This window comes from Streptomyces sp. NPDC003393, assembly GCF_053589015.1.
In genome coordinates, this window is record NZ_JBSFRB010000059.1 from 1 (window position 1) to 42,468 (window position 42,468).

The 42,468-nt window shown below is 72.6% G+C and carries 43 protein-coding genes and 1 pseudogene; 20 read left to right on the plus strand and 24 right to left on the minus strand.

All coding sequences use genetic code 11. The features are described from left to right. Positions 1-92 precede the first annotated feature (92 nt). Both ACWDUZ_RS35485 and ACWDUZ_RS35490 read right to left on the minus strand, forming a co-directional pair. A complete protein-coding gene (locus tag ACWDUZ_RS35485) occupies positions 93-1,142 on the minus strand; it encodes a hypothetical protein (RefSeq protein WP_451635942.1) in 1,050 nt (349 codons plus the stop codon). 409 nt (positions 1,143-1,551) lie between these two features. Continuing rightward, entirely contained in the window at positions 1,552-1,989 is a 438-nt protein-coding gene (locus ACWDUZ_RS35490; RefSeq protein WP_451635982.1) for a DUF4442 domain-containing protein, read from the minus strand. 142 nt (positions 1,990-2,131) lie between these two features. Here ACWDUZ_RS35490 and ACWDUZ_RS35495 point away from each other — a divergent pair, with 142 nt between their 5' ends. Then, positions 2,132-3,166, plus strand: a complete 1,035-nt coding sequence (locus tag ACWDUZ_RS35495; protein ID WP_451635943.1) for a hypothetical protein — start codon at positions 2,132-2,134, stop codon at positions 3,164-3,166. A 24-nt stretch (positions 3,167-3,190) separates the two neighbouring features. Here the strand turns inward: ACWDUZ_RS35495 and ACWDUZ_RS35500 are convergent, their stop codons facing one another. Continuing rightward, positions 3,191-4,036, minus strand: coding sequence for a spermidine synthase (locus ACWDUZ_RS35500; RefSeq protein WP_451635944.1), 846 nt, complete (start codon positions 4,034-4,036; stop codon positions 3,191-3,193). A gap of 147 nt (positions 4,037-4,183) precedes the next feature. Continuing rightward, entirely contained in the window at positions 4,184-5,353 is a 1,170-nt protein-coding gene (tuf, locus tag ACWDUZ_RS35505) for an elongation factor Tu (protein ID WP_451635945.1), read from the minus strand. A 352-nt stretch (positions 5,354-5,705) separates the two neighbouring features. Here tuf and ACWDUZ_RS35510 point away from each other — a divergent pair, with 352 nt between their 5' ends. The 3 genes from ACWDUZ_RS35510 (at position 5,706) to ACWDUZ_RS35520 (ending at position 7,124) form a co-directional block, all read left to right on the plus strand. Beyond that, complete coding sequence (locus ACWDUZ_RS35510) at positions 5,706-6,500, plus strand: TVP38/TMEM64 family protein (protein WP_451635946.1); 795 nt, start codon at positions 5,706-5,708, stop codon at positions 6,498-6,500. A 141-nt stretch (positions 6,501-6,641) separates the two neighbouring features. After that, positions 6,642-6,794 (plus strand): hypothetical protein, encoded by a 153-nt coding sequence (locus ACWDUZ_RS35515; RefSeq protein WP_451635947.1) that lies wholly within the window; start codon positions 6,642-6,644, stop codon positions 6,792-6,794. Positions 6,795-6,944: 150 nt separating this feature from the next. Further along, positions 6,945-7,124, plus strand: a complete 180-nt coding sequence (locus ACWDUZ_RS35520) for a hypothetical protein (protein ID WP_451635948.1) — start codon at positions 6,945-6,947, stop codon at positions 7,122-7,124. Between the two features lie 138 nt (positions 7,125-7,262). Here ACWDUZ_RS35520 and ACWDUZ_RS35525 read toward each other — a convergent pair whose 3' ends face one another. Then, complete coding sequence (locus ACWDUZ_RS35525) at positions 7,263-8,003, minus strand: SDR family NAD(P)-dependent oxidoreductase (RefSeq protein WP_451635949.1); 741 nt, start codon at positions 8,001-8,003, stop codon at positions 7,263-7,265. A gap of 288 nt (positions 8,004-8,291) precedes the next feature. On the opposite strand from ACWDUZ_RS35525, the gene lnt reads away from it, so the two are divergent. Then, complete coding sequence (lnt, locus tag ACWDUZ_RS35530) at positions 8,292-9,866, plus strand: apolipoprotein N-acyltransferase (protein WP_451635950.1); 1,575 nt, start codon at positions 8,292-8,294, stop codon at positions 9,864-9,866. Here lnt and ACWDUZ_RS35535 read toward each other — a convergent pair. Further along, positions 9,784-10,695, minus strand: coding sequence for a Gfo/Idh/MocA family protein (locus ACWDUZ_RS35535; protein ID WP_451635951.1), 912 nt, complete (start codon positions 10,693-10,695; stop codon positions 9,784-9,786). The two genes, lnt and ACWDUZ_RS35535, sit on opposite strands and share 83 nt — an antisense overlap. Before the next feature lie 10 nt (positions 10,696-10,705). Next, positions 10,706-11,905, minus strand: a complete 1,200-nt coding sequence (locus tag ACWDUZ_RS35540; RefSeq protein WP_451635952.1) for an FAD-dependent monooxygenase — start codon at positions 11,903-11,905, stop codon at positions 10,706-10,708. A gap of 185 nt (positions 11,906-12,090) precedes the next feature. On the opposite strand from ACWDUZ_RS35540, the gene ACWDUZ_RS35545 reads away from it, so the two are divergent. From ACWDUZ_RS35545 to ACWDUZ_RS35555, 3 genes are all read left to right on the plus strand, one after another. Then, the gene (locus ACWDUZ_RS35545) at positions 12,091-12,693 is read left to right on the plus strand and encodes a TetR/AcrR family transcriptional regulator (protein ID WP_451635953.1); all 603 of its coding nucleotides are present in this window, start codon (positions 12,091-12,093) and stop codon (positions 12,691-12,693) included. A 55-nt stretch (positions 12,694-12,748) separates the two neighbouring features. Next, positions 12,749-13,264, plus strand: a complete 516-nt coding sequence (locus ACWDUZ_RS35550; RefSeq protein ID WP_451635954.1) for a DinB family protein — start codon at positions 12,749-12,751, stop codon at positions 13,262-13,264. Positions 13,265-13,439: 175 nt separating this feature from the next. Beyond that, complete coding sequence (locus ACWDUZ_RS35555) at positions 13,440-13,958, plus strand: hypothetical protein (RefSeq protein ID WP_451635955.1); 519 nt, start codon at positions 13,440-13,442, stop codon at positions 13,956-13,958. 221 nt (positions 13,959-14,179) lie between these two features. Here ACWDUZ_RS35555 and ACWDUZ_RS35560 read toward each other — a convergent pair whose 3' ends face one another. From ACWDUZ_RS35560 to ACWDUZ_RS35590, 7 genes are all read right to left on the minus strand, one after another. After that, positions 14,180-14,707 (minus strand): hypothetical protein, encoded by a 528-nt coding sequence (locus tag ACWDUZ_RS35560; RefSeq protein WP_451635956.1) that lies wholly within the window; start codon positions 14,705-14,707, stop codon positions 14,180-14,182. A 413-nt stretch (positions 14,708-15,120) separates the two neighbouring features. Next, entirely contained in the window at positions 15,121-15,804 is a 684-nt protein-coding gene (gene ung / locus ACWDUZ_RS35565; RefSeq protein WP_451635957.1) for a uracil-DNA glycosylase, read from the minus strand. Between the two features lie 154 nt (positions 15,805-15,958). After that, on the minus strand, positions 15,959-17,542 hold the full coding sequence (locus tag ACWDUZ_RS35570) for an ABC transporter substrate-binding protein (protein WP_451635958.1): 1,584 nt from the start codon (positions 17,540-17,542) through the stop codon (positions 15,959-15,961). Positions 17,543-17,804: 262 nt separating this feature from the next. Next, on the minus strand, positions 17,805-18,563 hold the full coding sequence (locus ACWDUZ_RS35575; protein ID WP_451635959.1) for an SDR family oxidoreductase: 759 nt from the start codon (positions 18,561-18,563) through the stop codon (positions 17,805-17,807). 12 nt (positions 18,564-18,575) lie between these two features. Then, the gene (gene fabG, locus ACWDUZ_RS35580) at positions 18,576-19,337 is read right to left on the minus strand and encodes a 3-oxoacyl-ACP reductase FabG (protein WP_451635960.1); all 762 of its coding nucleotides are present in this window, start codon (positions 19,335-19,337) and stop codon (positions 18,576-18,578) included. Positions 19,338-19,463: 126 nt separating this feature from the next. Further along, complete coding sequence (locus ACWDUZ_RS35585; protein WP_451635961.1) at positions 19,464-19,913, minus strand: DUF3037 domain-containing protein; 450 nt, start codon at positions 19,911-19,913, stop codon at positions 19,464-19,466. Continuing rightward, positions 19,910-20,674 (minus strand): HipA family kinase, encoded by a 765-nt coding sequence (locus tag ACWDUZ_RS35590; protein WP_451635962.1) that lies wholly within the window; start codon positions 20,672-20,674, stop codon positions 19,910-19,912. The genes ACWDUZ_RS35585 and ACWDUZ_RS35590 overlap by 4 nt, the downstream gene beginning before the upstream one ends. 157 nt (positions 20,675-20,831) lie before the next feature. Here ACWDUZ_RS35590 and ACWDUZ_RS35595 point away from each other — a divergent pair, with 157 nt between their 5' ends. Both ACWDUZ_RS35595 and ACWDUZ_RS35600 read left to right on the plus strand, forming a co-directional pair. Beyond that, positions 20,832-21,302 (plus strand): Rieske (2Fe-2S) protein, encoded by a 471-nt coding sequence (locus ACWDUZ_RS35595; RefSeq protein WP_451635963.1) that lies wholly within the window; start codon positions 20,832-20,834, stop codon positions 21,300-21,302. 131 nt (positions 21,303-21,433) lie between these two features. Beyond that, the gene (locus ACWDUZ_RS35600; RefSeq protein ID WP_451635964.1) at positions 21,434-21,901 is read left to right on the plus strand and encodes a pyridoxamine 5'-phosphate oxidase family protein; all 468 of its coding nucleotides are present in this window, start codon (positions 21,434-21,436) and stop codon (positions 21,899-21,901) included. A 21-nt stretch (positions 21,902-21,922) separates the two neighbouring features. On the opposite strand, the gene ACWDUZ_RS35605 is transcribed toward ACWDUZ_RS35600, so the two are convergent. Beyond that, the gene (locus ACWDUZ_RS35605; protein WP_451635965.1) at positions 21,923-22,825 is read right to left on the minus strand and encodes a LysR family transcriptional regulator; all 903 of its coding nucleotides are present in this window, start codon (positions 22,823-22,825) and stop codon (positions 21,923-21,925) included. 74 nt (positions 22,826-22,899) lie between these two features. Here ACWDUZ_RS35605 and ACWDUZ_RS35610 point away from each other — a divergent pair, with 74 nt between their 5' ends. Further along, positions 22,900-23,916: a DMT family transporter gene (locus tag ACWDUZ_RS35610; protein WP_451635966.1), complete on the plus strand. Its 1,017-nt coding sequence runs from the start codon at positions 22,900-22,902 to the stop codon at positions 23,914-23,916. A gap of 131 nt (positions 23,917-24,047) precedes the next feature. Here ACWDUZ_RS35610 and ACWDUZ_RS35615 read toward each other — a convergent pair whose 3' ends face one another. Further along, the gene (locus ACWDUZ_RS35615; RefSeq protein WP_451635967.1) at positions 24,048-25,379 is read right to left on the minus strand and encodes an aminotransferase class I/II-fold pyridoxal phosphate-dependent enzyme; all 1,332 of its coding nucleotides are present in this window, start codon (positions 25,377-25,379) and stop codon (positions 24,048-24,050) included. Between the two features lie 35 nt (positions 25,380-25,414). On the opposite strand from ACWDUZ_RS35615, the gene ACWDUZ_RS35620 reads away from it, so the two are divergent. Further along, complete coding sequence (locus ACWDUZ_RS35620) at positions 25,415-26,116, plus strand: pyridoxamine 5'-phosphate oxidase family protein (protein WP_451635983.1); 702 nt, start codon at positions 25,415-25,417, stop codon at positions 26,114-26,116. A 30-nt stretch (positions 26,117-26,146) separates the two neighbouring features. Here the strand turns inward: ACWDUZ_RS35620 and ACWDUZ_RS35625 are convergent, their stop codons facing one another. From ACWDUZ_RS35625 to ACWDUZ_RS35640, 4 genes are all read right to left on the minus strand, one after another. Continuing rightward, positions 26,147-27,100 (minus strand): DMT family transporter, encoded by a 954-nt coding sequence (locus ACWDUZ_RS35625; protein WP_451635968.1) that lies wholly within the window; start codon positions 27,098-27,100, stop codon positions 26,147-26,149. A 181-nt stretch (positions 27,101-27,281) separates the two neighbouring features. Continuing rightward, complete coding sequence (locus ACWDUZ_RS35630; RefSeq protein ID WP_451635969.1) at positions 27,282-28,298, minus strand: EamA family transporter; 1,017 nt, start codon at positions 28,296-28,298, stop codon at positions 27,282-27,284. 62 nt (positions 28,299-28,360) lie between these two features. After that, positions 28,361-28,933: a Clp protease N-terminal domain-containing protein gene (locus tag ACWDUZ_RS35635; protein WP_451635970.1), complete on the minus strand. Its 573-nt coding sequence runs from the start codon at positions 28,931-28,933 to the stop codon at positions 28,361-28,363. A gap of 138 nt (positions 28,934-29,071) precedes the next feature. After that, a complete protein-coding gene (locus ACWDUZ_RS35640) occupies positions 29,072-29,686 on the minus strand; it encodes a PadR family transcriptional regulator (RefSeq protein WP_451635971.1) in 615 nt (204 codons plus the stop codon). A gap of 102 nt (positions 29,687-29,788) precedes the next feature. Between ACWDUZ_RS35640 and ACWDUZ_RS35645 the strand changes: the two are divergent. After that, positions 29,789-30,028 (plus strand): annotated as a pseudogene (locus tag ACWDUZ_RS35645) (aminoglycoside phosphotransferase family protein); the annotation flags it as partial. 694 nt (positions 30,029-30,722) lie between these two features. Beyond that, positions 30,723-31,532: a PhzF family phenazine biosynthesis protein gene (locus tag ACWDUZ_RS35650; protein WP_451635972.1), complete on the plus strand. Its 810-nt coding sequence runs from the start codon at positions 30,723-30,725 to the stop codon at positions 31,530-31,532. 114 nt (positions 31,533-31,646) lie between these two features. Here the strand turns inward: ACWDUZ_RS35650 and ACWDUZ_RS35655 are convergent, their stop codons facing one another. Together ACWDUZ_RS35655 and ACWDUZ_RS35660 are read right to left on the minus strand one after the other, a co-directional pair. Beyond that, complete coding sequence (locus ACWDUZ_RS35655; RefSeq protein WP_451635984.1) at positions 31,647-32,435, minus strand: CPBP family intramembrane glutamic endopeptidase; 789 nt, start codon at positions 32,433-32,435, stop codon at positions 31,647-31,649. 169 nt (positions 32,436-32,604) lie between these two features. Next, positions 32,605-34,122: a glutamate--cysteine ligase gene (locus ACWDUZ_RS35660; protein WP_451635973.1), complete on the minus strand. Its 1,518-nt coding sequence runs from the start codon at positions 34,120-34,122 to the stop codon at positions 32,605-32,607. Between the two features lie 574 nt (positions 34,123-34,696). Between ACWDUZ_RS35660 and ACWDUZ_RS35665 the strand changes: the two genes are divergently transcribed. After that, a complete protein-coding gene (locus ACWDUZ_RS35665) occupies positions 34,697-35,287 on the plus strand; it encodes a hypothetical protein (RefSeq protein WP_451635974.1) in 591 nt (196 codons plus the stop codon). 368 nt (positions 35,288-35,655) lie between these two features. Beyond that, positions 35,656-35,862: a DUF5999 family protein gene (locus ACWDUZ_RS35670; protein WP_451635975.1), complete on the plus strand. Its 207-nt coding sequence runs from the start codon at positions 35,656-35,658 to the stop codon at positions 35,860-35,862. 155 nt (positions 35,863-36,017) lie between these two features. Here ACWDUZ_RS35670 and ACWDUZ_RS35675 read toward each other — a convergent pair whose 3' ends face one another. Continuing rightward, entirely contained in the window at positions 36,018-37,070 is a 1,053-nt protein-coding gene (locus ACWDUZ_RS35675; RefSeq protein WP_451635976.1) for an endo-1,4-beta-xylanase, read from the minus strand. 159 nt (positions 37,071-37,229) lie between these two features. After that, positions 37,230-38,744 (minus strand): glycoside hydrolase family 43 protein, encoded by a 1,515-nt coding sequence (locus ACWDUZ_RS35680; protein WP_451635977.1) that lies wholly within the window; start codon positions 38,742-38,744, stop codon positions 37,230-37,232. Positions 38,745-38,959: 215 nt separating this feature from the next. On the opposite strand from ACWDUZ_RS35680, the gene ACWDUZ_RS35685 reads away from it, so the two are divergent. From ACWDUZ_RS35685 to ACWDUZ_RS35700, 4 genes are all read left to right on the plus strand, one after another. Continuing rightward, positions 38,960-39,355 carry a TOBE domain-containing protein gene (locus tag ACWDUZ_RS35685; RefSeq protein ID WP_451635978.1) on the plus strand — a complete coding sequence of 132 codons (396 nt, stop codon included), beginning with the start codon at positions 38,960-38,962 and terminating at the stop codon, positions 39,353-39,355. Between the two features lie 177 nt (positions 39,356-39,532). Next, positions 39,533-40,357: a molybdate ABC transporter substrate-binding protein gene (gene modA / locus ACWDUZ_RS35690; RefSeq protein ID WP_451635979.1), complete on the plus strand. Its 825-nt coding sequence runs from the start codon at positions 39,533-39,535 to the stop codon at positions 40,355-40,357. Then, a complete protein-coding gene (gene modB, locus ACWDUZ_RS35695) occupies positions 40,354-41,199 on the plus strand; it encodes a molybdate ABC transporter permease subunit (protein WP_451635980.1) in 846 nt (281 codons plus the stop codon). Before modA ends, modB begins: the two co-directional genes overlap by 4 nt. Positions 41,200-41,252: 53 nt before the next feature. After that, on the plus strand, positions 41,253-42,344 hold the full coding sequence (locus tag ACWDUZ_RS35700) for an ABC transporter ATP-binding protein (protein ID WP_451635981.1): 1,092 nt from the start codon (positions 41,253-41,255) through the stop codon (positions 42,342-42,344). Positions 42,345-42,468: the final 124 nt, after the last annotated feature.

Sequence of the window (42,468 nt, forward strand, 5' to 3'; positions counted from 1 at the left end):
AAGGACCTCGACAATCCTCATTCTTGCTGGTCAGAGGCACTTTCTGCTTTCCTGACCGCCTGCCGGACAGCCCACCTCGTGAAAGCGCGAGGCTAACAGGCCGCCAGAAGGGCGGCGAGCAGGACGAGGGAGGTGAGTCCGATCGCCACCGCCAGAACCGTGCGGTGCCGGCTCCCAGGCCCGCGCCCCGGCCCGTGTCCGCGCCACGGGCCGGTACCTCCCGAGAACGGGCCGTTGCGGACACCGGCGGTACGGGCGGCGCCTCGACGGCCGCCGCGGGCGGTGCCCCTCGGCCCGGAGGCGCGGTGAGTCCTCAGGGCGGGGACGGCGGCGGTGGACGGGCCGGTTACGGTGGCCGCGGCGCGCGCCGACCGGGAGTCCAGATAGCGGCGGGCACCCCAGCCGAGCACGGCCTCGGCGAGCAGGACGCGCAGGCCGCCGTCGAAGTGACCGAGTTGTTCGGCCGCGTGCCGACAGTGCCGGCAGGCGCGCAGGTGCTGCCGGACGTCGGGGAGCAGCGTCCCGCCGCGGCGCGGGGGAACGTCCAGAAGACGGTTGTAGTACCGGCATTCACCGCTCGGCGCGAGGTCCCGGTGGGCGCGCAGACAACCTGCCCGGAATTGCTCCCGTGCCTGCTCCAGCGTGCCCGCCGCGCCGTCGGCGTCCATCGCCAGCAGACCCGACGGAATAGTTATGGGTTCAACTTCGACCTCGGTGTGCCACAACAGGCATTGGAAAGCGCCGGGAAGCGCCAGGAAAGCCCTTTCCGCCAGCAATCGCCTTTCGGGCGTCATGGACTTCACCGCGCGAAGACCACGACCTCCCGAAGGCCTGCTCAGTTCCGGCAGTACGGCGCATGCCGCCTCGTCGGCGGCCCATTCCCGTACGGTTTCCCGGGCGGCGACGAGGAGTTGCGGGCGCAGGGCGCCGCCGACCGCGCCGGATGTCAGCCGGCGCAGCACCTGCCGGAAGGCGGCGGTGGCCACCATGGCCGCCGAATCGCCCGGCGCCGCAAGGCAGATGGCGGCGTAGTCGTAGGTCGCCCGCCAGTGCCGGGCGAGCAGCAGCGCCACGGCGTGGTGGCCGCCGTCGGGATCCCGCAGCCGGGCGACGAGATGGCGGTCGGACTCGGTCGTGGCCACACCGGGGTGGGGCGGATAGGGAGGGCGTGGGGGGTGGGGGGCTTGCACTGGACCTTTTCCTTTCAGGCCGCAGGACGGCACGCGGAACACGTCCAGGAGACGCGGGTGCCGGACGGGTGCGCACCTGACCGGGAAAGGGAGGCCGGTCATCGCCTTTCCCGCAGGGGAGGCTCACTTTCGCACACGCTACTCACGGGAAACAAGGAGTTCGAAAGGCCGAAGTGACAATGCCCGGAAATGCCAGGGGAGTTACCGCGAGTATCCGTACCCCCATTCGAAAATCCCCCCCGCGCGGGGCCCCGAGGTCCGGACGGACAGGGCCGGATGAGGCACGAAAACCCCAACTCCGGCCCTGTCCCTGGCCGGAGACGGGACCGGAGCGCCGGCCGGCGGGGCGGTGCGACGCCGCTCAGCTGTTCGGCCGCAGCGTCCACACGACCGTCATCTCGCTGGTGACGGCGCCGTCCTCACGCTGGATCCGCACGGTCACCGGGAACTCGGGGCGCCGGCCCTCGTCGAGTTCGGCGACGACCTCGGCGACGGGACGGCCGAGGGTCGCGGTGGCCCTGACCGGGCCGAGGGCGATCTTCTTGAACGCGATCTCGGCGTTCACCGGCAGCGGCACGGCGCGCGAGAGCTGGTCGCCGAAGGCGGCGAGGACGATCGCCCCGCTGGCCGACTCGCCCAGCGTGAACATCGCCCCGGCGTGCGGTCCGCCGACGTGGTTGCGGTACTCGTCCTGGTCCGGCAGGGACAGCACGGCCCGCTCCGGAGTCGTCTCCAGGTACTCGAGGTTCAGGGTCCGAACCATCGGCACCGTGGCGGCGAGCAACTCGCCGATCGACATCTGATCTGCGCTCATGGCGCCATGTTACTTGCGAGTAGCACGCCTGACCAGAGCGATCCCGGCACCGTGTCCGCCGATCTGGTGCGTCCCTGACAAGGCCCGGTGACCGAATCGTGTCTCCGGCCCCCTAGGGTTGCTGCCCATGTGGCCAGGACAGCAGCCGCCCGGGGGCGAGCAGAACCCGCAGAACAACCCGTATCAGCAACCGGGTTACCAGCAACCGAATCCGTATCAGCAGCCCGGGTACCAACAGCCCAACCCCTACACCCAGCCGCCGCAGCAGCAGCCGCAGTGGGGCGCCCCTACCCCCGTGACCGGGCCGCAGCCGCCGACCGGCGGCGGTGGCAGCGGCAACCGGACGAAGCTCGTCGCGATCATCGCCGCGACCGCCGTGGTGGTGACGGCCGGGGTGACCGGATTCCTGGTTCTCGGCGGCGACAAGGACGACAAGGCCGACGGCGGCAGGACCGACGGCAAGGCGAGCCCGTCCGCCTCGGCTTCCGTGTCGACCGGCGCGAGCCCGTCCGACAGCACGACGGGCGACAACCCGCGCGGCACCGAGACCGAGAAGCCGGTGATCCCCGGCTGGAAGGTCGTCGTCAATCCCAAGCACGGCACGGCCTTCGACGTCCCGCCGGACTGGAAGGTCGACTCCCCCGGGGTGGTCAGCGGATTCGAGGACAAGAAGAAGGGCGACGGCTCTCCCTACATCGTGTTCTCCGCGCCCGCCTTCCTGAAGGAGAGCTGGTGCTCGTCCGACGACGACAAGGACGGTTCCAAGGAGACCAGCTCCCTGGCGTCCAGCGGCACCAAGGGTGAGAACGGCGGCAAGGACACCGCCGGCATCGCCCGGGGGGACGCCGCCGCGTTCGCCTTCGGCGGCTACACCAACCAGAGTGACGCCGCCAAGAAGTATCTGAAGATCGGCAAGGCGAAGCCCTACACCACGAAGTCCGGTGTGAAGGGCAGCGTGGCGACCTCGTTCACCGTGGGCGTGCCGAAGACGCACAAGTGCGACACCGACGGCAAGGCGACCAGCTTCGCCTTCAAGAACTCGCAGGGCGACTTCGTCTCCTGGACCCTCTACGGCGCCAAGGGCGTCAAGGACGAGCTGCCCGACGCCACCGTCATGAAGATCCTCAGCACGGTCCGGCTCCACGGGGACCCGACCGGCTGACCGGGCCGCGGGCGGGGCGAGCGCTCAGCCGACGCTGAACGTCCCGCCCGGAGGCTCGGGTGAGGGTACGGCGTCCTCGTCGCCGACCGCGGCGGCCGCGCCGATGAACTCGCGCAGGGCGGCGCCGTGTTCGACCCGGGCGGGGAAGACGTCGGCGGCGGTTCGCCGGGCCAGGACGGCCGTGTCCACGGGGCGGTGCGCGGCGATGAGCACCGCGTTGCCGAAACGCCGGCCGCGCAGCACTCCGGGTTCGGCGATCACCGCCAGCTCCTCGAACAGCGTGGCGAACGTGGCGAGTTGGGAGCGCAGGAAGGCGAAGGGCGCGGCGTCGGCGAGGTTCGCGAGGTAGATCCCGTCGGCGCGCAGCACTCGCTCGGCCTCACGGGCGTAGGCGAGGGTCGTGAGATGGGCCGGGACCCGGGAGCCGCCGAAGACGTCGGCGATCAGCACGTCCGAGGAGTCGGCCGGGGCCGCTTCCAGCCAGGCGCGGGCGTCGGCGGTGTGCAGCGCCGTGCCCGCGTCCTGCGACAGCGGGAGGTGGCTGACGACCAGCTCCAGCAGGGCCCGGTCGGCCTCGACGACCTGCTGCCGGGATCCGGGGCGGGTGGCGGCCACGTAGCGGGGCAGGGTGAGCGCGCCGCCGCCCAGGTGCAGGACGTCCAGCGGGCGGCCCGGTTCCCCGAAGGTGTCCAGGACGTGGCCGAGCCGGCGCGCGTACTCGAACTCCAGGTGCGTGGGCTCGTCCAGGTCGACGTAGGACTGCGGCGCCCCGTCCACGGTGAGCAGCCAGGCCCGTTCGCGGTCGATGTCGGGCATCAGCTTGGCGGTCCCGTGATCGACGGCGCGGGTCACGGGTATGGGCTCGGTCACGGATCCATTGTGCCGGTCCGTACCCCGGTGCGCGCCGCCCCGTACCGGCCGCCCGCCCGTCACGGTGCCGGACGCCCGCCGAGCGGCTCGCCGGGTGCGGGCCGGACTTCTCCGGCCCGCACCGTCGGCTGCCTCGGCACGCCTCGTTCACTCCACGGCGGTCACCGTGCCCGCGCCGACGGTCCGGCCGCCCTCGCGGATGGCGAAGCCGAGCCCCGGCTCCAGGGGCACCTCGCGTCCCAGTTCCACCGTCATCGCGACCGTGTCCCCGGGCCGCGCGACCGCCGCCTCGCCGAGGTCGATGTCGCCGACCACGTCCGCGGTGCGGATGTAGAACTGCGGGCGGTAGCCGGTGGCCACCGGTGTCGTGCGGCCGCCCTCGCGCGCCGAGAGGACGTACACCTGCGCGCTGAAGCGCCGCCTGGGTGTCACGCTGCCCGGGGCCGCGACGACGTGGCCGCGGCGGACCGCGTCGCGCGGGACACCGCGCAGCAGAAGCGCGACGTTGTCCCCTGCCTGCGCCTCCGTCATGGGCTTGCCGAAGGTCTCCAGGCCGGTGACCACCGTCTCCGTCTCCGCACCCAGCACCTCCACCCGGTCGCCGACGCGAACGGTGCCGCGCTCCACCGCGCCGGTGACGACGGTGCCCCGGCCGGTGATGGTCAGCACGTTCTCCACCGGCAGCAGGAACGGCGCGTCCAGGTACCGCTCCGGCATGGGCACGTAGGTGTCCACCGCGTCGAGCAGCGCCTCGATGGACGCCGTCCACCGCGGCTCGCCCTCCAGCGCCTTCAGCCCGGAGACCCGTACGACGGGTACCGCCTCGCCGCCGTAGCCGTGCGCGGTGAGCAGGTCGCGCACCTCCAGCTCGACCAGGTCGATGAGTTCCTCGTCGCCGGCGTCGGCCTTGTTGAGGGCGACGACGATGTGGTCGACGCCCACCTGTCGGGCGAGCAGCACGTGCTCGGCGGTCTGCGGCATGATCCCGTCGAGCGCGGAGACGACGAGGATCGCCCCGTCGAGCTGGGCGGCGCCGGTGACCATGTTCTTGACGTAGTCGGCGTGGCCCGGCATGTCCACGTGCGCGTAGTGCCGGGTGTCGGTCTCGTACTCGACGTGCGCGATGTTGATGGTGATGCCGCGGGCGGCCTCCTCCGGGGCCCGGTCGATGCGGTCGAACGGCACGAACGTACCGGTGCCGCGCTCGGCCAGGACCTTGGTGATGGCGGCGGTCAGGGTGGTCTTGCCGTGGTCGACATGGCCCATCGTGCCGATGTTCAGATGCGGCTTGGTGCGTACGTACGCGGTCTTGGACACAGCTGTACCTCGAAGCCTTTCAGCGGTGAAGGAATACGGGACCCCGAGGACTCTCCGACCCTCCCCCTGCGGGGTCCGCCGGACGATCCGGAGAGGGTCAGCTTCGGGCGCCGTCGACTGCGGCCACGAGGATCAGCACGGCAGCCTTCGGAGCATCCGCGGCGGCGGATGCTGCGAGGAGGAAGGCGTGCCGGAACATGGGGTCGATCATCGCCGAGTCCGCGCCGCGGGTCGAATGCTTTTCGGAGTGCCAGGATGTTGACGGGACGTCAGTGACTCATGAGGTGTGCTCGGGACACTTGGGAGACGGCCCATGCGGCGATCAGGCACACCTGTCGGTTAATGTCACCAGATGCTCGATGCCACCACCCGCTCTGGGGGCACCGCCACGGCCTCTCCCCGGGCCGCCGTCACGAAGCAGGCCGTCGCCGTCCCCGCGGTCCCGCCGGTCGCGCTCGGCCTGACCGCGCGCTGCGCGAGAACGCTGCTGTCGCCCTGGTCGCGGCTGTCGCTGCTGCTGGTGCTGCTCGCCGCGGCCGGTGCGTGCGTGCTGCTGTTCCAGCCGCAGCGACTGCTGGCGCACGGCTGGCCACCGCAGCTGGGCGGGGCCGCGGCGGCCCTCGTGTTCGCCGCGGCCTACGGTCTGTGCACGGTGGCGTTCGTGCCTCGACCGCTGCTGAACCTCGCCGCGGGCGCCCTGTTCGGTTCTCAGCTCGGGCTCGCGGCAGCACTGGCCGGTACGGTGCTGGGCGCCGGGGTGGCTTTCGGACTGGGCCGGGTGCTGGGTCAGGACGCGTTGCGGCCGCTGCTGCGCGGCCGGCTGCTGAAGGCGGCGGACGGGCAGCTCAGCAGGCACGGTTTCCGCTCGATGCTGGCGGCCCGGCTGTTCCCCGGGGTGCCCTTCTGGGCGGCGAATTACTGCGCCGCCGTCTCCCGCATGGGCTGGCCCGCGTTCCTGCTGGCGACGGCGCTCGGCTCGGTCCCGAACACGGCCGCCTACGTCGTCGCGGGCTCCCGCGCCGCCGCGCCGACGTCGCCGGCCTTCCTGATCGCGATGGCCTGCATCGCCGTACCGGCGCTGGCCGGCGCGGCGGTGACCTGGCGCAAGCGCCACCAACTGCGCGGGTTCCGCGGGCCTTCGGCGTAGCGGCCACCCACATGGGCCGTCCGGTGATCCTCGGCTCCGTCACGGTCGGACGCGGCGGCCCGTCGCTCCGGCCCGGCGGCCGTTCCCGTCGTACTGGTCTGCGGCGCCTGCGCGTTGAGGGACGCACGGGGCAGCGACCGCGTGCCATGGGAGCCGATCCTGTTCGCCACGGTGATCATCTTCGGATGGGAACACACCGTCGTCGCATGGTTCGTGAAGCGCATCTCGGCCAAGAGCTTCATGCCGTTCGCGGGATACGGGGTGGCGCCCGGGTCCTCGTCGCGGCACTGGTGAGCGCCGGTGTGCCCGGCCCGCACGCGGTCGGCCCGGCGGGCCGGGCGGGCGGTCGCCGGGCGGCCGGCCGCGCGCCGCCGTGACCGATCCCTGCGGATCCTGTAGCCGTCCGGTAGCGCAGCGTCAGCGCTTGGCCCTAGGCTTGTGTCCATGTCCCCCGATTCCATGGCCCCTGGTTCCGTGCGGTCCGCCGCGGAGCTGAACGAGCAGATCCGGGCGCTCTGGCTGCGTTCGGGCGGGTCGCTGTCGGCCCGGGAGCGCGCCGAGTACGAGCTGCTGGTGGTCGAGTGGGCCGCCGCCATCCGCGGGCGGGTGATCGAGGCGGCGTGAGTCCGGGACGGCCATCTCGGGACCTGTCCCGTCCTCCTCAAGCCCGCTGACAGCCTGGCGTCCTCGCCCCCGCCCGCCGACCGCCCAGGACCGTTCGCGGCGCCCGCGCTCCGCCGACGGGCCGTCTCACGGCCGTCCTCAGCGCCCGCCCGACACCCGCAGCACCGTGCCCGAGGCGTAGGAGGCGTCGGGCGACATCAGCCAGGCCACGGCCGCGGCGATCTCCTCCGCCCGGCCCGGCCGACGCAGCGGGATCGTCCCCGCGGCGCGCCGGGCCCGGTCCGGGTCGCCCATCGCCGCGTGGATCTCGGTGTCGATCACGCCGGGCGCGACCGCGTTGACGCGGATGCCGTCCGGGCCGAGTTCCTTGGCCAGTCCCAGTGTCAGGGCGTCGACGGCCGCCTTGGACGCGGCGTAGTGGACGTACTCGCCGGGGCTGCCGAGCGTGGCCGCAGCGGACGACACGTTCACGATCACGCCGTTGCCGCGGGGCACCATGAGCTGGGCGGCGCGGCGACAGCACAGCAGGGTGCCGAGCACGTTGACGTCCACGACACGGCGCAGGTCGACGGTGTCCGTGTCGGCGAGCCGGCCCAGCCGTCCGGTCACCCCGGCGTTGTTCACCAGCCCCGTCACCGGCCCGAGCCGCTCCTCCGCCGTGGCGAAGAGCCGCTCGACGTCCGCCTCCACCGAGGTGTCCATCCGCACGATGACGCTGCGCGCCCCGCACTCCAGCACCTCGTCCGCGACGGTCTCCGCGGCCCGCGTGTCGTTGACGTACCCCACCACCACGTCGTGCCCGTCGGCCGCCAGCCGACGGCAGATCGCGGCGCCGATGCCCCGGCTGCCGCCGGTGACGACGGTGACAAGACGCTTCATATGATCATCTTAGGCCCGCGGACGCCTGTGCACCTCGTCGGACGGCCGATACAGCCGTTCCTCGGGCCGCCCACCCCCACCCCCTCTCACTCCCGCAGGCCGGACGGGGACCGTGACGCCGTCCCCGGCGGCCAGGGGGCGCCAGGGGGCGGACCGACGGCTTCTTCCGGCGCCGGGAACGGAGTACGCGCCCTGGGCGGGAGCGGTGGCGGGCACGCACACTGGAGCCGTACACCGGGTCTGGCCGAGGCGTCCACGGGGCAGGCGGGGTAGGAGGGCGTTGATCCGATGCAGAGGTTCGACCACTGGCTCGGTTCCCCGTGGCGGCGTTCGGTGCTCGCCGCACTCGCGGGAGCACTGCCCATGTTCGCCTTCCCCGCGCCGTCGCTGTGGTGGTTCGCCTACGTCGCCCTGGTGCCGGGGATCCTGCTCGTCCGCAGCGCTCCGACGGGGCGGCGGGCGGCCTGCGACGGCTGGTTCGGCGGGCTGGGCTTCATGCTGGCCGTGCACCACTGGCTGCTGCCCAGCCTGCATGTGTTCACGCTGGTGCTCGCGGCGCTGCTCGGTGCCCTGTGGGGGCCCTGGGGGTGGTTGGTGCGACGGTTCCTGGGCGGTCTGCCCTCACCGGCGCGGTGCGCGGCGGCCCTCGTCGTGCTGCCGTCCGGCTGGCTGGCGGTCGAACTCGTGCGGTCCTGGCAGGGGCTGGGCGGGCCCTGGGGGATGCTCGGGGCCAGCCAGTGGCAGGTCGCGCCCGCGCTGCGGCTGGCCTCGGTCGGCGGGGTGTGGCTGCTGAGCTTCCTGGTGGTGGCGGTGAACGTCGCCGTCGCGGTGCTCGTCGCGGTCCGTGCGGCCCGGGTGCCGGCCGTGGCCGGGCTGGTGGCCACGGCGGCGGCGACCTCGGCGGCCTGGGTGTGGGCGCCGCGCCCCGGTGTCGACGGCCAGGTCCGCGTGGCCGTCGTACAGCCGGGCACGGTGGACGGCCCGGCGAGCGCGCAGCGGCGCTTCGACCGGGAGGAGCGGCTGACCCGCTCCCTGGTGGGGCAGCACGTCGATCTGGTCGTCTGGGGCGAGTCCAGCGTCGGGTTCGACCTGACCGAGCGACCTGATCTGGCGCGGCGGATCGCCGCGCTCTCCCATGAGGTGGGCGCCGACGTGCTGGTCAACGTGGACGCCCGGCGCGCCGGCCGGCCGGGCATCTACAAGAGTTCCGTGCTCGTCGGCCCGGACGGCCCGACCGGTGACCGCTACGACAAGATGCGGCTCGTGCCGTTCGGCGAGTACGTGCCCGCGCGTTCCGTGCTCGGCTGGGCGACCGCCGTCGGCAAGGCCGCCGGCGAGGACCGTATGAGGGGCCGCGAGCAGGTCGTGATGAACGTGGGTCACGGGCTGCGGGTCGGCCCGCTGGTCTGCTTCGAGACGGCGTTCCCGGACATGAGCCGGCACCTGGCGCGCGACGGCGCCGCAGTGCTGCTCGCCCAGTCGTCGACCTCCACGTTCCAGCACAGCTGGGCTCCCGAGCAGCACGCCTCGCTCGGCGCGCTGCGGGCCGCCGAGACGGGCCGGCCCATGGTGCACGCGACGCTGACCGGGGTGTCCGCCGTCTACGGCCCCGGCGGACAGCGCGTCGGCCGCTGGCTCGGCACGGACGCGAGCGCGGCCGAGGTGTACGACGTGCCGACCGCGCACGGCGTCACCCCGTACGTCCGCCACGGGGACTGGCCGGTGCAGGCGGCGCTGCTGGTACTGGCCGCCTTCTGCGCGACGCAGGGGGCTCGGGCGCTCAGGCCGCGCCGCAGCGCTCCAGCACCGCCCGCACCACCCGCTCGCACAGTTCGTGCGTCTCCAGCGCGTCACGGGCACTGAGCACCTTGCCCGCGCGCACCGCGTCGAGGAAGGACAGCACGGCCTGCTCGATACCGCGCTGCCGGGCGACCGGCACCCAGTCGCCGCGCCGGCGCACGGTCGGCTGGCCCTTGTGGTCGATGGTCTCGGCCAGGTTGACCACCTGGCGCTTGGTGTCCTGCCCGGAGACCTCCAGGATCTCCTCGGTCGAACCGCTGAGCCGGTTCATCACGCCGAGCGCGGTGAACCCGTCGCCGGCGAGTTGCAGCACGACGTGGTGCAGCAGTCCGTCGCGTATCCGGCCGCGCACGGTGATGTCGTCGACCGGACCCGGAACCAGAAACCTCAGCGTGTCCACGACGTGGACGAAGTCGTCGAGGATCATCGTGCGGGGTTCCTCGGGCAGCCCGACGCGGTTCTTCTGCATCAGGATCAGCTCGCGGGGGTGGTCGGCGCACTGCGCGTACGCGGGTGCGTGGCGCCGGTTGAAGCCGACCATGAGGGAGACGTTCCGCTCCTCGGCGAGCGCGACCAGCCGAGCCGAGTCGGCGAGGTCGTAGGCGAGCGGCTTGTCGACGTAGGTCGGCACGCCCGCCTCCAGCAGCCCGGTGACGATCTCGGGGTGGACGGCGGTGGGGGCGTGCACGAAGGCGGCGTCGAGGTCCTGGGCCAGGAGGTCGTCCAGGGTCCGGTGGCGGTGGCCGGTGGGCAGGTGCAGGGAATCGGCGACGCGCTCGAGCGTCGCGGGCGTCCGGGTCTGCAGATGCAGGTCGATCCCCGGCTGGGTGCCGAGCACCGGCAGGTACGCCTTCTGCGCGATGTCGCCCAGTCCGATGCAGCCGACCTTCACGTGCTCTCCCTCATCGCTCGCCTGTTCCCACGCTTCCCGTGTGCACGGCAGCATACGGCGACTGCGGAGGCCGCCAGTCGGCGATGTCGTCGAAACCGCGCAGCAGCAGTTCCGGCCGGGCCTTGGACAGCGCGGCGATCACCGTGTTCCGTACGGCGATCCCGGCGCGGTTGCTCATCATGTTCGCGCGGGCCACGCGCACCGCCTGGCGGGTGACGGCCGTGGTACGGGGCAGCCGGGCGGCCGTGTAGGCGGCGAGGTCGTCGGCGTGGTGGGCGAGGACGACGGCGTCCTCGAGGGCCTGGTTGCCGCCCTGGCCGAGGGTCGGCGGCATGGCGTGCGCGGCGTCGCCGAGGAGGGCGACCCGGCCACGGTGGCAGGCGGGCAGCGGCTCGGCGAGGTGATGCACGTCGTGGCGGAGCACGTCGCCGGGGCGGGCGGCGGCGAGCACCGCGGGGATCGGCTCGTGCCAGTGGCCGAAGCGGCGCAGGAGTTCCGCCCGCTCGTCGTCGGCCGCCCGCTGCCGGGCGGGTGTCATGGCGGCGGCGTACGCGTACACCCGGCCGTCCTTGAGCGGGTGCGTGCCCCAGAGACAGCCCCTGCCCCAGGTCTCGTGGGAGGCGAACTCGACGCCCGGCACGGGGATCACGATGCGCCAGGTGGTGAATCCGGAGTAGACGGTCCCGGGATGGCCGGCGAACAGCGTCCGGCGGACCGCGGAGTCGATGCCGTCGGCGGCCACGACCAGGTCGGCCTCCAGTTCGCCGTCGGGAAGGCGCACCCGGGCGGGGCGGTGGGCGTCGCCGGGGTCGGTGAGGTCGGCGGCGGTGGCGGTCCTGACAGCCTCGGCAGGCAGGAGTCCGGCCAGGCTGTCGATCAGTGTGGCGCGGTGCAGCAGGACCAAGGGGCCGCCGAACCGCCGGTTCGCCGCGGCGGCGTCGGTCCGGGTGAGCCAGCGGCCGCCGGGCGTGCGCAGTCCGCCGTCCCCCTGCCAGGCGGCCAGGTCGCGGATCCGGTCGCCGATGCCGAGGACGTCCAGGGCGCGCAGGGCGTTCGGCGACACCGAGATGGCCGCGCCGGCAGGCTCCAGCGAGCGGGCCCGCTCCAGCACGGTGACCTGCCGGCCGGTCCGGTGCAGGGCCGCGGCGGCGGCGAGCCCTCCGATGCCGCCGCCGATGACGACGACGCGCGAGGGACGGGACGGGGACATGGCTCCTCCAGCACAACGAGACTACACCTGTAGTGCGACGACGTCTCGACGGTACTACGGATGTAGTGCCGGACGCGCTACGGGCGTAGTGGAACGCGCATGGTCCGGCACTCGTCGTGGAGCGCGCACGGTGGAACGCGCGGTCCCATGCACTACGGGCGTAGTCGCCGGGTAGGTTGGCCCCCATGTCCGCAGCTCCAGCCCCCGCGAACGTCTCGCGCGCCGATCGCGTGGCCGACGCCGCCCTCGCCCTGCTCGCCGAGCGCGGGATGCGCGGCCTGACACACCGGGCGGTCGACGAGGCGGCCGGGCTGCCGCAGGGCTCCACGTCGAACCTGGCGCGCACCCGCCAGGCCCTGCTCGATCTGGCGGTGCGACGGCTGGCCGAGCGGGAGGCGCGGGTGCTGGCGCCGCACGAGCTTCCGGACCCGCGGACCGGCGGCCTCGACGCGCTGGTGGACGGGCTGGCGCTGGCCACGCACCGCACGCTGACCCGGAACCGCGAACTGACCCTCGCCCGCTACGAGCTGGCCCTGGAGGCCACCCGCCGCCCCGAGCTGCGCTCCCACTTCGACGCCGCGGGCGCCTACTTCCGCGAACAGCTCGGCAGCCTGGTCACGGCGATGGGTTCGGCCGACCCGGACCGGCACGTGCTGTCCCTGATCGCCTGGGCGGACGGGCTGATGTTCTCCTGCGTGGCCGGCACCTTCCACGCCCGCGTGCCGGAGCTCGACGAGGTGCGGGCGAGCCTGCGGGAACTGCTGGAGGGGATGTTCGGCGCCGGATGACGCGGCGCCGGAAAAGCCGTGGTGCGACGAGGCCGGGCTGCGCCAGGATCGGGACATGACGACGGAGGAACGCCAAGAGCCCGCCCAGGACGCCGACGAACGCACCATGCTGGAAGGCTGGTTGGACTACCACCGGCAGACGCTGGCGTGGAAGTGTCAGGGCCTGACCGACGAACAGCTGCGCACCAGGTCCGCCGAGCCGTCCGGTCTGTCCCTGATGGGGCTGGTGCGGCACATGGCCGAGGTGGAACGGCACTGGTTCCGCGTCGTGCTGGCAGGAGCGGAGCCGGCACCGATCTACTACAGCGAGCATGACCCCGACGGCGACTTCCACGTCACCGAGAAGGACACCTGGGCCGAGGCGTACGCCACCTGGCAGGCCGAGATCGAGGCCGCCCGGCGCGGCGCCGCCGGCATCGGCCTGGACGAGATGTCCCGACGCCACGGCAGGCTCACCGACAAGCCGTTCAACCTGCGGTGGATCTACACCCACATGATCGAGGAGTACGCCCGCCACAACGGCCACGCCGACCTGCTGCGCGAGCGCCTGGACGGAGCGACCGGGGACTGAACGAACGGCACGTCGGCCGACGCGCCGGGCGCCGCCGGGTCGGGGGCGGCGCCGGCCCGGGGCGTCAGCCGCGTGTGGCGCCGGCACCCCCTACGGGGCCGGAGATCACCCGTGCGGGGCATCCTGGGCCCCGTCCCCCGGCCGACGACGGTCCGGACCCAGCAGAGTTGCGCGCGTGCATCGAACGACGACCACCGCAACGCTGCTGGTCACCGTGGCAGTCGCGGCCCTCACCGGCTGCGTCACGGTCCAGCGGCCGCCCGTGTCCGGCCCGGCCGCGGCACCCTCCGCACCCCGGGCGCCGCGCCCGGACGGCAGCACCGCGCCACGCCCCGTCCAGGCACCCGCCCAGGAGGCCCTGCAACGCGTCGCACCGCCCGCATCCCCGCGCCCGACCGCGCGCCCGGGCGCCCCGGCGGACCTCACGGCGCCCCCGCAGACCCGCCCGGCCCCCGAGCCGCCCGGGCAGCAGCCGCAACCCCCGAACCGGCGCTCCGCCGCCCATCCCCACCTCCACGAGCGGCACCCGGACCCCGGGCACCAGCGTCCGCCAGGGCCACCGCACTCCGAAGCCCCCTCCGGCACCCACGCGGCGCCGTCGAACCCCGGCGTCTGCGCCCTCGGCAGGCAGTACGGCGGCTGGCGCCCGGACAGTCCCGAGGCACGCATCTGCGGCCGGACATACGGCCGTTGACGCCTCAGCGCGCCGGACACCGCACTCAGGGCTGTCCCGCAATCCCCGGCGGGCGCGCGACGCCGGCTACGGCACCTCGCCACGTTGTCGGACCATCCGCATACGCCCAGCGTGCGGACGTCCCCCCGCCGTGCGATGCTCCCCCACTGCCTGAACGGCGTGGGAGGCGCCCCCGGCATCCGACGCCGCGCGCTGATCCACCGCGGACAACGGGACAGCCCTCAGAACGGCCGGCGCGGCGGCCCCTCGGGTTCCTCCCCGCGGCCGGAGACGTCGCCCTCGCCCAGCCGCAGTTCCATCCGGTGGATCGCCGCACGGACTCCGTCTCCGTAGGTGTCGTCGGCGAGGGCGTCGGCCGCATCACGGGCACGGTGGAGATGGCTGCGTGCCGCCTCGCAGCGGCCCAGCTTCACATAGTCGGCGGCGAGGTTCAGATGGAGGGACGGATACAGGGCGCGGGCCGCCGGCGCGCCCTCGTGCTCGGCGAGCCGGTCGTCCGTGAGCTCCTCCGCCGCCGACAGTGCCCTGAGGTCCCAGGCCAGTTCGTCGGAGGGGTCGTCCTGGGTGTCCGCCATGTAATGGGCCAGCGTACAGCGGTGCAGCGGATCGCCGTCCTCGCCGATCTCGCGCCACAGGCCGAGGAACCGCACCCGTGCCTCCTCGCGGTCACCGGCGTGGTGCAACATGATGCACTGCCCGATCCGCGTCAGCACGGCGTCCGACGCCGCCTGCTCCTGTCGTTCCGTCACCACGGCCTCCAGCGCTGTCCCCGACCCGACTCCCCCGACGTTAGGGCCCAACGGCCCGAATCCCCCCGAAGACGCGGGTCCGGCACCCCACATACGGCGATCCGGGCAGGCCCCGCGGACCCGCCCGGGACATATCGGGACCGGTCCGGGACCCAGGACGGGCAGGCGCGGAGGCAGGGTCCGCCCGAGATTTCGGCGGAGCCAGGGACTGGACGCCGGGATCGGACGAGGCCGGACGGGAACCGGGACGAGGCCGGACGGAACCGGGCGGAACCGGATGCGGCCGGACCAGAACCGGGGCCGGGGCCGGTGGAGCCGGCTCCGGCGTGTCCCGGTCGCTCCTCCCCGGACCCCGCCGGATCCCGCGCACCGTCCGCCCCGTCCCCTGAACCAGCCGCGCCCCCGCCCGGCTCTCAGCCCAGGTTCGGAATGCGCCAGTCGATCGGCTCGTGGCCCTGGCGGGCCACCGCCTCGTTGATCTGGGTGAAGGGGCGGGAGCCGAAGAACTTCTTCGCCGACAGCGGCGACGGGTGCGCGCCCTTGACGACCACGTGCCGCGTCTCGTCGATCAGGGGGAGCTTCTTCTGGGCGTAGTTGCCCCACAGGACGAACACCGCCGGGTCGGGCCGGTCGGCCACCGCGCGGATCACGGCGTCGGTGAACTTCTCCCAGCCGCGCCCCTTGTGGGAGTTGGCGACGCCGCCGCGCACCGTCAGCACCGCGTTCAGCAGAAGTACGCCCTGCTCGGCCCACGGCATGAGGTAGCCGTTGTCCGGGACGGGCGTGCCCAGCTCCTCGAGCATCTCCTTGTAGATGTTGCGCAGCGAGGGCGGGATCCGCACCCCGGGACGCACCGAGAAGCACAGGCCGTGCCCCTGTCCCTCGCCGTGATACGGGTCCTGCCCGAGGATCAGCACCTTGACCTTGTCGTACGGCGTGGCGTCCAGCGCGGCGAAGACCTCCTCGCGCGGCGGATAGACGGGACCCTTCGCCCGCTCCTCCTCGACGAACTCGGTCAGCTCCTTGAAGTACGGCTGCTGCAGCTCGTCGGCCAGAACCCCGCGCCAGGACTCGGGCAGCATGGCGATGTCGGTCACGTCACGTCCTCACGATGTGCGGTCACTTCCAGGGCACCGAACCTACAGGCGGCCACTGACAACGGCGCCCCGCCCCGGCAGTCCGGCGGCTGTCGCCGGAGCCCGAAGTCCTGCCTCCGGCAACCGGTTCCCGCACTCGGAGGCTCGCTCCGCCCTACCAGCTGGTCTTGCGGGACAGCTCCCACATCATCATGATCGACGACGGGTCGAGCGACCGTTCGCCGCCCGAGATGTCGTCGCTGGCGGCCACGTACTGCTTGCCCTGCCACAGCGGCAGCAGCCGTGCGTCGCGCACCAGTATCTGCTGGGCCTGCTCGAACTCCTTCACCACGTTCCCGCGGTCGCTCTCGCGCCGCGACTCGGGCAGCAGCACCTTGGTGATCTCGGGCGTCGGGTACGGGGTGCCGAGCGCGTTCTGCTGCCCCACGAACGGGGCGATGAAGTTGTCGGCGTCGGGGAAGTCCGGGGACCAGCCGCGTCCGAACACCGGGTACTCGCCCTTCTGGTAGCCGGCGACGTAGGTCTTCCAGGGCCGGCTCTTCAGGGTGATCGTGAACAGGCCGGAGTCGTCCAGTTGCCGCTTGAGCTCCTGGAACTCCTCGGCGGTCTCGGAACCGTAGCGGTCACTGGTGTACCAGAGGGTGAGCGGGACCTTCTGGGTGATGCCCGCCTCGGTGAGGATCTCGCGGGCCTTGGGCACGCTCGGGTCGCCGAAGTCGTCGAAGAAGTCCGTGGTGTGGCCGGTCAGTCCCTTGGGGACCATGGAGTACAGCGGGTCGACCGTGTCCTTGTAGACGGTGTGGGCGATCGCCGGCCGGTCCACGATCTGGGCGACGGCCTTGCGCACGGCCCGCTTGGCCGCCCAGGAGTCCTTCGGGTTGAACACCAGGTAGTTGATGTCCGCGCTCGCGCCCTCGACGAGTTGCAGGTCCTCCGAGCCCTTGCCCTGGAGGGCGACGACGTCGTCGGCGGCCAGACCGCGGTAGGTCACGTCGATGCTGCCGTCCCGCAGCGCCTTCACCATGGTGGCGGAGTCCTGGAAGTAGCGGATGGTCACCGCATCGTTCTTGCGCTCGGCGTACCCCTGGTAGTTGCCGTTCCTGACCAGTTCGGCCTGCTTGCCGTCCTGGTACGACTTCAGCGTGTAGGGCCCGGAGCCGAAGACCTTGCCGTCCTTGCGCAGGGCGTGCGCCGGGTAGTCGTCGGGGTCGACGATCGACATGGCGGGGGTGGCGAGCACGAACGGGAAGGTCGCGTCGGGCTTGTTGAGCCGGAAGACGACGTCCCGGTCGCCGGCCACCTGCACCCGGTCCAGACTGCCGAGCAGCCCGGCGGGGCCACCGGGCGCGTTGATGTTCCGGATGCGGTCGATGGAGTACTTGACCGCCTGGGCGTCCAGGGCGTGCCCGTCGGCGAACTTCATGCCGGATCGTAGTTCGCAGCGGTAGACGCGGTTGGAGGTGTCGGTGAACCGGCAGCTGCGCGCGGCGTCGGGCTGGGGTGTGGTCGCACCGTTGGGGTAGGCCAGCAGCGTCTGGTAGATGTTCCGGAACAACTCCCAGGAGCCGTCCCATGACGCCGCCGGGTCCAGCGTGCTGGGAGCACTGGTCGTCCCCACGACGATGGGTCCCGCACTGTCGGGATCGTCGTCGGAAAAGACGCTGCACCCGGCCACGAGGGATATGGACGCCATCACCACCGCGGGCCGCAGACATCGCTTCCGGTTGAACACGCGCACGCTCCTCGATCCGCCGTACCAACGGTCGGCAGACCATACCGCGGCTTTCCCCTCCGTGAACCCGCAATGAAGATGGTCTTGATCAGCGCGTGACTGACTACGTTGTCATGCCGCTCTGCCAGCGGTCCTGGAATGACAGTGGGGCCGTTTCCGTCAAGAGGAACGAGGAATTCCTTGCCGAAGAGGAACGAAGAGGAACGAACTCGGGCAAGGAATTCCCCGGCCGAAACGGAAACGGCCCCGGGCCGGTTCTTCCGGAACGTCAGCCGACCCCGGCGTTGAGGAACATGCCGCCGTCGACGACGAGTGTCTGGCCGGTGATCCAGTCGGACTGCTCGGAGGTGAGGAACGCGGCCGCCCCTCCGATGTCGGAGGGCACGCCGAGCCGCCCGAGCGGGTAGGCCGCGGCCGCCTCCTCCTCGCGCCCCTCGTACAGGGCCTGCGCGAACCTGGTCTTCACCACGGCCGGCGCGATCGCGTTGACCCGCACGCGGGGCGCGAACTCGTGCGCCAGCTGCTGGGTCAGGTTGATCATCGCGGCCTTGCTGACGCCGTAGGCGCCGATGAAGGGCGAGGGCGCGAGGCCGGCGATGGAGGCGATGTTGACGATCGCCCCGCCGTTGTCCTTCTGCCAGGCGTGCCAGGTGCGCTGGGCGAAGCCGAGGGCGGAGACGACGTTGGTCTCGAAGACCTTGCGGGCCACGTTCAGGTCGAGGTCGGCGATCGGGCCGAACACCGGGTTGGTCCCGGCATTGTTGACCAGGAAGTCGACGCGGCCGAACACCTCCATGACGTGTTCGACGGCCTCGGCCTGGTGGGCCTCGTCGTGGGCCTTGCCCGCGACGCCGATGACCCGGTCGGCGCCGAGCCTCTCGACGGCCTCCTTCAGGGCGTCCTCGTTGCGGCCGGTGATGCACACCCGGTCGCCCCGGGCCACGAGCGCCTCGGCGACGCCGTAGCCGATACCGCGGCTGGCACCGGTGACGAGGGCGACCTTGCCGGTCGGTTCCACGGAAGTCATTTGTCCGTTCCCTTAGTTGAGCGGTCCGCCGGCGACATAGAGCACCTGGCCGGAGACGAAGCCGGCCGCGTCGTCCGTGAAGAAGGCGATCGCGTTGGCGATGTCCTCGGGCTCGCCCACGCGCTGCACCGGGATCTGGGTGGCGGCGGCGGCCTTGAAGTCCTCGAAGTTCATGCCGACGCGTTCGGCGGTGGCCTTGGTCATCTCGGTGGCGATGAACCCGGGGGCGACGGAGTTGGCGGTGATGCCGAACTTGCCGAGTTCCTTGGCGAGGGTCTTGGTGAAGCCCTGCAGGCCCGCCTTGGCGGCCGAGTAGTTGACCTGGCCGCGGTTGCCGAGCGCGGAGGACGAGGAAAGGTTGACGATGCGGCCGAAGCCCGCGTCCACCATGTGCTTCTGCACCGCCCGGGTCATCAGGAACGAGCCGCGCAGGTGCACGTTCATGACGGTGTCCCAGTCGGAGACGCTCATCTTGAACAGCAGGTTGTCGCGGAGCACGCCCGCGTTGTTGACGAGGATGGTCGGCGCGCCGAGTTCCTGGGCGACACGGGCGATCGCCGCCTCGACCTGCGCCTCGTCCGAGACGTCGGCGCCGACCGCGACGGCCCTGCCGCCCGCCGCGGTGATCTTCTCCACGGTGTCCTTGCAGGCGGCCTCGTCGAGGTCGATCACGGCGACCGCGCGGCCTTCGGCGGCCAGTCGTACGGCGGTGGCGGCGCCGATGCCGCGCGCGGCACCGGTGACGACGGCTACCCGCTGCTCAGTGCTGGACATTGCTGCTTCTCCTCGCCCTTGAGAGAACCTGGTGTGCGGTGAGCGACCGCTTAGTACCTTCGGTGGAACGTGACGCTAGAAGCCCCGGCACGCGGTGTCAACGACACAGGGTGCCGGTGTGATCCATTACCTCACCAGGAGGTCCAGCAACCGCTCGGTCTCGGCGGCCGGGTCGGTGGTCAGCCCGGTGTGCACGGGACCGGGCTGGACGACCGTCGAGCGGGGTGCGATCACCCAGCGGAACCGGCGCCCGGCCTCGTCGCGGGCGGCCGGCCCGGCCGCGTCCCCGCCGGCGCAGACGCCCTCCACGGCGCGCAGCACCGCCCGCACACCGGCCACGTCCGCGTCCGGGTCGAGGGCGAGCAGGCGGGCCTCGTCCAGATGGGTGCGGGCGCCGACGTAGGACCGGGCGCGACAGTAGACGATCACGCCCGCGTTGATGCACTCGCCACGCTCGACACGCGGTACGACACGCAGCACGGCGTACTCGAAGACGTCGCGGTCGCCGCCCTGGCCGGCCCTGGTGATGTGGCGCTCGCCCGCCTGGCGGCCGCCGATGATGTGGTGGTCGCTCACTTGGCCCCCTCGATGCCGGTGATGCGTTCATGGATGACGGCGGCCCGGGCGAGCAGCGGGCGGGCGTAGGCCCGGCGCAGCTCGTCCGGGGTGTCGAAGCCGGGTTCGCCGGCCAGCCAGACGTCGGGGATCTCGGCGGTGACCTCGGCGAGCAGGTCCTCGGTGACCAGGGGCGCGAGCCGGGCCGCGGCGGCGGCGAGGTCCGGGCCGAAGGACGCGAGGGCGTGGTCGGAGGCGTCGTACGGGCGGGCCGCGGAGGCCTCGGCGCCGGGCCAGTTGTGGTGCCAGATCATGGTCGCGCCGTGGTCGATGAGCCACAGCCCGCCACGCCACCTGAGCAGGTTGGGGTTGCGCCAGGAGCGGTCCACGTTGCCCACCAGCGCGTCGAACCAGACGATCCGTCCGGCCTCCTCCGGGTCCACCGGGAAGGCGAGCGGGTCGAAGCCGAGCGCGCCGGAGAGGAAGTCCATCCCGAGGTTGGTGCCGCCACTGGACCTGAGCAACTCCTGCACCTGTTCGTCGGGTTCGCCGAGCCCCAGCACGGGAGCGAGGCCGATCGCCACCAGGCGGGGCACCCTCAGTCCCAGCCGGCGGGCGAGTTCGCCGCACACCACCTCGGCGACGAGCGTCTTGCGGCCCTGGCCGGCGCCGGTGAACTTCAGGACGTACGTCCCGAAGTCGTCGGCCTCGACGAGTCCCGGCAGCGAGCCGCCCTCGCGCAGCGGTGTGATGAACCGGGTGGCGGTGACTTCCTTGAGCATCGCCCCAGGCTACTGGCCTCTCCGCACAATTCTCGCCGTCGTCTGAACGCCCGGCGCCCGGCGCCCGTACCCCTGTACGGATCACCACTCGGATCACGAGGTTCCGGGCGGACCACGGGGTCCGCCCATGAAGTCTGCGCTAAGGGGAGACGTCGGCATGACCAGCGAATCGCTTCAGTCCCAGGGGGCACCGGCCCGCCGTACCGTCGTGGCGGCGGTGGGCGCGGCGGGGCTCGCCGTGGCGCTGAGCGCGTGCGGATCGGACGACTCGTCGTCGTCGGGCTCGGCCACCACCCAGAACGGCAGTGACGCGGGCGGCGGGGGCGCGGCCGGCCCCTCCGGGGCGGTACTCGCGAAGACCGGCGACATCCCCGAGGGCGGCGGCAAGATCCTGGCCAAGGAGGGCGTGGTGGTCACGCAGCCGGTTCAGGGGCAGTTCAAGGCGTTCTCGTCGAAGTGCACCCACCAGGGATGCGCGGTGACCGGGATCGCCGGCGGCGTGATCAGCTGCCCCTGCCACGGCAGCCAGTTCTCGGCGGCCGACGGCAGCGTGAAGAAGGGCCCCGCCACCCAGCCGCTGCCCGCGAAGGACATCACGGTCTCCGGCGACGAGATCAAGCTGGCCTGAGGCGCCCGCGACACCAGTTCGTGCCGAGGCGGCGTCAACTCCCGGCGAGGCGCCGTACGCTCTCGTCGAAACAGCACCTGCTCACACCGAACCAGCACCCGCTCACGCCGAAGAGGAGAAGAAGCGGCCGCATGACCGTCACACAGCGCCGGGGCCGGAAGATCATGATGACTCCGGGCGAGCTGGACGCGTTCCTCACCGCGCAGCGCACCTGCCGGGTGGCCACGGTGTCGCCCGGCGGCGCCCCGCACGTGAGTGCCCTGTGGTTCGCCTGGGACGGCACCTCGCTGTGGCTGTACTCGGTGGTGCGCAGCAGGCGCTGGGCGGATCTGCGTCGCGATCCCCGGGTGGCGGTCGTGGTCGACACGGGCGAGGAGTACGACCAGCTGCGCGGCGTCGAACTGTCCGGCACGGCCGAGTTCGTCGGGGAGGTGCCACGCGTCGGAGAGCTGCGGGCGGAACTCGACGTCCCCGAGACGCTGTTCGCGCGCAAGTACTTCGGCCTGGAGGAGATGCCGCACGACGGCCGGCACGCCTGGGTCCGGCTGACTCCCGAGAAGACCGTCTCCTGGGACTTCCGCAAGCTCGGCCCGGGGTGAACCGACCGGACGCCGAGGGCCTCAGTCGATCTGCTCCCCCGCCGTCCGCAGCGCGTCGACCGCCGCGCGGATCGAGGGGCGGCGGTCGGCATCGGCGCGCCAGACGGCGTAGACGTGCCGCCGCACCGCCTGCCGTACGGGGACGGTCCGCACCCCGGCGGGCAGCGGCCCGCGCCCGAGCCGCGGCGCCACGCACACGCCGAGTCCGGCGCCGACCAGGGCGAGCTGGGTGGCGTGCTCCTCGGCCCGGTGCGCGATGCGCGGCTCGACGCCCTTGGAACGCAGGGTGTCCAGCAGCCACTCGTGGCAGAACTCCGCGTCCCGCCAGGTGATCCAGTCGTCCTCGGCGAAGTCCTCCAGGTCGACCTCGGCACGGTCCGCGTACGGGTGTCCGGCGGGCAGGGCCACGTCGGCGGCGTCGTCGAGGATCGGTGCCCGGGTGAGCCCGTCGGGCACGGGCAGCGGTTTGTTGTACCAGTCGAGCACGACCGCCAGGTCCACGTCACCGCGGAGCACGGCGCGCACGGCGAGCGCGGGCTCGACCTCGTCGGTGGTGACGCTGAGACCCGGATGCCGTGCGCGCAGATGGCACAGCGCCGTGGGGAAGAGCCCACGCGCGGCCGTGGGGAACGCGCCCAGCCGCAGCTCCCCGACCACCTGCCCCCGCTGTGCCTCCAGGTCGGACTGGGCCACCGCGACCTGTGAGAGGATGCGCGCCGCGTGCTCGGCGAGCAGCCGGCCCGCGTCGGTGAGCCGCACCCCGCGGCCGTTCCTGGCCAGGAGCTGCTGGCCGACCTCCCGCTCCAGCTTCGCCATCTGCTGCGAGACGGCCGAGGTGGTCACATGCAGTCCGTCCGCCGCCCCGCTGACCGAGCCGTGTCGGGCCAGGGCGTCGAGGGTGCGCAGGCGCTCCAGATTCAACATGTAAGAGAGGCTACGAGGTATCGCGGGAAAATTCTCGATTGTGCTACGAGGTCGCAAGCAGGCATCGTACGACCATGAGCACCGCGACCGTCTCGTCACCGCCTCCCTCCGTCCCGGCCGGACGGGCCCGCCGGCCCCCGCACTGGCGGGTCCGCTTCGCCTTCCTCTCGCTGATCTGGGGATTCAGCTTCCTGTTCATGAAGGTGGGCACGCGGGGCTTCGCGCCCTTCCAGGTGACCCTGGGGCGTCTGGTGTTCGGCACGGCGGTGCTCGTGGTGGCGATGGCGGTGAAGCGGGAGCGGCTGCCGCGCGGCGCCCGCCTCTGGGGGCACCTGGCGGTCGCCGCGTTCTTCCTCAACGCCCTGCCGTTCTCGCTGTTCGCGTACTCGGAGCTGACCATCCCCTCCACCCTCGCGGGCATCTGCAACGCGACCTCACCGCTGTGGGGGATGGCCCTGTCCCTCGTGGCCCTCTCGGAGGACCGCCCGACCCGGGTCCGGGTGGCCGGTCTCGGACTGGGCTTCCTCGGGGTGCTCACGGTGCTGGGCGCCTGGCAGGGCTTCCACGGACTGGACGCGGGCGGCACGGCGATGGCGCTGCTGGCCTCGCTGAGCTACCCGGTCGGCTGGATCTACGTCCGGCGCACCCTGGCCGGCTCCGGCGAGTCGCATCTGTCGCTGACGGGCGGCCAGCTGCTGCTGGCGACGGTGCAGCTGGCCGTGGTCACCCCGCTGTTCACGGACCTGCCGAGCCGTCTGTCCGTGGTGCCGCTGCTCGCGATCGCCGCGCTGGGCGCGCTGGGCACCGGGGTGGCGATGCTCGTCCAGTACGGCCTGGTCGCCGAGGTCGGCCCGACGACCGCGCAGATGGTCACCTACTTCGTTCCGATCATCGCCACCGCCGCGGGCGTCGCGGTCCTCGGCGAACAGCTGGCCTGGTCGACTCCGGTCGGCGCGGTGATCGTCCTCGCGGGCGCGGCCCTGACGCAGGCCCGTCCCAGGAGCGGAGACCGCCCCGCCCGGGCCGCCGCGGCACGGTCCGAGCGGCCGGAGGCGAAGCCCTCACGGCCCGAACCCGCGGGCAAGGCCTAACGGCTGTCCCGCAGTCCCCGGCGGGGGCGCCGCCCTGTCAGACGTGGCTCCGCGCGGGTGCCACCCCGTCAGACGTGACTTCGCATGGGGTGCCACCCCGTCAGACGTGACTTCGCACGGGTGGCGCCCCGTCAGACGTAGCTCCGCGCCGGCGCCGGTCCGAGGGCCGCCGCCACGGCGTCCGCCAGTGGCGCCGTCTCGTCGTCCCGCAGGGTCGAGACGGTGATGCGGATGCCCGGGGGCGCGCTCATCCGGAACCGGGCGCCCGGGGCGACCGCCCAGCCGGCGTGCAGCAGGCGGGCGACGGCACCGGTCTCGTCCGGCACGGGCACCCACACGTTCATCCCGCTGCGCCCGTGCGCGGCGATCCCCCGTTCGGCCAGCGCGCCGATCAGCGCCTCGCGCCGCCTTCCGTACTCCGCCGCCACCGCCCGCGTGTCCGGCGTCCCGTCCCGCCACAGCCGCACGACGGCGCGCTGCAGCAGCAGGCTCACCCAGCCGGGCCCGAGCCGCTGCCGCCCGCGGACCCGGTCGACGGTGGTCTCGTCCCCGGTGAGCACGGCGAGCCGCAGATCGGGGCCGTACGCCTTGGCGACCGACCGGACGAAGGCCCAGTGCCGGGTCGTGCCGGCCAGGGGGTGCAGGGGCAGGTCGACGATGCCGTGGCCGTGGTCGTCCTCGATCAGCAGGGTCTCCGGGTGCTCGCTCAGCACGGCCCGCACGGCACGCGCGCGCGTCGCGCTCACCGCCGCACCGGTCGGGTTCTGCGCGCGGTCCGTCACGATCAGGGCGCGGGCGCCGTCGGAGAGCGCTCGGCGTACGTCGTCGACGAGGGGGCCCTCGTCGTCGACTCCGACGGGCCGGGTGCGCAGGCCGAGGGCGGGCACCAGGTCGAGGACGCTGCCCCACCCCGGGTCCTCGACGGCGACCGTGTCGCCCGGCTTCAGGTGCGCGGCGAGCACCCGTTCCGTGCCGTCGAGCGCCCCGGAGAGGACGGCGACGGGTCCCTCCGGCACGCCGTCGGCGTCCAGCGCGGCACGCGCGTCGCGGGCCAGCTCCGGGTCCACGGCCACATGCCCGTAGAGCACCGGCTCGCGGTCGCCCTGGGCCGCGGCCGCGGCCAGCGCCGGTGCCAGCGGCGGCAGCAGTGCCGGATCCGGGTTGCCGCTGGAGACGTCCCGTACGCCCTCGGGCACGTCCACGCGGATGTTCTCCCGCCCGGTGGTGGCGGGCGCGGGCCGTACCCGGCTGCCGCGGCGCCCGGCCGTCTCGATGACCCCACGCTCGCGCAGCACCCGGTACGCGGCCGCCACCGTGTTCGCGTTGACCCCCAGTCGGGTCGCCAAGTCGCGCATGGGCGGCAGGAGTTGGCCGGGTTCGAGGTCACCGGAACCCACCGCGCGCTCCACGCTCGCCGCGATCTCCGCTGCGCGCCGCCCTTCGATCCGATATTCTCCTAGCACAAAGCAGATTATGCACTAGTGCAATGGAGACCGCAATGCAGGGGACCGAGCAGCCCGCCGCGCCGACCGCCGACGCCTACGCCCGCACCGGGCGCACCGTCCCCACCCGTTCGTCGGACCGGGCGTCGTACGACAAGGAGCTGGTGCACGCGATACTCGACGAGGGCTACGTCTGCCACCTCGGCTTCGTGCGCGACGGCACCCCCGTGGTGCTGCCGACGCTGTACGGCCGGGTCGGCGAGCGGCTCTACGTGCACGGCTCGACGGGCTCGCGCCCACTGCGCATGGCCAGCGCCGCCAGGCAGGGCGGTGCCGAGCCGGGACTGCCGGTCTGCCTGACGGTCACGCACGTCGACGGCCTGGTGCTGGCCCGCTCGGCCTTCCACCACTCGATCAACTACCGCTCCGTCGTGGTGCACGGCATCGCCCACCAGGTCACCGGCCCCGAGGAGAAGCGGGCGGCGCTGGACGCGCTGGTCGACCACGTGGTGCCGGGCCGCGCGGCCGACTCGCGCCCCGCCGATGCCAAGGAACTGGCAGCCACCGCCGTGCTCCGGCTCGACCTGGAGGAGGTCTCCGCCAAGCTGCGGACCGGCGGTGTGAACGACGAGCCCGAGGACCTCGCCCTCCCCCACTGGGCCGGTGTGATCCCGGTCCGCAGTCAGTACGGCACTCCCCTCGCCGACGCGGACCTGGCCCCGGGCATCGGGCTTCCGGGCTACCTCGCGGAACTGTGAGGCGGGCCGCCGCACCGGCGGCCCCCTTCGTCACACGAGGACCGGTTCCCGTACGGACGCCGACCGTGCCCCGCGTGCCTCCGCGACAGCGAGGCCGCCGACGGACCCCAGCATCAGCGTGGTGCCGACGAAGGTCGCCGTCGTCAGCCGCTCGCCCAGCAGGGTCACCGCCAGCACCGCCGCGCCGACCGGCTCCAGCAGCATGATCACGGAGACGGTGGCGGACCGGACGACGGCCGCGCCCGCGAAGTACAGGGCGTAGGCCAGGGCCGTGGGAACGGTCCCGATGTAGGCCATCAGCCACAGCACCCGCGGGGGTTCGGCGGCGTGCGGGACCAGGCCCTCCGCCAGGGCGAACGGCAGCAGGCACAATCCTGCCACCGCGAAGGCCCCCACGGTCGTGGCGGACCGGTCGGCCCCGGCCGAACGCCCCCACCGGCGGGTGAGCAGCGTCATGACGCTGTAGCCGGCGGCCGAGACAAGGGCGAGCAGCACGCCCCACGGGTGTGCTGTGGCGCCACCGCCGCCGAGGACCAGCACGCCCAGCCCGGCCAGTGCCCCGGCGACGGCGGTCAGCCCGGCCCGGCCGAGCCGTTCACCCAGCGTGAGGCGGGCGCCGAGGGCGATCAACACGGGTCCGGCGCCCAGCGTGACGACGGTGGCCACCGCCAGCCCGGTGGCCATCACGGCGTAGAAGTAGGCGGTCTGGAACACGGCCAGGCCGGCACCGGTCGCACCGGCCCGCAACAGCCGGCGGCCGAGCGGCACGGGTACCGCCGTCCGGACGCGCGGGCGCAGCAGCCGCACCGCGAGCAGCAGCAGCGCACCGGCCGCGCAGCGCCAGAAGGACAGGGCGGCCGGTCCCATGTCACTGGCCCGGTAGACCAGTGAGGCGGCAGCGCCCGCGGTGCCCCAGGCGGCACCGGCGACGATCAGACAGAGGAGGCCACGCCCGACGGGCAGGCCGGAGGAAGCGTGCGACACGAGTTTCTCTCCGCCAAGACGCAGAAGCGGGTGAGGACCCCGGTTCGGCGGGGTCGTCGGACTTCTTCTGCGGGCAGCACCGTTCAGCCCGGCGACGCGCGCCGGGCCGGGATCACCGGAGGGCCCGCCTCAGGCGGCCGGGGGCGGAAGAACGAGTGCGCCTGTGTGCATGATCAGGACCCTAAGCGGCCGTACCGCGTGCCGACAACTCTCTTTCCGCCCCGCCCGCCGCCACCGGCCGCGCGGGCTCCGCCGGTGTCTTCGCCGGCGTGGAGGACTGCGCGATGAACGCGCCCAGCAGGACGACGGCGCCCCCGGCGACCTGCGGCGCGGAGAGGTGTTCGCCGAGCAGCACCCAGGCCAGCACGGTGGCGATGACCGCTTCCAGGCAGGCCACCACGCCCGCCACCTGCGGGGAGAGCCGGCGTACCGAGAGCACGCCGGTGATATACGCGAGCACGGTGGCGACCAGCACGATCCAGACCAGCAGGACTGCGGCCGGGACCGGGGAGCCGTTCATGTGCGCGGTGTGCGCGAGGACCGGCCAGTCCATGCCCCAGGGCCGGGCCACGACGGTCAGCACCGCGGCGCCGACGAGGAGCCCGTACGCGATGACGCCGAGCGGGTCGGGCGCCGTGCCGTCGGTGTCCCCGCCGCCATGGTCGGAGAGGACGAAGTAGCCGACCTGGCAGCAGGCGGCGCCGAGCGCGAGCAGCAGTCCGAGGGCGTCGAAGCTCAGTCCGGACCAGACCTCGACGACGCAGGCGAGCCCGCCGGCCGCGAGGACCACGCCGAGCGCGGCGGCCCGGGTGACCGGCCGCCGCTGCACGAAGCGGACCCAGCCGAGCACCAGGGCCGGCGCCAGGTACTCGATGAGCAGAGCGACCCCGACGGGTATGCGGGACAGCGCAGCGAAGTAGCAGGCCTGGACGCCCGCCACGGCGAGCAGGCCGAAGCCGGCGAGCAGCGCGGGGCGCCGGCGCAGCAGGGCGCGGTGGCGCACGGCGAGCGGCAGCATGACGAGGGCCGCGCCGGTGACCCTCAACCACACCACGTGCAGCGGGTCCAGCCCCGCCTCGATCAGCGGCTTGGCCGCGACCCCGGAGCCCCCGAACGCGAGCGCGGACACAAGCGCGAGGCCGAGCCCGACACCCTTGCCGGACCGCGCCTTACTGATCCCAGACGTAACCACCGGCACATGATGACAGGCGACGACAGGAGCGTCATCCCCGATGACACCTGTCTCGACGGCTGGACGCGTCAGCGCGGGCCCGACGGACTCCCCACCGCTTCGTCCCGTTCATGGGTTCCGTCCAGCCGGCCGGCCAGTTCCCGGGCGTCGAATCCCGCGCGGGTGAGGACCTCGACGGCACGTGCCTGGGGGTCCGCCACGAGGGCGGCCAGGAGGTCGAGGCCGCGGGCGAGTTCGTCGCCGCGCCGTGCCGCGCGCCGGCGGGCGTACTTCAGGGCGGCCGCCGCCAGGGGCGAGCAGCCGTCGGTTCCGGCCGCCGCCGCTCCGGTCACCACGGGCAGCGCGCCGGAGTCCTCGATGCCGCTCTGCCAGCGCAGGCCGTAGCCGATGCTGCGCTGCACGAGGTAGCCGAGCAGCCGGGCGATCTGCGGACCGGCGCCGAGGACGGCGCGTACCTCGGGGCCGGACTCCAGGAGCGCGTGCAGCAGGTGGGCGGTGTCGATGTGCCGGTCCCGGTCCCGGACGGCCCTCCTGCGGGCAGCGGTGACCACCGCGGCCAGTTCGTCGCTGAGCCGGGCATCGTCGTCCGGACGGCGGCCGTCCTGCTCGGGGGCCGGCGGCCTGGGGATACGGGGTCGCACATCTGCCAGCCCATCAGCCTCGCGCGCCGCGGTCATCCCCGGCGGGAAGCATTTCCGCGTCCCACGGAAAGTGGACCCGAGTGGCCGGAATCTCCTCCTTGCGGAGGAGATCAGGCCTGCGGCAGAGCCGTGCCGGGGTCAGTCCTCGTCGGCCAGGATCAGATACAGCTTCTTGCGGGCCTCGTTGATGACGGCGAGCGCCTTCTCGCGCTGCTCCTTGCTGCCGGTCTTCCAGACCTGACCGAAGGCCTCCATCAGCCCGAAGCCCGCCTGGCGGATCTCACCGAAGGCCTCCCAGTCGATGCCGCGCGAGGCTTCCTCCCACGGCGCCTCGGGCCCCTCGTCGGCCGCGCTGCGGCCCGCCTCGGTGAGCGAGAACAGCCTCTTGCCGCCCTCGGACTCACTGACGATCAGCCCTTCGTCCTCCAGCAGTTGCAGCGTCGGGTAGACCGAGCCGGGGCTGGGCTTCCACGCGCCGCCGCTGCGCTCGGCGATCTCCTGGATCATCTCGTAGCCGTGCATCGGACGATCCTTCAGCAGCGCCAGGATGGACGCCCGTACGTCCCCGCGCCGCGCCCTCCCGCGCGGTCCGCCGCGCCCTCGTCCGCCCCAGGGCCCCGGACCGAAACCCGGTCCGAAGCCGGGCCCTCCGGGACCGAAGGGCCCGAACGCCGCACGCCGCCCCTCGAAGCCGCCACGGCCGCGCCACGGGCCGTCGTGGCGGTGTCCGTGCTCGGATCCATGGGTGTGCATCGCAACCACTCCATTCCATCGTTGATCTGTCGCGATGCTTCAACGATATATCGGACACACTTCTCCGACAACCCTCGCTTCCGCGCGGCGTCGCAGCCGGCCGCACGGCTGCGGATTCTTGCCGACGGCTACGGCCTCTCGACGGGGGACCGCGCCGAGCTGCCCGCCGTCATCGAGCAGGCCACGCAGGTCTGCCGGGCCTTCGTCGCCCGCCGCGTGGCCGGAGGAGACCCCGTCTATCTCCAGGCGTTGGCCGAGCGTGGTGGATGGGAACGCTGGGACCGCATGCAGACCTGGCTGGTGGACCACCGTCAGACGTTCACGGCTGCCCTGCTGAACTGACCGGCCTGGACGTTCGAGGACAGACGGGAACGTGTCTCGGACCGGGGCGGGCAGCGTCAGCTCTCGCCCGCGTCGTGCTGGGTGCAGCTGCAGATCCGGCCGACGGGAGGGACCCCGAAGCGCCGAAGCGCGGTGGAGCACCTTCCGCCCTCACCACCGGTGCTGAGCCCGCGCCGGGCCTACACCCAGTTCGCCCAGCCGAAAGTGAAGAGATAGGCCCGGCGCCCCCCGTCCGGGCCTCGAGCGCCGCGAAGGAACATGACCCCCAGAGCAACGAGGAACAGCGCAGCAAAGGCGCCGGCTACAAGGGCCCCAGCGACAGGGCCTACGAGCAAGCCCACGAGCATGCTCGCCACGATGACGATCCCCAGACCGAAGTGAGCAGCAGGCAAGTCCGCCCTGATCACGTCCCGCAACGCCTTGCGCACCGACCGCATGTCGAAGTCGTACCGCTCACGCGCTGCTGTCGGATCAGCCGCGGGACCCTCGGACCACCGTTCCATCGTCACCCCCGCTCAGTCTGCGGAGACTGGCGGCGAACCGGTCGACGCGCGTCACCCCATACGGTCCGAGCAGGTCAGCAACGCGTGAACGACCGGCTTCGATGACACAGGACACTCGTCTCCCCGATCCGTGGCCGCCGTCCGCGAATTGGCCTTGGCCTGCGCCGTCCTCCGCACCCTACCGTCAGGGCATGCGGATTCGAATCGTCGACGCCTTCACCGACCGCCCCTTCTCCGGCAACCCGGCGGGCGTCCTCCTCCTCGACGCCTTTCCCGACGACGACCGGCTCCAGAAGGTGGCCCTGGAGGTCAACCACGCCGAGACGGCCTTCGCGCACCGGCTGCCCGACGGCGGCGAGGCCGACTGGGCGCTGCGCTGGTTCACCCCCGCCACCGAGGTCGCGATGTGCGGGCACGCCACACTCGCCACCGCACACGTCCTGCACACCACCGGCGCGCACAGCGGACCGGTGCGCTTCATCACGCGCAGCGGCGTGCTCGTCGCGGCACCCGCCGAGGACGGTGCGATCACCCTGGACTTCCCGACCGCACCCCTCACACCGGTCGAGGTGCCGGACGGGGTCGCCGAGGCCCTCGGCGCCGAGCCCCGCACCGCCTTCGACACCGGTCCGGACGTCGGCGACCTGCTGCTGGAACTCGCCGACGAGAAGACCGTCCGCAGCCTCGACCCCGACCACAAGGCCCTGGCCGCCTACTCGACGCGAGGCATCATCGCGACCGCCCGCGCCGAGGACCCCACCCGCGGCCACGACTTCGTCTCCCGCTGCTTCTTCCCCAACGTCGGCATCGACGAGGACCCGGTCACCGGCAGCGCACACACCGCCCTCGCCCCCTACTGGTCGGAGCGTCTCGGCCGGACGGACCTCACCGGTCTCCAGGCCTCGCCACGCTCCGGCCGGGTGCGTACGGGGTTGCGCGGCTGCCGCACGCTGCTCACCGGGCACGCCGTCACGGTCATCGAGGGCGAGCTGCACGCCTGAGTGCCCGCATCCGGGGCCGCTCAGGCGAAGGGGGCGTACGGCATGTGCCGTACGCCCCCTTCCACACGAATCCTGGGCATCGCGGGCCGCTCGGGCGGGCCACGGCCGCCCGGCTCACGCCGTGGGCAGCCAGCCCACCTTCCCCGCCAGCAGGGCGTAGCCGACGAAGGCGCCGATGTCGAGCAGGGAGTGCGCCACGACCAGTGGGCCGACCCGCCCCCACCGGCGGTAGAGCCAGACGAACACCACGCCCATCACCATGTTCCCGACGAAGCCGCCGATCCCCTGGTAGAGGTGGTACGAGCCGCGCAGCACGGAACTGGCGGCCAGCGCGGTCCCGGGCGTCCAGCCGAGGCCGCCGAGCCGGCGCAGCAGATAGCCGACCACGATGACCTCTTCCAGGACCGCGTTCTGCACCGCGGACAGGACCAGTACCGGGTACTTCCACCACACCGACGGCAGCGCCTCGGGCACCACCGTCAGATTGAAGCCGAGGCCACGGGCGGCCAGGTAGAAGGCGATGCCGGTGCTGCCGATCACCGCGGCGATCGCGGCGCCCCGGCCGAGGTCCGGCCAGGGACGGGAGCGGTCGAAGCCGAGCGTGCGCAGGCTCTCGCCCTCGCGCAGCAGCAGGTGGGCGACCAGGGCGACGGGGACGAGCGCGGTGGCGATCCCGAAGAGCTGCCAGGCGAGGTCCAGCCAGGGGCGGCCGGGTGCGGCGGAGGCGTTGAGGGTGGCCGCCTGGTCCTTGAGGCCACCCGGTCTGGTGACCGATCCGACGAAGCTGATCAGGGCGGAGACGCCGCTCGCACCGAGAGAGAGGGCGAGAACGAGCAGGGTCTCGTCACGGAGCATCCGCCGCGACAGCCGCTCGCGTGGCGCGGCCTCGTCCGTCGGCCCCATCTCCTCCTGCACGCTGCGCCTCCCGTACACCGTTCTGTGAGGTCACAGCTTGCCCCATCCGCCTCGTCGGGGCGCGGGCACCCCCGCCGGCTCGGCCCGGCGGGGGCGGCGGCCGGGTCGGCACAGCGGTAAGGACGGCCGGCTCGGCTCAGCAGGACCGGCGGACGGGTCAGCTCAGCGGAACCGGCGCGGGAATGCCGACCGGCCAGGTGTGGACCGGGTCGCCCAGCCACATCAGCTCGCAGTAGCGCCGGGTCGTGGCGGCCAGCGCCTCGTCCCTGGTGAGACCGCTCTCCACGCCCCGGTGGAAGGTGGCGGCCTGCCACTGGGCGCCGTTGGTCCGGTTCCGGCACCGCTCCTCGATCACGCCGAGATAGCGGTCCCGGTCCACCGCCTCCACACCCCAGGCGTCCAGACCGGCCTCGGCGAGCGGCAGCAGCTCGTCGCGGACCAGGGTGACGGCGTCGACCTCGACGGTGCCGGAGTAGCGGCCGCGCCGGGGCCAGCGGAACCGGGCGTCGATCCCGTACCGGCAGGCCGCGTCGAAGTTGGCGGCCGCGGCCTCGAAGGGCAGCCGGGTCCACACGGGCCGGGACTCCTCGGCGAGCGCGCGGACGAGGCCGTAGTAGAAGACGGCGTTGGCGATCACGTCGGTGACGGTGGGCCCGGCGGGCAGGACCCGGTTCTCCACCCGCAGGTGCGGTACGCCGTCGGCGATGTCGTAGACCGGCCGGTTCCAGCGATAGACGGTGCCGTTGTGCAGGACGAGCTCGGCCAGCCTGGGGACATCGCCGGCGTCGAGCGCCTCGAGGGGGTCCTCGTGGTCGCAGATCGGCAGCAGCGCGGGGAAGTAGCGCAGGTTCTCCTCGAAGAGGTCGTACGCGGAGGAGATCCACCGCTCGCCGAACCAGGTGCGCGGCCGCACGCCCTGCGCCTGGAGCTCGGGCGGGCGGGTGTCGGTGGACTGCTGGAACAGCGGGGGCCGCGACTCCCGCCACAGCTCGCGCCCGAAGAGAAAGGGGGAGTTCGCGCCCACGGCGATCTGCGCGGCGCACGCCGCCTGCGCCGCGTTCCACACGTCGGCGAAGCGGCCCGGGGTGACCTGGAGGTGCAGTTGCACGGAGGTGCAGGCGGCCTCAGGGACGATGGATTTCGAGGTGCAGGTCAGCCGCTCCACGCCCTCGATGTCCAGGGCGAAGTCCTCACCGCGCGCCGCCACGATCTGGTCGTTGAGCAGCGTGTAGCGGTCGACGTCGGAAAGGTTGGAGGAGACCAGGTCGTCCCGGTCGAGCGTCGGAAGAATACCGATCATCGCTATCGACGCGTCGACCTCTCCGGCTTTTCGGTCGGCATATGCCAGTGACGTCCTCAACTCCTCGGCCAGCCGGTCGAATACCCGCCCGCCCAACCGGTGCGGGGCGATGTTCACCTCAAGGTTGAACATGGCGAGTTCCGTCTGGAAGTCCCGGCTCGCGATGCGCTCGAGTACTTGCGCATTGAGCATTTTCGGCATGCCGTCCGAGCCGACGAGATTCAATTCGATCTCCAGCCCCATCAGGTTCTTGGGGCGGTCGAACCGCTTCTCCTCCAGCAACCGCTCCAGTCCCTTCAGACACCGGTGGAGCTTGGCGCGGTAGCGGTTGCGATCCGACAGGTCGAACTCTCCTGCCACGACCTTCTCCCCCATCGCAGCGTCCCTCCTCGCTCGGGCGGGCCGAGGATCCGGCCGCCGGGGTCCCGGTCAGGTGGGATGATGCCCCACGAACGCGATCGATAACGTCCCGGCACCGTCCCGCACCGACTACTCTGGTCCCGAATGACCGTCCGGCACATTCACCGGGCATGGGGCAACAAGCAAGTACGCGTACCCCCGAGATCTCGTGAAAAACGCCGACGACAACAAGCCGACCGCCGCGCGGACAGAGCACGAGGTCACCGCGGCGCACCCCGGCCAGAAGCGGCAGCGATCCCGCGAATCTCCGGCTGAATAGCGCCTTGTCGTTCACGCCGGAAACAGCTAGGTGAAACAGCGTCTGAACATTTCTCGTATAAACTCTGCTGAACGGCAGAAGGTTGGCGCCCGCGGCCTGGACCCGCGGTCCCGGTCATGTCCGGCATGCCGCGCTCCGCACCTCCCCGTACACCCCTCGTACGCGAGGCCCCGGCCCCGCCCCCTCCCTGCCCCGAGAGCTGACAGCGTCGTCCGCCCCACCCGCCCCGCCCTCGCGCCACCCTGCCTGTCGAATGAGAGGCGACCCACCATGCCGCTGCACGTCCCGCCGGCTCCCGCGCCCGCACTTCGCTCCGTCCTCACGGCACTCGGTTCCCCCACCGCGGTCCGCGAGGCGCCCACACCCGCGCTCCGCGCCGCCCAGGGTCCGGTCACCCCCGAACTCCCGCTGCCCGTGCACGTCCTGGACCGGATCACGCCCGAAGGGATCTCCTCGACCCGGCTGGCCGGATGGCGCTTCCTGATCCGCGTGGGCGACCAGGCCGTGGCCGCCGCCGAGACCAGGCTGACCCCTGACGGCTGGGCCTTCTCCCACTTCTTCGAGGGCCCCTACGTGACCTCGACGGAGCGCGCGCTGCGCCAGGCGGAGACCCTCGGCCAGCCGTACCAGCCACGCCTGCTGTCGCTCCCCAGCCTGTACATGCTCACCCTGTGGCTGCACGGCGACCTCGGCGACGACGGGGCCGGCGGCCATCCGGCCCCCGGCGACCTGCTCGTACCGCTGGCGCCGGCCCCGCCGGGCATACCGGCCCACGCGCCGCACCGGGTCGCCGACCTGCTCCCGGTCCTCACCCATCGGGCGACCCCTGCCCCCGTACGGCTCATGGGCTCGCCCGCCTGACGTCCGCGCGCCGGCCACTGGGCGCCGCCCCGGACCGTCCCGGACCACCTTGTCGTACCCCGCCGCCGGATCCCCCGGAGGCGGGGTACGACGCCGTTCACGGCCCGATGGACCGACCGGACTAGCCCCATCCGGCCAGACGGAACCATCCGAAGAGGCCGTGCGTCGGAGATGAACCGCTCAGGCGGGTGAGGCGTCTCCAACCTGTGAGAAGCGGTGCCGTGAAATGCCTGCGGAAACACGCTCGTGAGGCAACACTGGTTTCAGTCCGACTCATCCGACGGGGGGCGGCCATGGAGAGTGCCACCAGCCGCGAGACGCGCACACCGACCATTCCGGGCCAGACGACAGAGCGAAAGATCCCACCCATGTGCCAGCACCAGCCACCATGTCCGTCAGCCGACTCCGCCGACCGGGAATCCGCCCGCCTCTTGGCGCACCACCCGGAGCAGGGCTGGAGCCTGCTGTGCAACGGCGTTCTTCTCTTCGAGGACACCGGTGAGCTGCTGCCGGACGGTCAGATCATCGCCCCGCACCGGCCACTGGGTGCCGACCGGGTGATGACCGCCGCCTGACACGACGGCGGCCACGGTCCGGGGGCGCGTCCGCTGCGCCGAAGACGGGCCGGAGAGCCGCCCGCACGACGAGGGGCCGGCTCGCACGGTGTGCGAGGACCGGCCCCGACGCATGTCACGTCCCGACTACGAACCGTAGCCGCCCGGCGACCCTGTCACCTGGCGAGCGCGTCACGCAGCGCCTGGTAGGCCGGCTTGGGCCGCAACTGCTCGTCCCACGGCAGCGCGGCGCCCTCCCCGGAGAAGACGGCCGGGATCCACGAGTACTTGTCGGTGAAGTCCCAGATGGTGACGCCGACGCAGTGCCGTACGGCCAGGCACGCCCGCGTCAGGTCCCCGTACCAGGTGGCCTGTTCGGCCAGCTTGTCGTCGGTGGCGGGCAGCTGCATCCGGACGTCGACCTCGGTGAGCGCGGTGTCGAGGCCGAGGCGGGAGAAGCGGCGCAGGTTGTCCTCGATCGTGGCCGGGTAGCCGTACTGGAGCGCGAGGTGCGCCTGGAGGCCGATGCCGTCCAGCGGGACGTGCTCCGCCTTGAGCTGCTTGGCGAGGTTGTAGTAGGCGTCGCTCTTCGGGCCGACGGCCTCGATGTTGTAGTCGTTGAGGTACAACTTGGCGTGCGGGTCGGCCTCGTGGGCCCAGCGCAGCGCGTCGGCGATGTAGCCGGGGCCGAGGGTCTTGTACCAGATCGTGTCCCGGTACGTGCCGTCCTCGTTGAAGGCCTCGTTCACCACGTCCCAGGAGTAGACCTTGCCCCGGTAGTGGTGCACCTCGGCGGTGATGTGCTTCTTCAGCACGGCGCGCAGCTCGGCCGCGGTCCACTCGCGCGAGGTGAGCCAGGCGGGCAGCTGGCTGTGCCAGACCAGGGTGTGGGCGCGCACCTTCTGGTGGTTGGCGCGGGCGAGATTCACGATCTCGTCGCCCTTGGACCAGTCGAAGACACCCTGCTGCGGCTCGGTGCTCTCCCACTTCATGCCGTTGCCGGGCGTGATCATGTCGAACTCGTTGCCGAGGATCTTCGTGTAGGCGCTGTCGGTCAGCTCGGGGTTGTCGGTGGCGCTGCCGAAGTAGCGGCCGTGACGGTGGGCGAGGTCGGCGAGGCCGGGCGTCCGCCCGTGGGCCTGGGCCGCGGGGCCGGTGGCGACGCCGCCGACCACGAGGGCTGCGGCGAGCGCCCCGGCGAATCTGAGGCGAACGGTGGTCCGTGACATGGGGCGACTCCTCGTTTCTGATTCGAAACTTTCGGCTCATGTCCAGAAAGCTGCGGTGCACCTTAGGGACACCCGTCCGCGCTCGGCAAGCCCTCGTCAGGCGGCAATTCGCGGGCGGTTCCGCCCGGTCGCCGCGCTGCCGAGGGCGCCGACGGAACGTCAGGCGGACCGGGGGCGGTAGTCGAACCAGTCGAAATCCGCGCTGCCCGCGGTGGCGTACATGCCGATGACCCGCCCGGTGAAACCGCCCGCGACCTCCGTGGACAGATAGCGGCCGTCGAGTTCGGCCAGCGCTACCGTCCCCTCGCCGGTCTCCACCGAGAAGGCGATCGCGTCGGGGCCGCCCGACCTCAGACCGGGCGCCCGCTCGCCGGCGGCCGTGACCGTGGGCGGCGGCACCTCCGACGTACGGATCTCCACGTGCAGCGTGAGCGGACCCGGCGGCACCGGGTGCTCGGCGATCCGCTGCCGCGCCGGTCCGATCCGGACGACGACGCTCGCCGTCCCCCCGCCGATCTCCAGGTCGTAGTGGTGGGCCTCGTCCAGGCGGACGGACAGGCCGGCCCGTCCCGAACCGGGGTCCAGACGGGCCGCCGCCCGGCAGTCGGGGTGCTGCTGCCTGCGCCCGACGAGGGTGTGGCCGCAGCGGTCGAGGCTGTCGCCGGTCGCGGTCAACGTCAGCCACCCCGGGCGCCGGCTCAGCGACCAGGAGCCGTCCGGCCTGCTGCGCGGGGAGAGCCAGTACGGCGCCAGGGCCGGCGCGTCGAAGTCGTCCCGGCCGGACCGGGCCGGGAACGGGTGCCAGGCCGCCGGGGCGGGGTGGCTCTCGCCCACCGGGTCCACCGTCGGCCATCCGTCCACCCACCGCACCGGCGCCAGGAACGTCTCCCGGCCGAGCACGTGGAACGCGGGGAAGTAGCCCCGGGGCCGGGTGCCCAGGAGCAGCATCCACCAGGTGCCGTCCGCGGCCTGGACCAGATCGGCGTGGCCGGTGCACTGGATCGGCCGGTCGGTGCTGCGGTGGGAGACGATCGGGTTGTGCGGCGCCGGTTCGTAGGGGCCGCGCGGGGAACGGGCGCGCGCGATCGACACGCTGTGGCCGTGCGCGGTGCCGCCCTCGGCGAGCATGAGGTACCACCAGTCCCCGACCCGGTACAGATGCGGCGCCTCGGGATGCTGCATCCCCGTCCCCGACCAGACCTTCAGCGGCCCTTCCAGCACCGTTCCGGTCCGGGGGTCGATCCGGGCCAGCCCCACTCCGGACACGGCGCACCAGCAGGTTCCGTCGTCGTCCCAGGCGAGGTCGGGGTCGATGCCGGGCAGGTCGATGCAGACGGGGTCCGACCAGGGGCCCTCGGGGCGTTCGGCGGTGACCAGGAAGTTGCCGAGGCCGCCGACGTTGGTGGTGATCATGTAGAAGCGGCCGTCGTGGTGCCGGATCGTCGGCGCGTAGATCCCCGCCGAGGCCGGCAGGTCGTCCGGCCACCGCAATTGCCCGGGGCGGTCGAGGACATTGCCGATCTGCCGCCAGTGGACCAGGTCGCGGCTGTGGAACAGCGGGACACCGGGGAAGTACTCGAAGCTGGAGCACACCAGGTAGTAGTCCTCGCCCACCCGGCACACGCTGGGGTCGGGATGGAAGCCGGGGATCACCGGGTTGTCGTACGTCCGCATGAAGTCGAGCCCCTTCCTGAAGGTCGAACGAGTCGAAAATTTCGACACCAGTGACGAATGTTTATGGCAGTCGCACTGTAGGGGCGGCGCGCAGGGCCGACAAGGGAGCGGATCAAGCTGGCCGTGCGGCCGGGCACCCCCGTACACACGGCCCGACTCGGCCGGTCAGCGACCGGCGTGCACGGCCTGGCACCGGCGGTCCTATCGTGACCGGCATGCAGTCCTACACGATCGGCCAGGCGGCCCGTCTGCTCGGGGTCAGTCCGGACACCGCACGCCGTTGGGCGGACGCGGGCCGGGTGGCCACCCACCGCGACGAGAGCGGACGGCGGCTCGTCGACGGCCGCGACCTCGCCGCCTTCTCCGTCGAACTGGCCAGGTCAGGCGGCGGTGAGGAGGAGGTCTCCTACACCTCCGCCCGCAACGCCTTCCCCGGAATCGTGACGGCCATCAAGCTCGGCGACGTGGCGGCACAGGTGGAGATCCAGGCGGGACCGCACCGCCTGGTCTCGCTGCTCACCCGGGAGGCCGTCGAGGAGCTGGGCCTGGAGGTCGGCATGGAGGCCACGGCCCGAGTGAAGTCGACAAACGTACATATCGATCGGACCTAGTCGGCCGCACCCATCCGTACAGACGCACATGCCATGCCGAGCCGCCAGACGGCCAGCTCATACGAAGCCACAGCAGACTTCCGCCTCGCAGATGCGGCAGTATCATCACGGCATGGCCCCCTTCGGCCATGGCAGGGCGCGACGCCTGCCACGCGGCAGCAGAGAGGTAGACCCGTGATGACCGGTTCCGTACGCCGGACGCGGAGTGTGCAGGTGGCCGGTGTGGGAGTCGCAGCGGTGCTGGCCCTCAGCGGCTGCTCCTCGTCGTCCTCCGGGGACTCGTCCTCGTCCGGGTCCGGCTCGGCGACGTCCTCCTCCCAGAAAGTGACCGGCACGGTGACCGTCTTCGCCGCCGCCTCGCTGAAGGAGAGCTTCACGGCGCTGGGCAAGGAGTTCGAACAGCAGCACCCGGGGACCGAGGTCACCCTCAACCTCGGCGGCAGCGACACCCTCGCCGCGAGCATCACCGGCGGAGCGCCCGCGGACGTCTTCGCCGCCGCCAGCGCCAGCACCATGCAGATCGTGACCGACCGGGGGGACACGGCCGGCGCGCCGGCCACCTTCGTCCGCAACCAGCTGGAGATCGCGACACTGCCGGGCAACCCCGACAGGATCTCCTCCCTGAAGGACCTCACCAGGTCCGGCCTGAAGGTCGTCCTGTGCGACAAGGCGGTGCCCTGCGGCGCCGCCGCGCAGAAGGCGCTCACCGCCGCCGGCCTCGAGCTCACTCCGGTCTCCTACGAGCAGGACGTCAAGTCCGCGCTGAACAAGGTGGTGCTCAAGGAGGCCGACGCCGCGGTGGTCTACCGGACCGATGTGAAGGCGGCCGGTGGCAAGGTGGAGGGCGTGGAGTTCCCCGAGGCGGCCGAGGCCGTGAACGACTACCCGATCGCCCTTCTCGACCACGCACGCGACTCCGCGGCGGCCAAGGCGTTCATCGCGCTGGTGCGCTCCGCCGAGGGCCAGAAGGTGCTGGCGCAGGCAGGGTTCCTCAAGCCGTGACCACGACCCACGACACCGGCGCGGTGCCCCTGCAGGACGGTCCGCGACGCCGGCGTCTCTCCCGAGGCGCACCGCTTCCTCTGCTGGTGCCCGCGCTGGTCGGCCTGGCGTTCCTGCTGCTGCCGCTGCTGGCCCTGCTGATCCGCGCCCCCTGGCGCAGCCTGCCCGACCAGCTGACCAGCACGGAGGTGTGGCAGGCGCTCCAGCTGTCCCTGATCAGCGCCACCGCCGCCACCGCCGTCAGCCTGGTGCTCGGCGTACCGCTGGCCTGGCTGCTGGCCCGGACCGACTTTCCCGGACGCGGCCTCGTACGGGCTCTGGTGACGCTGCCGCTGGTCCTCCCGCCGGTGGTGGGGGGTGTGGCGCTGCTGCTGGCGCTGGGGCGCAACGGGGTCGTCGGACAGTGGCTGGACTCCTGGTTCGGGATCACGCTGCCGTTCACCACGGCCGGTGTGGTGGTCGCGGAGGCCTTCGTGGCCATGCCCTTCCTCGTCATCAGCGTGGAGGGCACACTGCGCGCCGCGGACCCGCGCTACGAGGAGGCGGCCACCACACTGGGGGCGTCCCGCTTCACCGCCTTCCGCCGGGTCACGCTGCCGCTGATCGCACCGGGGATCGCGGCGGGCGCCGTGCTGGCCTGGGCGCGGGCGCTCGGCGAGTTCGGCGCGACGATCACCTTCGCCGGCAACTTCCCCGGCCGTACCCAGACCATGCCGCTGGCGGTCTACCTGGCCCTGCAGAACGATCCGGCCGCCGCGATCGCGCTGAGCCTGGTGCTGCTCGCGGTGTCGATCGCGGTGCTCGCGGGTCTGCGGGACCGCTGGACGACGGCGTCCTCATGAGGCCGCCACGGATCCCCCCGCACGAACCGTCGCGCATCCTGGACGATCACTTCATGACCGACATCGACGAGACCACGAACGGCGTCCGCGCCGAGGACCCGGAGGGTGCCGGGCTGGACGCCCGGCTCGTCGTCGCACGCGGCGCCTTCCGGCTCGACGTGGCGCTCACCGCCGCCCCGGGGGACGTCGTGGCCCTGCTCGGCCCGAACGGCGCCGGCAAGACCACGGCCCTGCGCGCGCTGGCCGGTCTGGTCCCCCTCACCGACGGCCATCTGCGCCTGGACGGCGCCACCCTGGACCGCACGCCGCCGGAGGCGCGTCCGGTCGGGGTCGTCTTCCAGGACTACCTGCTCTTCCCGCACCTGTCCGCCCTGGACAACGTGGCCTTCGGGCCGCGCTGCCGGGGCGCGGGCAAGGCCGAGGCGCGAGCGCAGGCCGCCGAGTGGTTGGCGCGCATGGGCCTGGCCGACCACGCCGGCGTCAAGCCGCGCAGGCTCTCCGGGGGTCAGGCCCAGCGGGTGGCCCTGGCCCGCGCCCTGGCCACCCGACCCCGGCTGCTGCTCCTGGACGAGCCGCTCGCCGCACTGGACGCCCGTACCCGCCTGGAGGTCCGGGCCCAGCTGCGCCGGCACCTCGCCGAGTTCGAGGCCGTCGCCGTCCTGGTCACGCACGACCCGCTGGACGCGATGGTGCTGGCGGACCGGCTCGTCGTCGTCGAGCACGGGCACGTGGTGCAGGAGGGCGCCCCGTCGGACATCGCCCGCCGCCCGCGCACGGACTACATCGCGCAGTTGGTCGGCCTGAACCTGTATCGCGGGCAGGCCGAGGGCCACACCGTACGGCTGGACGGCGGTCCGGTCCTCGCCACCACCGAGGATCTGTCCGGACCCGCGTTCGTGGCGTTCCCGCCGGGCGCCGTCACCCTCTACCGGCACCGTCCCTCCGGCTCCAGCGCGCGCAACCTGTGGCGGTGCGAGGTCGCGGGCCTGGAGACGCACGGCGACCAGATCCGCGCCGACCTCACCGGCGAGCTGGCCCTCGCCGCCGACCTGACCACGCTCGCCGCGGCGGAACTCGACCTGCACCCGGGCGCGGTCGTCTGGGCGGCGGTCAAGGCGGCCCAGACCCACGCCTACCCGGCCTGACAGGTCCGGCCACGGCCCGACGCGACTCGACGGGCCCCCTCGACCACATGGGGCCCCTGCCCGGCCCAAAGACCGGGCCCGGGCCCCCAGTGGGTGTTGCGGCGGGGGCGGCCGGGGGGCGGGT

Bases quoted from the DNA above. Each gene is read 5' to 3' on its own strand.
- ACWDUZ_RS35655 (WP_451635984.1), bottom strand. From the start codon at position 32,435: ATGGGGCCGACGGACGAGGCCGCGCCACGCGAGCGGCTGTCGCGGCGG.
- ACWDUZ_RS35610 (WP_451635966.1), top strand. From the start codon at position 22,900: ATGAGCACCGCGACCGTCTCGTCACCGCCTCCCTCCGTCCCGGCCGGA.
- fabG (WP_451635960.1), bottom strand. From the start codon at position 19,337: ATGTCCAGCACTGAGCAGCGGGTAGCCGTCGTCACCGGTGCCGCGCGC.
- ACWDUZ_RS35605 (WP_451635965.1), bottom strand. From the start codon at position 22,825: ATGTTGAATCTGGAGCGCCTGCGCACCCTCGACGCCCTGGCCCGACAC.
- ACWDUZ_RS35665 (WP_451635974.1), top strand. From the start codon at position 34,697: ATGCCGCTGCACGTCCCGCCGGCTCCCGCGCCCGCACTTCGCTCCGTC.
- modA (WP_451635979.1), top strand. From the start codon at position 39,533: ATGACCGGTTCCGTACGCCGGACGCGGAGTGTGCAGGTGGCCGGTGTG.
- ACWDUZ_RS35640 (WP_451635971.1), bottom strand. From the start codon at position 29,686: ATGCACACCCATGGATCCGAGCACGGACACCGCCACGACGGCCCGTGG.
- ACWDUZ_RS35650 (WP_451635972.1), top strand. From the start codon at position 30,723: ATGCGGATTCGAATCGTCGACGCCTTCACCGACCGCCCCTTCTCCGGC.
- ACWDUZ_RS35675 (WP_451635976.1), bottom strand. From the start codon at position 37,070: ATGTCACGGACCACCGTTCGCCTCAGATTCGCCGGGGCGCTCGCCGCA.
- ACWDUZ_RS35540 (WP_451635952.1), bottom strand. From the start codon at position 11,905: ATGTCCCCGTCCCGTCCCTCGCGCGTCGTCGTCATCGGCGGCGGCATC.
- ACWDUZ_RS35545 (WP_451635953.1), top strand. From the start codon at position 12,091: ATGTCCGCAGCTCCAGCCCCCGCGAACGTCTCGCGCGCCGATCGCGTG.
- ACWDUZ_RS35660 (WP_451635973.1), bottom strand. From the start codon at position 34,122: ATGGGGGAGAAGGTCGTGGCAGGAGAGTTCGACCTGTCGGATCGCAAC.
- ACWDUZ_RS35685 (WP_451635978.1), top strand. From the start codon at position 38,960: ATGCAGTCCTACACGATCGGCCAGGCGGCCCGTCTGCTCGGGGTCAGT.
- ACWDUZ_RS35670 (WP_451635975.1), top strand. From the start codon at position 35,656: ATGTGCCAGCACCAGCCACCATGTCCGTCAGCCGACTCCGCCGACCGG.
- ACWDUZ_RS35600 (WP_451635964.1), top strand. From the start codon at position 21,434: ATGACCGTCACACAGCGCCGGGGCCGGAAGATCATGATGACTCCGGGC.
- ACWDUZ_RS35525 (WP_451635949.1), bottom strand. From the start codon at position 8,003: ATGAAGCGTCTTGTCACCGTCGTCACCGGCGGCAGCCGGGGCATCGGC.
- ACWDUZ_RS35595 (WP_451635963.1), top strand. From the start codon at position 20,832: ATGACCAGCGAATCGCTTCAGTCCCAGGGGGCACCGGCCCGCCGTACC.
- ACWDUZ_RS35575 (WP_451635959.1), bottom strand. From the start codon at position 18,563: ATGACTTCCGTGGAACCGACCGGCAAGGTCGCCCTCGTCACCGGTGCC.
- ACWDUZ_RS35495 (WP_451635943.1), top strand. From the start codon at position 2,132: ATGTGGCCAGGACAGCAGCCGCCCGGGGGCGAGCAGAACCCGCAGAAC.
- ACWDUZ_RS35550 (WP_451635954.1), top strand. From the start codon at position 12,749: ATGACGACGGAGGAACGCCAAGAGCCCGCCCAGGACGCCGACGAACGC.
- ACWDUZ_RS35490 (WP_451635982.1), bottom strand. From the start codon at position 1,989: ATGTCGATCGGCGAGTTGCTCGCCGCCACGGTGCCGATGGTTCGGACC.
- ACWDUZ_RS35510 (WP_451635946.1), top strand. From the start codon at position 5,706: ATGCTCGATGCCACCACCCGCTCTGGGGGCACCGCCACGGCCTCTCCC.
- ACWDUZ_RS35520 (WP_451635948.1), top strand. From the start codon at position 6,945: ATGTCCCCCGATTCCATGGCCCCTGGTTCCGTGCGGTCCGCCGCGGAG.
- lnt (WP_451635950.1), top strand. From the start codon at position 8,292: ATGCAGAGGTTCGACCACTGGCTCGGTTCCCCGTGGCGGCGTTCGGTG.
- ACWDUZ_RS35620 (WP_451635983.1), top strand. From the start codon at position 25,415: ATGCAGGGGACCGAGCAGCCCGCCGCGCCGACCGCCGACGCCTACGCC.
- ACWDUZ_RS35700 (WP_451635981.1), top strand. From the start codon at position 41,253: ATGACCGACATCGACGAGACCACGAACGGCGTCCGCGCCGAGGACCCG.
- ACWDUZ_RS35680 (WP_451635977.1), bottom strand. From the start codon at position 38,744: ATGCGGACGTACGACAACCCGGTGATCCCCGGCTTCCATCCCGACCCC.
- ACWDUZ_RS35590 (WP_451635962.1), bottom strand. From the start codon at position 20,674: ATGCTCAAGGAAGTCACCGCCACCCGGTTCATCACACCGCTGCGCGAG.